At 67.9% G+C, this 55,955-nt stretch carries 52 protein-coding genes (1 of these 52 running past the window's edge); 30 read left to right on the forward strand and 22 right to left on the reverse strand.

Annotated elements, in window-relative coordinates; all coding sequences use genetic code 11:
* From sctV to asnB, 14 genes are all read left to right on the forward strand, one after another.
* Nucleotides 1–2,208, forward strand: coding sequence for a type III secretion system export apparatus subunit SctV (gene sctV / locus KEC55_RS16540; RefSeq protein WP_282508873.1), 2,208 nt, complete (start codon nt 1–3; stop codon nt 2,206–2,208).
* A complete protein-coding gene (gene sctS / locus KEC55_RS16545; RefSeq protein ID WP_282508874.1) occupies nt 2,205–2,483 on the forward strand; it encodes a type III secretion system export apparatus subunit SctS in 279 nt (92 codons plus the stop codon). Before sctV ends, sctS begins: the two co-directional genes overlap by 4 nt.
* Nucleotides 2,483–4,522 carry a type III secretion system outer membrane ring subunit SctC gene (gene sctC, locus KEC55_RS16550; protein WP_282508875.1) on the forward strand — a complete coding sequence of 680 codons (2,040 nt, stop codon included), beginning with the start codon at nt 2,483–2,485 and terminating at the stop codon, nt 4,520–4,522. The genes sctS and sctC overlap by 1 nt, the downstream gene beginning before the upstream one ends.
* Nucleotides 4,503–5,837: a type III secretion system inner membrane ring subunit SctD gene (sctD, locus tag KEC55_RS16555; protein WP_282508876.1), complete on the forward strand. Its 1,335-nt coding sequence runs from the start codon at nt 4,503–4,505 to the stop codon at nt 5,835–5,837. The genes sctC and sctD overlap by 20 nt, the downstream gene beginning before the upstream one ends.
* A 141-nt stretch (nt 5,838–5,978) precedes the next feature.
* Nucleotides 5,979–6,191 carry a hypothetical protein gene (locus tag KEC55_RS16560; RefSeq protein ID WP_034180511.1) on the forward strand — a complete coding sequence of 71 codons (213 nt, stop codon included), beginning with the start codon at nt 5,979–5,981 and terminating at the stop codon, nt 6,189–6,191.
* Nucleotides 6,192–6,339: 148 nt separating this feature from the next.
* Nucleotides 6,340–6,819 carry a hypothetical protein gene (locus KEC55_RS16565; RefSeq protein WP_282508877.1) on the forward strand — a complete coding sequence of 160 codons (480 nt, stop codon included), beginning with the start codon at nt 6,340–6,342 and terminating at the stop codon, nt 6,817–6,819.
* A 50-nt stretch (nt 6,820–6,869) separates the two neighbouring features.
* Complete coding sequence (sctJ, locus tag KEC55_RS16570; protein WP_282508878.1) at nt 6,870–7,739, forward strand: type III secretion system inner membrane ring lipoprotein SctJ; 870 nt, start codon at nt 6,870–6,872, stop codon at nt 7,737–7,739.
* Nucleotides 7,736–8,485 carry a SctK family type III secretion system sorting platform protein gene (locus KEC55_RS16575; protein WP_282508879.1) on the forward strand — a complete coding sequence of 250 codons (750 nt, stop codon included), beginning with the start codon at nt 7,736–7,738 and terminating at the stop codon, nt 8,483–8,485. The genes sctJ and KEC55_RS16575 overlap by 4 nt, the downstream gene beginning before the upstream one ends.
* Nucleotides 8,467–9,096 carry a type III secretion system stator protein SctL gene (gene sctL / locus KEC55_RS16580; RefSeq protein ID WP_282508880.1) on the forward strand — a complete coding sequence of 210 codons (630 nt, stop codon included), beginning with the start codon at nt 8,467–8,469 and terminating at the stop codon, nt 9,094–9,096. Before KEC55_RS16575 ends, sctL begins: the two co-directional genes overlap by 19 nt.
* Nucleotides 9,093–10,469, forward strand: coding sequence for a type III secretion system ATPase SctN (sctN, locus tag KEC55_RS16585; RefSeq protein ID WP_282508881.1), 1,377 nt, complete (start codon nt 9,093–9,095; stop codon nt 10,467–10,469). The genes sctL and sctN overlap by 4 nt, the downstream gene beginning before the upstream one ends.
* Nucleotides 10,462–11,130 (forward strand): hypothetical protein, encoded by a 669-nt coding sequence (locus tag KEC55_RS16590; protein ID WP_282508882.1) that lies wholly within the window; start codon nt 10,462–10,464, stop codon nt 11,128–11,130. The genes sctN and KEC55_RS16590 overlap by 8 nt, the downstream gene beginning before the upstream one ends.
* The gene (gene sctT, locus KEC55_RS16595) at nt 11,124–11,933 is read left to right on the forward strand and encodes a type III secretion system export apparatus subunit SctT (RefSeq protein WP_282508883.1); all 810 of its coding nucleotides are present in this window, start codon (nt 11,124–11,126) and stop codon (nt 11,931–11,933) included. Before KEC55_RS16590 ends, sctT begins: the two co-directional genes overlap by 7 nt.
* 16 nt (nt 11,934–11,949) lie before the next feature.
* Complete coding sequence (locus KEC55_RS16600) at nt 11,950–12,981, forward strand: EscU/YscU/HrcU family type III secretion system export apparatus switch protein (RefSeq protein WP_282508884.1); 1,032 nt, start codon at nt 11,950–11,952, stop codon at nt 12,979–12,981.
* 277 nt (nt 12,982–13,258) lie between these two features.
* The gene (asnB, locus tag KEC55_RS16605) at nt 13,259–15,226 is read left to right on the forward strand and encodes an asparagine synthase (glutamine-hydrolyzing) (protein ID WP_282508885.1); all 1,968 of its coding nucleotides are present in this window, start codon (nt 13,259–13,261) and stop codon (nt 15,224–15,226) included.
* Between the two features lie 19 nt (nt 15,227–15,245).
* On the opposite strand, the gene KEC55_RS16610 is transcribed toward asnB, so the two are convergent.
* From KEC55_RS16610 to KEC55_RS16635, 6 genes are all read right to left on the reverse strand, one after another.
* Nucleotides 15,246–16,034, reverse strand: coding sequence for a lytic transglycosylase domain-containing protein (locus tag KEC55_RS16610; protein WP_282508886.1), 789 nt, complete (start codon nt 16,032–16,034; stop codon nt 15,246–15,248).
* Nucleotides 16,031–16,705, reverse strand: a complete 675-nt coding sequence (sctR, locus tag KEC55_RS16615) for a type III secretion system export apparatus subunit SctR (protein ID WP_124449673.1) — start codon at nt 16,703–16,705, stop codon at nt 16,031–16,033. Before sctR ends, KEC55_RS16610 begins: the two co-directional genes overlap by 4 nt.
* 3 nt (nt 16,706–16,708) lie before the next feature.
* The gene (gene sctQ, locus KEC55_RS16620; RefSeq protein ID WP_282508887.1) at nt 16,709–17,851 is read right to left on the reverse strand and encodes a type III secretion system cytoplasmic ring protein SctQ; all 1,143 of its coding nucleotides are present in this window, start codon (nt 17,849–17,851) and stop codon (nt 16,709–16,711) included.
* A gap of 372 nt (nt 17,852–18,223) precedes the next feature.
* Complete coding sequence (locus KEC55_RS16625) at nt 18,224–18,622, reverse strand: winged helix-turn-helix domain-containing protein (protein WP_282508888.1); 399 nt, start codon at nt 18,620–18,622, stop codon at nt 18,224–18,226.
* A 303-nt stretch (nt 18,623–18,925) separates the two neighbouring features.
* A complete protein-coding gene (locus KEC55_RS16630) occupies nt 18,926–21,133 on the reverse strand; it encodes a xanthine dehydrogenase family protein molybdopterin-binding subunit (protein WP_282508889.1) in 2,208 nt (735 codons plus the stop codon).
* A 2-nt stretch (nt 21,134–21,135) separates the two neighbouring features.
* Nucleotides 21,136–21,597: a (2Fe-2S)-binding protein gene (locus KEC55_RS16635; protein ID WP_011354470.1), complete on the reverse strand. Its 462-nt coding sequence runs from the start codon at nt 21,595–21,597 to the stop codon at nt 21,136–21,138.
* 181 nt (nt 21,598–21,778) lie between these two features.
* Between KEC55_RS16635 and KEC55_RS16640 the strand changes: the two genes are divergently transcribed.
* Nucleotides 21,779–22,702, forward strand: a complete 924-nt coding sequence (locus tag KEC55_RS16640; protein WP_282508890.1) for an AraC family transcriptional regulator — start codon at nt 21,779–21,781, stop codon at nt 22,700–22,702.
* Nucleotides 22,703–22,720: 18 nt separating this feature from the next.
* Here KEC55_RS16640 and KEC55_RS16645 read toward each other — a convergent pair whose 3' ends face one another.
* Genes KEC55_RS16645 through KEC55_RS16665 form a run of 5 tightly spaced genes read right to left on the reverse strand, consistent with a single transcriptional unit; the run spans nt 22,721 to nt 29,066 of the window.
* A complete protein-coding gene (locus tag KEC55_RS16645; protein ID WP_282508891.1) occupies nt 22,721–25,378 on the reverse strand; it encodes a glycosyltransferase in 2,658 nt (885 codons plus the stop codon).
* Between the two features lie 26 nt (nt 25,379–25,404).
* A complete protein-coding gene (locus KEC55_RS16650) occupies nt 25,405–26,808 on the reverse strand; it encodes a UDP-glucose dehydrogenase family protein (protein ID WP_282508892.1) in 1,404 nt (467 codons plus the stop codon).
* Nucleotides 26,809–26,855: 47 nt separating this feature from the next.
* On the reverse strand, nt 26,856–27,845 hold the full coding sequence (gene galE, locus KEC55_RS16655) for a UDP-glucose 4-epimerase GalE (protein WP_282508893.1): 990 nt from the start codon (nt 27,843–27,845) through the stop codon (nt 26,856–26,858).
* Entirely contained in the window at nt 27,842–28,849 is a 1,008-nt protein-coding gene (locus tag KEC55_RS16660; RefSeq protein ID WP_282508894.1) for a UDP-glucuronic acid decarboxylase family protein, read from the reverse strand. Before KEC55_RS16660 ends, galE begins: the two co-directional genes overlap by 4 nt.
* Nucleotides 28,842–29,066 (reverse strand): hypothetical protein, encoded by a 225-nt coding sequence (locus KEC55_RS16665; RefSeq protein ID WP_282508895.1) that lies wholly within the window; start codon nt 29,064–29,066, stop codon nt 28,842–28,844. The genes KEC55_RS16660 and KEC55_RS16665 overlap by 8 nt, the downstream gene beginning before the upstream one ends.
* 1,833 nt (nt 29,067–30,899) lie before the next feature.
* On the opposite strand from KEC55_RS16665, the gene KEC55_RS16670 reads away from it, so the two are divergent.
* From KEC55_RS16670 to KEC55_RS16680, 3 genes are all read left to right on the forward strand, one after another.
* Entirely contained in the window at nt 30,900–31,223 is a 324-nt protein-coding gene (locus KEC55_RS16670) for a hypothetical protein (protein ID WP_282508896.1), read from the forward strand.
* A 111-nt stretch (nt 31,224–31,334) separates the two neighbouring features.
* On the forward strand, nt 31,335–31,925 hold the full coding sequence (locus tag KEC55_RS16675; protein WP_282508897.1) for a hypothetical protein: 591 nt from the start codon (nt 31,335–31,337) through the stop codon (nt 31,923–31,925).
* 73 nt (nt 31,926–31,998) lie between these two features.
* Nucleotides 31,999–32,280, forward strand: a complete 282-nt coding sequence (locus KEC55_RS16680) for a hypothetical protein (RefSeq protein ID WP_059239774.1) — start codon at nt 31,999–32,001, stop codon at nt 32,278–32,280.
* Nucleotides 32,281–32,302: 22 nt separating this feature from the next.
* On the opposite strand, the gene KEC55_RS16685 is transcribed toward KEC55_RS16680, so the two are convergent.
* Nucleotides 32,303–32,578 carry a hypothetical protein gene (locus tag KEC55_RS16685; protein WP_244137762.1) on the reverse strand — a complete coding sequence of 92 codons (276 nt, stop codon included), beginning with the start codon at nt 32,576–32,578 and terminating at the stop codon, nt 32,303–32,305.
* Between KEC55_RS16685 and KEC55_RS16690 the strand changes: the two genes are divergently transcribed.
* The 4 genes from KEC55_RS16690 (at nt 32,565) to KEC55_RS16705 (ending at nt 36,990) form a co-directional block, all read left to right on the forward strand.
* Nucleotides 32,565–34,076 carry a chemotaxis protein CheA gene (locus tag KEC55_RS16690; protein WP_282511486.1) on the forward strand — a complete coding sequence of 504 codons (1,512 nt, stop codon included), beginning with the start codon at nt 32,565–32,567 and terminating at the stop codon, nt 34,074–34,076. The genes KEC55_RS16685 and KEC55_RS16690 overlap by 14 nt on opposite strands.
* A gap of 156 nt (nt 34,077–34,232) precedes the next feature.
* Nucleotides 34,233–34,817, forward strand: a complete 585-nt coding sequence (locus tag KEC55_RS16695) for a hypothetical protein (RefSeq protein WP_282508898.1) — start codon at nt 34,233–34,235, stop codon at nt 34,815–34,817.
* 175 nt (nt 34,818–34,992) lie between these two features.
* The gene (locus tag KEC55_RS16700) at nt 34,993–36,351 is read left to right on the forward strand and encodes a sigma 54-interacting transcriptional regulator (RefSeq protein ID WP_432626308.1); all 1,359 of its coding nucleotides are present in this window, start codon (nt 34,993–34,995) and stop codon (nt 36,349–36,351) included.
* Nucleotides 36,352–36,483: 132 nt separating this feature from the next.
* A complete protein-coding gene (locus KEC55_RS16705; protein ID WP_282508900.1) occupies nt 36,484–36,990 on the forward strand; it encodes a hypothetical protein in 507 nt (168 codons plus the stop codon).
* A 28-nt stretch (nt 36,991–37,018) separates the two neighbouring features.
* On the opposite strand, the gene KEC55_RS16710 is transcribed toward KEC55_RS16705, so the two are convergent.
* Complete coding sequence (locus KEC55_RS16710; RefSeq protein ID WP_282508901.1) at nt 37,019–37,510, reverse strand: hypothetical protein; 492 nt, start codon at nt 37,508–37,510, stop codon at nt 37,019–37,021.
* A gap of 376 nt (nt 37,511–37,886) precedes the next feature.
* Here KEC55_RS16710 and KEC55_RS16715 point away from each other — a divergent pair, with 376 nt between their 5' ends.
* Nucleotides 37,887–38,564: a response regulator transcription factor gene (locus tag KEC55_RS16715; protein ID WP_282508902.1), complete on the forward strand. Its 678-nt coding sequence runs from the start codon at nt 37,887–37,889 to the stop codon at nt 38,562–38,564.
* A 25-nt stretch (nt 38,565–38,589) separates the two neighbouring features.
* Here KEC55_RS16715 and KEC55_RS16720 read toward each other — a convergent pair whose 3' ends face one another.
* Nucleotides 38,590–40,143: a methyl-accepting chemotaxis protein gene (locus KEC55_RS16720; protein WP_282508903.1), complete on the reverse strand. Its 1,554-nt coding sequence runs from the start codon at nt 40,141–40,143 to the stop codon at nt 38,590–38,592.
* 253 nt (nt 40,144–40,396) lie between these two features.
* Here KEC55_RS16720 and panE point away from each other — a divergent pair, with 253 nt between their 5' ends.
* From panE to KEC55_RS16755, 7 genes are all read left to right on the forward strand, one after another.
* The gene (panE, locus tag KEC55_RS16725) at nt 40,397–41,344 is read left to right on the forward strand and encodes a 2-dehydropantoate 2-reductase (RefSeq protein ID WP_282508904.1); all 948 of its coding nucleotides are present in this window, start codon (nt 40,397–40,399) and stop codon (nt 41,342–41,344) included.
* A gap of 246 nt (nt 41,345–41,590) precedes the next feature.
* Nucleotides 41,591–42,550: an AraC family transcriptional regulator gene (locus tag KEC55_RS16730; RefSeq protein ID WP_282508905.1), complete on the forward strand. Its 960-nt coding sequence runs from the start codon at nt 41,591–41,593 to the stop codon at nt 42,548–42,550.
* Between the two features lie 120 nt (nt 42,551–42,670).
* Nucleotides 42,671–45,199 (forward strand): substrate-binding domain-containing protein, encoded by a 2,529-nt coding sequence (locus tag KEC55_RS16735; protein WP_282508906.1) that lies wholly within the window; start codon nt 42,671–42,673, stop codon nt 45,197–45,199.
* Nucleotides 45,186–46,199 carry an ABC transporter permease gene (locus tag KEC55_RS16740; protein WP_282508907.1) on the forward strand — a complete coding sequence of 338 codons (1,014 nt, stop codon included), beginning with the start codon at nt 45,186–45,188 and terminating at the stop codon, nt 46,197–46,199. Before KEC55_RS16735 ends, KEC55_RS16740 begins: the two co-directional genes overlap by 14 nt.
* A 47-nt stretch (nt 46,200–46,246) precedes the next feature.
* Nucleotides 46,247–47,335 (forward strand): alcohol dehydrogenase catalytic domain-containing protein, encoded by a 1,089-nt coding sequence (locus tag KEC55_RS16745; RefSeq protein ID WP_282508908.1) that lies wholly within the window; start codon nt 46,247–46,249, stop codon nt 47,333–47,335.
* A 31-nt stretch (nt 47,336–47,366) separates the two neighbouring features.
* Nucleotides 47,367–48,914 carry an FGGY-family carbohydrate kinase gene (locus KEC55_RS16750; RefSeq protein ID WP_282508909.1) on the forward strand — a complete coding sequence of 516 codons (1,548 nt, stop codon included), beginning with the start codon at nt 47,367–47,369 and terminating at the stop codon, nt 48,912–48,914.
* Complete coding sequence (locus KEC55_RS16755) at nt 48,911–49,669, forward strand: SDR family oxidoreductase (protein WP_282508910.1); 759 nt, start codon at nt 48,911–48,913, stop codon at nt 49,667–49,669. The genes KEC55_RS16750 and KEC55_RS16755 overlap by 4 nt, the downstream gene beginning before the upstream one ends.
* Nucleotides 49,670–49,726: 57 nt before the next feature.
* Here KEC55_RS16755 and KEC55_RS16760 read toward each other — a convergent pair whose 3' ends face one another.
* From KEC55_RS16760 to KEC55_RS16795, 8 genes are all read right to left on the reverse strand, one after another.
* Complete coding sequence (locus KEC55_RS16760; RefSeq protein ID WP_021158153.1) at nt 49,727–49,867, reverse strand: hypothetical protein; 141 nt, start codon at nt 49,865–49,867, stop codon at nt 49,727–49,729.
* 177 nt (nt 49,868–50,044) lie between these two features.
* The gene (locus KEC55_RS16765; RefSeq protein WP_282508911.1) at nt 50,045–50,629 is read right to left on the reverse strand and encodes a nucleotidyltransferase family protein; all 585 of its coding nucleotides are present in this window, start codon (nt 50,627–50,629) and stop codon (nt 50,045–50,047) included.
* Nucleotides 50,630–50,731: 102 nt separating this feature from the next.
* Entirely contained in the window at nt 50,732–51,370 is a 639-nt protein-coding gene (locus KEC55_RS16770; protein ID WP_282508912.1) for a M15 family metallopeptidase, read from the reverse strand.
* Nucleotides 51,371–51,557: 187 nt separating this feature from the next.
* Nucleotides 51,558–51,953, reverse strand: a complete 396-nt coding sequence (locus tag KEC55_RS16775; RefSeq protein ID WP_176049919.1) for a type II toxin-antitoxin system VapC family toxin — start codon at nt 51,951–51,953, stop codon at nt 51,558–51,560.
* The gene (locus tag KEC55_RS16780; protein WP_011659184.1) at nt 51,950–52,189 is read right to left on the reverse strand and encodes a type II toxin-antitoxin system Phd/YefM family antitoxin; all 240 of its coding nucleotides are present in this window, start codon (nt 52,187–52,189) and stop codon (nt 51,950–51,952) included. Before KEC55_RS16780 ends, KEC55_RS16775 begins: the two co-directional genes overlap by 4 nt.
* Before the next feature lie 91 nt (nt 52,190–52,280).
* Nucleotides 52,281–52,964, reverse strand: a complete 684-nt coding sequence (locus tag KEC55_RS16785; RefSeq protein ID WP_282508913.1) for a Fe2+-dependent dioxygenase — start codon at nt 52,962–52,964, stop codon at nt 52,281–52,283.
* Nucleotides 52,961–53,728, reverse strand: coding sequence for a tetratricopeptide repeat protein (locus KEC55_RS16790; protein ID WP_282508914.1), 768 nt, complete (start codon nt 53,726–53,728; stop codon nt 52,961–52,963). The genes KEC55_RS16785 and KEC55_RS16790 overlap by 4 nt, the downstream gene beginning before the upstream one ends.
* Before the next feature lie 3 nt (nt 53,729–53,731).
* On the reverse strand, nt 53,732–55,955 hold the 3' portion of the coding sequence (locus tag KEC55_RS16795; protein WP_282508915.1) for a TonB-dependent receptor. The gene runs 23 nt beyond the window's last position; the window shows 2,224 of its 2,247 coding nt (coding positions 24–2,247); the start codon falls outside the window, past its right edge — the gene reads right to left on this strand; it ends in the stop codon at nt 53,732–53,734.

Consider the following 55,955-nt stretch of genomic DNA (forward strand, 5'->3'; position numbering starts at 1 on the left):
ATGGCAGAACCGAAGGCGCTCCCACGCGACTGGCAGCGGTTGTTTTCCGCGGGCCGCGGCGTGTCCGGACGGCGTCTCGGAGGCGCGTCGCCGCGCGCCGACCTGTTTATCGCGGCGTTCATCATCGCGGTCGTCGCGCTGTTCATCCTGCCGCTGCCGCAGGCCGCGCTCGACGGGATGATCTCGCTGAACCTGGCCGCGAGCGTCGTACTGCTGACGGTATCGACCTACGTGCCGTCGGCGGTCAGCTTCTCGTCGTTTCCTGCGTTGCTGCTGTTCACGACGCTGTTCCGGCTCGCGCTGAACATCGCGTCGTGCAAGCTGATCCTGTTGCACGCGAACGCGGGCCACGTGATCGACGCGTTCGGGCGGCTCGTGGTCGGCAACAACGTCGTGGTGGGCGGCGTGGTGTTCCTCGTGATCGCCGTGGTGCAGTTCATCGTGATCGCGAAAGGGTCGGAGCGCGTGGCGGAAGTCGGTGCGCGTTTCTCGCTCGACGCGATGCCCGGCAAGCAGATGAGCATCGACGCGGACCTGCGCGCGGGCATCATCAACGCCGACGAAGCGCGCGAGCGCCGCGAGAAGCTCGAGCAGGAATCGCAGATGCACGGCGCGATGGACGGCGCGATGAAGTTCGTGAAGGGCGACGCGATCGCGGGCCTCGTGATCGCGTTCATCAACATCGTCGCGGGGATCGCGGTCGGCACGCTGATGCACGGGATGGATATCGGCCAGGCGCTGCAGCGTTACGCGATCCTGACGGTCGGCGACGGGATGGCGTCGCAGATTCCGTCGCTGCTGGTGTCGATCGCGGCGGGCATCGTGACGACCCGCGTCGCGACGCGCGATGCGCGGCAGCGCCAGCTCGGCGAACAGCTCGGCGAGCAGCTGGGTGCGCATCCGCGTGCGTTGCTGATCGCGGCGGTCGTGCTGAGCGGCTTCCTCGTCGTGCCCGGTTTCCCGAAATGGTCGTTCGCGCTGATCGCGATCGGCCTCGGCGTGTTCGCGTTCTCGCAGCTCAAGCGCAAGACGACCGCGCCGAGTTTCAACCTGATCCAGATCGCGGGGCGGGTCGGCGCGGCCGACGACGGCCAGCCCGCGAAGGTATCGCATGCGGCCGGCGTTACGTCGCTGATCGCGGTGTCGCTGTCCGACGACCTGCGCACGAGCCTGAATCTCGCGCAGTTTCAGGCCGCGCTGTCGAGCGCGAAAGCGCGTGTCGATGCGGACATCGGCACGGTGTTCCCGCGCATCACGCTGAACGATGACGAAGGCGCGGCGGCAGGCACTTACCGGATCTATCTGCAGGACGTGCTCGCCGCGCACGGCGCGCTGAAGCCGGGCTGGCTGTTGTGGGACGGCGTCGCGCCGCTGCCCGAGCGCGCGGAGCGCCAGCCGGCCGAGGCCTTCGGCCCGTTCGCGACCGCGCTGTGGATCAAGCCCGACGGCACCGCGCCGGACGGCAAGTGGCTGTCGAGCGAAAGCGCGCTCGCCGCGCACGTCGAGCAGATCGTGCGCCAGCATGCGGACGAACTGCTCGGGATCCAGGAAACGCAGGCGCTCGTGCATCTGGTGCGCCGCGAGCACCCGGAACTCGTGGGCGAGCTGACGCGGCTCGTGCCGCTGCAGCGCGTGACCGAGGTGCTGCGCCGGCTGCTTGCCGAGCAGGTGCCGATCCGCAATCTGCGCGTGATCTTCGAAAGCCTGATCACGTGGGCGCCGAACGAACCGGACGACGTGATCGCGCTGGTCGAGCTCGTGCGCGTCGACCTGCGCCGGATGATTACCGACCGCCACGCGGGCACGACGCGCCAACTGCGGGTCGTGCTGTTCGAGCAGAACCTGCAGGAACGGATCGAGACTGCGGTGATGCGCACGAAGCAGGGCAATTTCCTCGCGCTGTCGAGCGCGGTGAAGCAGGACATCGGCGAGCAGGTGCGCGCGATCGTGCAGGCCGCGCAGGCGGCCGGCCCCGGCGGCCACGGCAATGCGCAGGGCGCGGTGCGGCTCGCGGTGATGGTCGCGCTCGGCGCGCGCCGCTACGTGAAGACGATCCTGCAGCCCGTGCTGCCCGACCTCGCGGTGCTGTCGTATCAGGAGGTCGAGGAGGACGTGCAGCTGCATACGGTCGGCTGGGTCAAGAACCCGCCGGACGACGGCTCGGTCGGCGCAGGCGCCGACGTGCGTGTGCCGGGAGCCGTGCAATGACGAGCTCGACCATCCTCGACCTGACGCGCCAGGCGCTGATGCTCGTGCTGCTGCTGTCGCTGCCGATCGTGCTGATCGCCACCGTCACGGGACTCGTGGTCGCGATCCTGCAGGCCGTCACGCAGGTGCAGGACGCCAACATCGGCATCGCGGTGCGGCTGATCGCCGTGATGGTCGCACTCGTGCTGCTGTCGGCGTGGCTCGGCGGCGAAGTGCTGCGCTTCGCGCAGCAGGCGCTGGAACGCATGTTCGTTTCTTCCACAGGAGTCTTTTGATGCGTCGACGCGTCGCCCCGATCCGGTTTCAACCGCGCAGCCTGCAACGGGCCGCGCTTGCCATGTGCGCGACCGCGCTGCTCACGGCGTCGCTGTGCATGGCGCCCGCGCAGCATGCGCGGGCCGCGGACCTGCGTTGGCGCAACAAGCCGTTCACGATCGTCGCGAACGGCAAGAAGATCGGCGACTTCATCCGCGAGCTCGCGTCGTCGCAGGGCGTGACGGCAGTGGTCGACCCGAAGGTCGACGGCGTGATCAGCGGCCGCTTCTCGGGCACGCCGCAACAGACGCTCGACACGATCTGTTCGACCTACGGGCTCACGTGGTACTACGACGGTTCGTTCCTGTACGTCGATCCGGCCGACCAGTCGCAGACGCAGATGATTCCGGTCCCGCCGAATGCATCCGGTGAAATCGGCCGCGCGCTGCAGGCGATGCAGATCCCCGACAAGCGCTATACGCTCGTGATCAACGACCGCGCGAACAGCGTGTACGTGGCCGGCCCGCGCCGCTACGTCGAACTCGTGCGGCAGGCGGTCGGCTCGGTCGGCGATCCGTCGGCGAACGGGGCGCATGCGGACATTCGCGCGTTCCGGCTCAAGTACGGCTGGGCGTCGGATTTCACGATCAACCGTTCGGGCAAGGAAGTGACGGTGCCGGGCGTCGCGACGATCCTGAGCCGGCTGTTCGGCAAGGGCGGCGGCACGAACGCGCTGCCGTCGAGCACGCCGCTCGGGCAGGCCGCGCGCCAGGTGAAGCTCGGCTCGGGGCTGACGATCGCGGTGCCGCGCCTCGACTTCCCCGACATCTCCGGCGGCCCGCGTTCGGGCGGTTATACCGGCGACAGCAGCGCGGCCGGCGGGCTCTCGCCGTTCGCGAACGCCGGCGGCGGCGACGCGCTGCCGCAGATCGTTGCCGATCCGGCGATCAACGCGGTGATCGTGCGCGACCTGCCGGAGAACATGTATCGCTACCAGTCGTTGATCAACCAGCTCGACGAGCGGCCGCGCATCGTCGAGATCAACGTGACGATCATCGACATCAACGAGGATTCGCTCGACAGCCTCGGGATCGACTGGCGTCTGCACACGACGCACGGCGACGTGCAGATCGGCAACGGCGCGAACCCGCTGAACGGCAACTCGCAGTACAACGGCGCAGGCAATCCGCCGCTGACGTTCGGCGTCGGCACGTCGGAAACCGGGCAGACCGGCACCTTCCTGCCGACCGGCATCGCGCTGACGGCATCGATCGGCGGCTCGCTGCGCAACTACCTGCTCACACGCGTGAACGCGCTCGCGCAGAAGGGGCAGGCGCAGTTGCGTTCGAAACCGAAGGTGCTCGCGCTCGACAACACCGAGGCGATCCTCGAGAACCTCACGCAGTTCTACGTGCAGGTGCAGGGCTATCAGGATTCGTCGCTGTACAGCGTGACGACCGGCACGAGCATCAAGGTGACGCCGATGATCGTCGACGAGGCGATCCGCAACGCGGCCGCCGTATCAGGCAATCCGCAGAGCGTGATGATGTCGATCGACATCCAGGACGGCAATGTCGTGCAGGGGCAGGCCGTGTCGAACATCCCGGTGATCCAGCAGCGCAACATCGTCACCAAGTCGATGATCGACGAAGGCAAGAGCCTGCTGATCGCCGGTTTCAACGACGACGAGGTGAAGTTGAACAAGAGCGGCGTGCCCTGGCTGTCCGACATTCCGTTGATCGGCAACCTGTTCAAGTACACCGACAAGTCGGGCAACCACATGGAGCGCTTCTACCTGCTGACGCCGCGCGTGGTGACGAACGCGTCGATGTATGCGCCGGACGGCTCGCCCGTGAATCCGGGCGTGGACGCGCCGGCCAATCCGGAAGGGATGTCGATGTATCGCCCGCCGGACAACGACGTCGCGGTGCCGCTGACGCCGAAGCCGCTGCCCGGCACGAAGTTCGGCCCGCCTGCACTGCCGCCACCGAAGGATGCGGCGGCGCAGCCGGCGGCGGCGACCGCAGGAGTGACCACGCATGTCGACGACCATCATTGATCCGCACGGCGACGGCGCATTGCCCGGCGGCGCGGGGGGCGGCGCGGCGGCGCTCGCGTCGCCGTGGAACCTGTGCTTCCTGAGCGGGCCGATGTACGGCCGCACGATGTCGCTCGCGCGCGGCGCGAACTGGGTCGGCACGGCAGCCGATTGCGAAGTGATCCTGCCCGATCGCGAGATCGGCGCGAAGCAGGTGTGCCTGCAGGTCGGCGCGCTCGCGGTGACCGTGCAAAACCACGGCGGCGAGACCGGCGCAGCGGTGCTGTTCAACGACGAACCGCTCGGCGCGGGCCGCCGCTCAATGACGCCGCACGATGTCGTGACGGTCGGCTCGATCCGGCTCGGCATCGCGCGGCACGCACAGGCGAGCGTCGCGCTGCCCGACGAAACCGACGCGCCCGACGCCGCGCGCGAGGCCGCGTGGCTCGGCTGGCTCACGGGCGGATTGCGCCGCCTCGGCAGCCGGCGGCTCGTGATCGCGCTGGTCGCACTGTGGATCGGCGTGCTGCTCGGCGCGCTCGGCTACGGCTTCGTCACGTGGTCGGGGCGCCTGCCGTGGCAGCACGAATCGGTGTTCGCGCGCACGCATCGGTTGCAGCAACTGCTGCATGCGTATCCGGAGCTGGCCGTCGCGCCGCGCGACGACGGCGTGATCGTGTCGGGCTACGTCGGCGATCCGGCCGCGCGCGAACGCGTCGCGCAGATCGTCGCGGGCGTCGACAACGCGGCGCTCGGCAACATCTACGTGGTGAGCGACCTGGTCGCGACCGCGCAGACCTATTTCAGCGATACGTCGCTGACGGTCACGTATCTCGGCCGTGGCCGGATCGAACTGACGGGCGCGGCCGCGCGTGCGCAGATCGAGCCGCGCATCCGCAACTACATGAAGGACGCGCGTCCGGCGCTCGAAGTCGTCGATCACGTGCGCGATGCCGATCCGGCCGCGCCGCGCACGGCGACGACGCTCGGCGGCATGGCCGGGATTCCGGAGATTACGACGGTGTTTGCGGGCGACGGCGACCAGCGCTACATCGAGACGGCCGACGGCAGCCGTTACTTCGAAGGCGCGCGGCTGAAGGAGGGCGCGACCGTCATGTCGATCGGCGCGGACGAAGTCGTATTCGAACGCAACGGTCAGCGCATCACGATGCCGCTCGGCGGCCCGTCGGCGAGTGCGCCCGGGCAGGCGCCGGCGCCGCCCGTGGCGCCGCTGGCGAGCGGCGCGGCCGCCGGAGTCGCGCAGCCGGTGCCGGGGCCGACGCTGTTGCCGGAGGCAGCGGCCGCCGCCGGCGCATCGAAGGAGGTGGCGCACTAGCGCCGCGACAGGTCATGCGCATCGCGCGGCGCGCGGTGCGTTCAATACGCGAGGCGTCGCAGCGGTGCGGCGGCTCACGTCGCCGGTGGGGCATGGGGCCGCCGCCGGAAGGTGGATGACGTTCACGTAAAGGAGCGCAACATGGGTACGCAGGCAGCAGGTGGTGCAACCAACACGAACCAGGTCCAGCAGCAGGCAGACGACCTGACCAAGACGCAGCTCGAACTGACGAAGATCAACTTCCAGGTTCAGCAGTCGACGGCGACGTTCGAAACCAGCAACGCAGTGACCGCGCAAGAAGGGACGGCAAACGCCCAGGTCGCGCAACACCTGAGCTCGGCCGGCCGCGCATGACGCCGGTCGCCGGCCGTGCCGCGCGTGGCCGCGCGCCGGGTCTGCCCGAGACGGGCATCCGGCGGCGGATGCGCGCGTGCCGGCCGGCCTGTTCCGGGCTGGCCCGACCGATCCGGTCCGGTGTCGGCCACTCAAGGAGGGCATGGACATGTCAGTGACAGGCGTAGGCGCGGCGCCGCCGGGCGCGGCCGCGCTCGCGAGTGCCGCGCAGCAGCAGACGGGTGCGGCGTCCGATCCGGCGCGGGTGCGCCAGTTCGATGCGCTGATGCAGCCGGGGGCATCGCCGGCCGCCCCGCCGTCCGCGTCAGGCGTCGCGATGTCGCGCGCGCCGGCGGACGCGGCGCCGGCCGTGCAGATGACGCCCGCGCAGGCGAACCAGTCATCGCTGGTCGAGCGGTTGCGTACCTACGGCAACGATCTCGATTCGCGGTACGCGAACATCGACAAGCATCGCAGCGAGATGCTGACGTCGATGGCGGACAACCGCAGCGATCCGCTGATGACGATGGTGAAGGCGATGGATTTCCAGTGGACGGCGACCACCACCATTTCGGAATACCAATTGAGCCTGTCGGTCGCGCAGGCGGCGAACGGCTTCACGCACACGGTGCTGAAGACGCAGGAGTGATGGCGCGCGTGGGCCGGATCCGGTCTCGCGCGCCCTGAAGCGGACAAACGATGACGACGATCGATTCGACGCCGCGCTTGCATGCGTGGCGCAGCCGGGCGGCGCGCGCGCTGCTCGCGGGGCTGCTCGTGCTGCTGGCCGGGTGCCAGAAGGAGCTGTACTCGGGACTGTCGGAGCGCGACGCGAACCAGATGATCGCGGTGCTCGGCGACGCAGGCATCAGCGCGTCGAAGGACAACGACGCGCGCGACACGTCGGACCGCAGCGCATGGCTGGTGAGCGTCGCGGACGGCGACATGCAGTCGGCGCTCACGGTGCTGCACGCGAACGGGCTGCCGAAGCCCAGCTATGCGAGCCTCGGCGAGCTGTTCCAGAAGCAGGGCCTCGTGTCGACGCCGGCCGAGGAACGTGTGCGCTACCTGTACGGCGTGTCGCAGGACCTGTCGCGTACGCTGCAGGACATCGAGGGCGTGGTCGTCGCGCGCGTGCAGGTCGTGATTCCGGAGAACGATCCGCTCGCGGACAAGATCAAGCCGTCGTCGGCGGCCGTGTACATCCGCTATCGGCCGGGCGTCGACCTGCGCGCGATGGCGCCGATGGTCAAGGATCTCGTGGCGCACAGCATCGAAGGGCTGCAGTACGACAACGTGTCGCTGTTCCTGCAGCCGGCCGCCGCGCAGGCAACGCGCGTGGACGGGATCGGCAGCGCGGTGTCGGACATCGTGCGGCTGCGTTCGCCGCTCGGCTGGCTCGTGTTCGCGCTGATCCTGCTGACCTGCGCGGTCATCGCGCTGTCGGCCGCCCGGCGCGGGATGTTCGGCGCACGGCTCGCGGGCCTGCTCGGTGCGCCGCGCGCGGCGAACGGTGCCGGCGGCGCGTCGCAGTCGGGTGGTGGCCTGCGCACGCCCGACGGCGCATGAGCGATCCGCACGCGCTGTTGCCGGGCGACGGGCTCAACCTGACCGACGCCGCGCCGCTGCCGTGGCTGCAGCCGCTCGCGGCGCCGCCCGCGCCGCGCCGCGCGGCGTTCCATGCGCTCGTCTGCGACTTCAACCTGCGGCCCGACCGCTACCTGCACGTGACGCGCGTGCCGGCCGGCTGGCCCGCGAGCTACCGCTCGCCGGACGCGTTCGGCGCGGCCGGCCGCAAGCTGCTCGCGCGGCACCTGCTCGATGCGAACGGCGTGGCCGACCGGCACGACTTCGACGTCGCGAGCCCGAGCGCGCGGCTCGCGCTGCTGCCGGGCGCGGCGCTCGAGCAACTGGCCGCGTATGCGGGGCTGCTGCTGCATCGCGCCTGGCTGCGCGATGCGCTGGCCGCGCGCCGCATCCGCGCGGAAGTCGCGGCGCGGCTCGGCGGCGACGCGCTGGAACTGGCGCTCGAACGCGCGCCGGAATTCGGCGCGCTTACCGACACGCTCGAACCGTGGCGTGCCGATCCCGCCGCGTTGCCGGTCGTGATCCGTGCACGCGGCGGGCGGCTGCTCGCGGATTTCATCGGCGTGGCCGGCGACGCGGTCGCGCGGCGCGTCCGCCTGAAATTCAACCGCGCGATCGACGACGAAGCGCCTTACTGGCTGAACCGCGCGCAGCGCGACCAGTTCGGCGAACTGATGTTCCTGTTTCTGATTCCCGAGAGGCTTGCGTCATGGGACTGGCTTTTCTGATCACGAGCGACAACCTGCAACTGCTGTCGGAGCGCAAGGTGCTCAAGGAACGCGAATACGCGGCGCTACTCGACGCGTCCGCGGTGATCGCGACCGCGCATGAAGAGGCCGCGCGCATCGTCGCCGATGCACAGCGCGAATTCGACAAGCGCCAGGCGACCGGCTACGACGAAGGGATGCGCCGCGCGCAGCGCGAGCAGGCCGCGCAGGCGTACACGCAGGCACTCGCCGCCACGCGCACGATGGAGACGATGAAGGATGCGATGGCCGATATCGTCGTGAAAGCCGTGCGCGCGATCGTCGGCGAGATGAGCACGCAGAAGCTGTACGAGGCCGCACTCGCGCGGATCGCGCCGCTCGTGCGCGACGAGGCGTTCCTGGTCGTGCATGTCGCGCCCGGCCGCAAGGACGAGATGCGCGATGCGCTCGACGGCGCGTTCGCCGGGCAGTCGAACCGCCAGAAGATCCGCATCGTCGAGGACGCGCAGCTAGAACGCCACGCGTGCACGGTCGAGACGCCGTCCGGGCGTATCGACGCGAGCCTCGACCTGCAGATCGACGCGCTGCGTCAGGCGATCCGCCGCGACGCGTTGAAGGGCGCCGCGCGATGAGCGCACCGCTCGACGATCCGCAGCCGTTCGGCAGCGAAGACGACGCGCCGTTCGATCACGGCCGCCTCGTCGGCGAGCTCGACGCGGGGCTCGCGTTCTTCTCGCCGGTGTCGGTGCAGGGGCGCGTCAATCACGCGGTCGGGCAGATCCTGAACGCGACGGGCATCCGGGCGCGGCTCGGCGAGATCTGCGAGTTGCGCACGCCGAACCAGCCGACGTTGCTCGCGGAGGTGGTCGGCTTCTCGCGGCAGACGACCTTGCTCACGCCGCTCGGCGACGTGGCAGGGCTGTCGCCGGAGACGACCGTCGTGCCGTCCGGGCGCGAGCATGTGTTTCCGGTGGGCGAAGGACTGTTCGGCCGGGTGCTGGACGGGCTCGGCCGGCCGCTCGACGATCGCGGGCCGGTGACGGGCGCCGCGTGGGTGTCGACGCAGCAGGATCCGCCGAATCCACTCGCGCGCAAGATGATCGACACTCCGTTTCCGACCGGCGTGCGCGTGATCGACGGCCTGATGACGCTCGGCATCGGGCAGCGCGTCGGCATCTTCGCGCCGTCCGGCGTCGGCAAGAGCACGCTGCTCGGGATGATTGCGCGCGGCGCGCAGGCCGACGTGAACGTGATCGCTCTCGTCGGCGAACGCGGCCGCGAGGTGCGCGAATTCATCGAGCACAGCCTGTCGCCGGAGGTGCGTGCGCGTTCGATCGTCGTCGTGTCGACCTCCGATCGCCCCGCGATGGAGCGCGTGAAATCCGCGCTGGTCGCCACCGCGATCGCCGAGCATTTCCGCGATGCGGGCAAGCGCGTGCTGCTGCTGGTCGATTCGCTGACGCGCTTTGCCCGCGCGCAACGCGAGGTCGGCCTCGCGAGCGGCGAGCCGCCGACGCGGCGCAGCTTCCCGCCGTCGACGTTCGCGGTGCTGCCACGCCTGCTGGAACGCGCGGGGCAGGGCGCGCACGGGTCGATCACCGCGCTCTACACGGTGCTCGTCGAAGGCGACGAGGAGTCGGATCCGATCGCCGAGGAAGTGCGCTCGATCCTCGATGGCCATATCGTGCTGTCGCGCAAGATCGCGCTCGCGAACCGCTATCCGGCGATCGACGTGCTCGCGAGCCTGTCGCGCGTGATGCCGCTCGTCGCGAGCCGCGCGCACCAGCAGGCGGCCGCGCGCGTGCGCGAGCTGATCGCGAAGTACCAGGAGATCGAGCTGCTCGTGCAGATCGGCGAGTATCGCGAAGGCAGCGACCGGCTCGGCGATCTCGCGCTGCGCGCGCGCGACGCGATCGGTGCGTTCTGCGCGCAGGCGTCGAACGAGGACGTGCGGTTCGACGCGCAGCTCGCGAAGCTTATGAAGCTGGCGAACGATCATGTCTGAAGCCGACGACCGCCTCGTGCTCGCGACGCTCGCGCGCCTGAAGCGCGTGCGCGAGATGCGCAGCCAGATCGCCCGTGTCGCGGCGGCGCGCCAGCAGGGCATCGCCGCGCAGAGCCGCCGCGCGCTCGATGCCGCTCATGCGCAGCTTGCGCAGCAGGTGGCCGCCAAGGCCGCGATCCAGACGCGGCTCGCCGACGTTGTGCGCGAGGCACGCGCGCTGCAGGACGCGGCGGCCGACACGCGAACGTTCGATCGCCACATCGGCACCGCAAACGCATCCGTGAACGAGGCCGCGCACGTACATCGCGGCCACGAGGCGACGCTGGCCGACCTGCAGCGCGCCGCGCGTAAGGCGAAGGCCGCCGAGGACAAGCTCGAGAAGGCCGGCGAGAAGGCGCTGCATGCACGCGCCGCGCGGGTCGAGCGCGACGCCGACGAAGTCGCGGACGGCTACGCCGTGCGGCGATTCGCGACGGCCGGCACGTGGGCGGCCGTCGCGGGCGATGCAGCCGCCCATGCCGTTGCGCGGCCGGAAGCGGCCGCCGCGTTCGATGCGGAGATGAGCGACGCAGAGGCAGGCACCGAACCCGGAACTGAACCCGGCGCCACCAGTCAGACCGACGATACCGCTCCACCCGCCGTCGCGGAGCGCCGATGCTAGACCAGGCCGCGGGTTTCAACGACGTTGCGGGCACGCTGCGGCCGCTGCTCTACGTGATGCCGCGCCTGTTGCCGATCATGTTCGTCGTGCCGGTGTTCAACGAGCAGATCATCACGGGCCTCGTGCGCAACGGGATCGCCGTCGTGATCGCCGCGTTCGTCGCGCCGGCGATCGATTCCGCGCAGGTGGCCGCGCTGCCGTTCCTGATGTGGTGCCTGCTCGTCGCGAAGGAGGCGGTGGTCGGCATGCTGCTCGCGGGCGCGTTCAGCGCGGTGCTGTTCGCGATCCAGGGCGTCGGCTACCTGATCGACTTCCAGACCGGCAGCGGCAGCGCCGCGTTCTTCGATCCGATGGGCGGCCACGAGGGCGGCCCGACATCGGGATTCCTGAATTTCGTCGCGATCGCGCTGTTCGTCACGGCGGGCGGCCTGCAGGTGCTCGTGCAACTGTTCGCGCAGTCGTACGCGTGGTGGCCGATCGGCTCGCTCGGCCCCGATTTCTCGTCGATGCTGCAGACCTTCATCGTGCGGCAGACCGACACGATCTTCGAATGGATGGTGAAGCTCGCCGCGCCGGTGACGATCGTGCTGGTCCTCGTCGAGCTCGGCATCGGCCTCGTCGGGCGCGCGGTGCCGCAGCTCAACATCTTCGTGTTCGCGCAACCGCTGAAGAGCGCGCTCGCGTTGCTGATGATGATGCTGTTCCTGCCGGTGGTGTATGCGTCGCTGCATTCGCTGCTGAGCCCCGACAGCGGGCTGATGGCGCTGTTGCGTGCGCTGTTCGCCGCGCACGGCGGCGGCTGAGCGCGCGGGAGCCGACATGGCCGAAAAGGACCAGAAGCCCACCGCGAAGCGCCTGCGCGAGGCGCGCGAGAAAGGCGATGTGCCGAAGAGCGCGGAGACGATTTCGTCGGCGTTCTTCGTCGGCGTGTGCGTCGCGCTCGCGGTGGGCATCGGGTCGCTGTTCGCGCGGCTGCAGGCGCTGTTCCGGCTCGTGTTCAACGCGGCCGGCGCGGCCGATCCGTCCGCGCGGATCGCGGTGCTGATCGACGGCGCCGCGCGCGACTGGGTGACGCTGTCCGCGCAGATCGTCGCGGCCGGGTTGCTGGCCGGGCTGCTCGCGGGCTTCGTGCAGGTCGGCGGCGTGATGGCGTGGGGCCGGCTGATGCCGCAGCTGTCGCGACTCAATCCGGCCGAAGGGCTGAAGAACATGTGGTCGATGCGCAACCTCGTGAATCTCGCGAAGATGCTGCTGAAGACGGTGCTGCTCGTCGCGACGCTCGGCTGGCTGATCGTCGAGTCGCTCGACCCGGCGGTGCAGTCGGGCTTCACGCGGCCGGTGTCGATCCTCGCGCTGATCGTGAAGCTGCTGATGCTGCTGTTCGGCTGGGCTGCGCTGGTCTACATCGTGATGGCGCTGATCGACATCGTGCACCAGCGGCACGCGTTCAACCAGAAGATGAAAATGTCGATCGACGAAGTGCGGCGCGAGCTGAAGGAGGATGAAGGCGATCCGCATATCGAGGCGAAGCGCCGGCAGCTCGCGCGCGAAGCGCAGTTCGCGTCGCTGCCCGACCGGATCGGTTTCGCGTCGGTGGTCGTGTATTCGCCGCGTGTCGCGGTTGCGCTCTATTACGGCGGGGTCGGCACGCTGCCGTGGGTGCTCGCGCGCGGCGAGGGCGATGCGGCCGAGCGGATCGTGCGACTCGCGCGCGACGCGTTGCGCCCGACGCTCGCGAACGTCGGGCTCGCACAGGCGCTGTACGAGACGACGCCCGAGAACGGCACGATCCAGCAGCAGCATTTCCGCGAGGTCGCGCAGTTGCTGAAATGGGCGACCGGCGTGGCGTGACGCGCGTGGCGACGGTCGGGGCGAGCCTGCTTGAATGCCGCCCCTTTTTTCATTCTGCAACGTGCCTCGGCCATCCGTATCAATCCGATATGGCCCCTTGACGCGACTATCAGTACCGGACGCTTGACGCCGTTTTTTTTCCGGTTTCTTCCGGCATTCACCGGTGAATTATTGCTGATTTATTTCTTCGTAATATGGCTCGACCGTCACGCCGGACGGCGAGCCGCGAGGTGGCGCCACGCGTGACGGAACAGGTCAACAGGGGCGGACAAATCAAATGTGCGGAATCGACGGCTTTCTGAATAGCGTCGCCTTCGATGAGGAGACAGCGCGCGGCACGCTCGCGCGAATGACGGCGAGCCTTGCGCATCGCGGGCCGGACGGGCAGGGGATCTGGGTCGACCCGGAAGCCGGCATCGCGCTCGGCCACCGGCGGCTGGCGATCGTCGACCTGTCGGTACACGGCCGACAGCCGATGGCATCCGCGTGCGGCCGCTACGTCATGGTCTTCAACGGCGAAATCTACAACCATCGCGAACTGCGTGCGGAACTCGAGCGCGCGGGTCGCGCACCGGCGTGGCGCGGCCACTCCGACAGCGAGGTGCTGATCGCGGCGATCGTCGCGTGGGGTGTCGAGGCAACGTTGCGCCGCGCGACCGGCATGTTCTCGATCGCGCTGTGGAATCGCGCGTCGCGGGTGCTGACGCTCGCGCGCGACCGGATCGGCGAGAAGCCGCTCTACTACGGCCGGATCGGCGACGCGCTCGTGTTCGCGTCCGAGCTGAAGGCGCTGCGCGGCTATCCGGGCTTCGACGGCACGATCGATCGCGATGCACTGTGCCTGTACCTGCGCCAGTCGAGCGTGCCCGCGCCTTACACGATCTATCGCGGCATCCACAAGCTGCCGCCCGGCACCTACATCCAGTTCGAGCATGCGCGCGACACGCCGCGCGTGCGTGCGTACTGGACGCTCGAGCAGGCCATCGAGGCGGGCCGTGCGCAGCCGTTCGAGGGCAGCGCCGACGAGGCCGTCGGCCAGCTCGACGCGATCCTGCGCCAGGCCGTCGCGCGGCAGATGGAAGCGGACGTGCCGCTCGGCGCGTTCCTGTCGGGCGGCGTCGATTCGTCGGCGATCGTCGCGCTGATGCAGGCGCAATCGTCGACGCCGGTCGACACGTTCACGATCGGCTTCCACGAAGCCGGCTATGACGAAGCCGGTTACGCGAAGGCCGTCGCGCGCCACCTCGGCACGCGTCATACCGAACTCTACGTGACGGCCGACCATGCGCTCGACGTCGTGCCGAAGCTGCCGTCGATCTACGACGAGCCGTTTTCCGATGCATCGCAGATCCCGACCTTCCTCGTGTCGGAAATGACGCGCCGGCACGTGAAGGTCAGCCTGTCAGGCGACGGCGGCGACGAACTGTTCGGCGGCTATACGCGCTACTTCCTGACGCCGCGCCTGTGGCGCAAGCTGCATCGCGTGCCGGCCGCCGTGCGCGCGCGGATCGCGGCCGCGTTGCATGCGCTGCGGCCCGATCACGCGGACCAGCTCGCGGCCGTCGCGCAGGGCGCGTGGGGCGGCGTAGAGGCGCGCGACTCGGCGGCGCGCATCGGCGATCGCCTGCACAAGCTCGGCCACGTGATGACGGCCGAGAGCCGCATCGGGCTGTACCGGCTGTTGATGTCGTCGGTGCATCATCCCGAGCGCATCGCGCTGTCGGGGCAGGAGCCGCCGACGCCGCTCGACACGGCGTCGGCGTGGCCCGCGCACCTGAGCTTCGCCGAGCAGGCGATGGCGATCGATACGCTCACGTACCTGCCGACCGACATTCTCGCGAAAGTCGATCGCGCGGCGATGGCCGTGAGCCTCGAAACACGCATGCCGTTCCTCGACCATCACGTCGTCGAATTCGCGTGGCGCGTGCCGGCGGCCGTGCGCTTGCCGGAAGGGCAGTCGAAGGCGCTGCTGCGCCGGCTGCTCGACCGGTACGTGCCGTCCGCGCTGATCGACCGGCCGAAGCAGGGCTTCTGCGCGCCCGTCGACCACTGGCTGCGCGGCTCGCTGCGCGACTGGGCCGAGGCATTGCTGCGGCCGTCGCGGCTGCGCGAAGAGGGCTTCTTCGACGCGACCGCGGTCGAGCGTCTGTGGCGGCAGCACCAGACCGGCCGGATGAACTGGCAGCACCAGTTGTGGACGGTGCTGATGTTTCAGGCGTGGCTGGAGGCGCAGCGCGCGGGGTGATGCGCCGCGCCGCGGCGGCTTACTGGTCGAGGCACTTCACGCAAAGCCGCTTCGCCTGGCTGGCCGGCAGCCCGCGGCACATCATCACGACCGGCCGTGCATGGCACGATGGCGCGTCGGCGGAGGCGGCGGGCGACGGCAAGCGGCGCGCACGTTCGGGCGGCGTCGTGGCGGCCGCGGCCATGCGCCGCTGGCGCTCGGGCGGCGGCGTGTCGCTCACGACGGGAATCGGTCCGGCGCCGCCTTCGCGCGCGTTGCGCTGCGCGCTCGCGACCACGCGGCTCACGTAGCCGCTCGAGAAGCCGGTCGTGAAGTTGCCGCTGTAGTAGCACGACAGCGCCGCGCGCAACGCGGCCTGCGTGGCGCGGCCGGTACCCGACGAGCGCGCGAAGCACTCGGTCAGGATCGCGCCGCCGGCCTGCAGGTTGCGGCACGGCTCGAACATCGTCGCGGCGTCGAGCCCGTATTTCGCGAAATTGCGCTCGTTCACCTGCGCGAGGCCGACGCTGTAGCTGAAACCGCGCGACGAGAGCTCGCGTGCGGTCGCGCGTGCTTCGTCGAGCGACGCGGGCTGCCGCGTCAGGTGGCCGCCGACCACGCCGATCGCATACGGATTGAAGCCCGACTCGGTGCGCACCAGCGCGGCGAGCGTGTCGGGATCGACGTTCGACGCGCAGGTACGCGCGAGTCGAGCGAAATCCGCACCGCTGCCGGCTGCCTGCGCGACGCGCGGCGGCATGCCCGCAAGCGCGAGCACGACCAGCGCGCACCGGCACGCGGCCGCGATTCGCAGGCCGCGCGCATTCATCCCGCGCCCGCCACGCGGTACGACATCACCAGCCCGTGCACGAGCAGCGACCAGCCGTCGAGTGCGACGAACAGCAGCAGCTTGAACGGCACCGAGATCGTCGTCGGCGAAATCATCTGCATGCCGAGCGCGAGCAGGATGTTCGCGACCAGCAGGTCGACGACGATGAACACGATATAGATCACGAAGCCGATCTGGAACGCCTTCGTCAGTTCGGCCAGCGTGAAGCTCGGCACCAGCACGAGCAGGTCGTCGTCCTTGATGCCGTCCGCGCGGTTCTTCGGCCACACCGACGTCGCGGTGCGCACGAAGAACTCGCGATCGCGCTGCCGCGTGTGCGACACGAGGAAATCCTTGATCGGCGGCAGGGCGGCATCGGCAAGCGCGCCGATATCGGCGGTCGACAACTGCGCCGACGCATCGAAATGGCGTGCCTGCAGCGCATCGCGGATCGACATCCCGACGGGCGCCATGATGAACAGCGACAGGATCAGCGCGATGCCGTTCAGCACGAGGTTCGGCGGCACCTGCTGGATCCCGAGCGCGGAACGCAGCAGGCCGAGCACGACCACGAGCTTCGTGTAGCTCGTCACCATCAGCGCCGCGAACGGCGCGATGCCGAGCGCGGCAATGACCGCGATCAGCGCGACCGGATTCGGCAGGCTACCCATCGTTCAGCGCTCGCGCGGCACGGGTTGCGTCAGCGTGACGACGCGCACGCCGAGTTTCTGGCCGACCGCGATCAGGTGGCCGGTGCCGATCAGCATCCCGTTCGCGACGAGATGGATCACGCTCTGGTTGATCCCTTGCTGCAGCTCGATCACGGCGCCTGGCTGCAGCGCGCTCAGCTCGCCGAGCGGCATCGACGCGGGCGGCAGCTCGAAGCGCAGGTCGACCGCGAGGCCGTCGAGCGTGCGCGGCGCATCGGTAGAGGGCGCGTCGTGCGTCGTGGTGGGCGCGTTGTCGGTGCGGGTCGGTTCCAAAGGCATCTCCCTGATTCGTTCGACGGTCAGCCGGTTGCCCGACGGCCGTCCGGTGATCTCCCACGCCGGCGCGGCCGGCAGTCGCGCGACACACAGCAGGTTCTGCTCGTGCGCCTGCCAGCGTTCGATCGCGATGATGTCGCCGCCGACGACGTCGGCCAGTTCGGCCGTCGTCAGCTCGGTGCGGCCGATCTCGAACACGAGCGGCACCGGCAGGTTCGCGTAGGCCGCGCGGGCATCGGCGAGTGCGGCCGGCGCGGTGGCGAAGAACACGGCCAGCGCATCCGGCAGGTCGAACAGCAGCGCGCCATGGCAGCGCCACGCGGCATCGGCGCGCCGCAGCTCGAAGCGCAGCGCGGCCGGCGCCGCGCGCCACGCCGGCACGCTTTCGGGCGGCGGCAGCAGTTCCACGCGCTGCCGCGTCGCGGCTTGCAGCACGGCCGCGAGCGGTGCGCACAGGTCGCCGAGCAGCGCCGCGCGGATCACGGCCGGCACGGCCGGATCGGCTGCGTCGCCGAGCCATGCCGTTTCCGCGACCGGATCGATCCACAGCGTGCCGGCGGCCGGGCCGATGACGAAACGGTATGCGTGCGCATCGGCGGTCGGCTCCGCGTCGACGCGCCAGCGCACTTCGTACGCATGCTCGCCGAGCGTGACCGGAACGGCGCCGGTCGCGCAGTACGCATGCGACAGTCCGCGCGCGGCGGCGGCGGACAGGCGGGGCAGGTAGGGCGACGCGTCGAGCGCGACCGCGGCCGGCGGCGCGGAAGCGGCGGGCATCGCCCGGCTCGCGGCGTCGCCGGCGTCGGCATTCGTCAGGAACTGCGCAGGCACGGCGGGATCGGGGCGGATTCGGTGTTGATTCGACGGGTTGTTCCGGGGCCGGCGGCGAGAAAAGGCGCGCGGCTGCTGCGTCGATTGTAGGGACGGCCATGGCCGCGTGCCGCGCCGGAATCCGTAGTCGCGCGCATCGTGCGGCGATCGGGGAAGCGGGGTGCTACGAAGCGTGCCGAAGCCGGGCGGGCAGTGGCCGGCGCCCAAAAGCAACCGCCGCCCGGAGGCGGCGGTCGGGTCGCGACTGGCTGGCGGGCCGGAGGGCGTGCAGGCCGGATCCGGCGGGCAGGCCGCGAAGCGCTGCGATTTGGCGCAGCGCGGTGGGGGGAGCGTGGCCGGCGCGCCGCGACCAGGCGGCGCGCGGGTGAAGCGTCACGCGTAGTCGGCCGCCATCACGGGTTGCGGCGCGGCGCGCAGGATCGGCGCGGCGTCGTGGCGCTCGACGTGCGTCATCGCCGCACCGAACAGCACCAGGCGATAACCGACCGCGTAGATCGGGATGATCCGCAGGTTCTTGTCGTGGTCGAGCTGCAGCTTCGAACGGATACGCGAGATATGGGTGTCGAGCGTGCGCGACGACACGCCGAGCTCACGGCCCCATACGGCCTCCTGGATTGCCTGCCGCGGCACGATCTTGTTCATGTTGTCGAGCAGGAATTCGACGACGTCGAATTCACGCGGCGTGACGTCAACGATCTTGTTGTCGATCTCGATCGTGCGGCGCACGAAGTTGATTTTTATGTTGTCGATGTACAGGTATTTGCAATCCATGGTGGCCCTCGCATGTCCATTAAGGAGTGTTTGCGGGTCCTGTGCTGCAACTTTCGGGCCAGGGGAAGGATTGCCGGGTGGCGGCCGACGGCAGTGTCGGCGCAAACGGCTTGGCAGCGTTGAATTTAAAAGAATTTTTAACGGGAGGCGCCGCGCGGGTACCGAAGGGGTCGGAGCAATATTGAAGGATTGTTACGTAGCATCGGCGGGCGACGTTACGGGCGTTACGTCTGACGTAACGTGTGTGGGGCCGGATGGAAGCCGGCCGAGGGACGTCTCGCCCGCGGCCGGCCTTCCGGACGGTCAAGCCTTCGCGCCATCCGCCGAATCGAACGGCAGCACGTAGTGCCGCTTGCCCGTCGCCGCGAAGATCGCGTTCGCCACGGCCGGCCCGACCGGCGCGACGCCCGGCTCGCCGACGCCGGTCGGCGCCTCGGCCGACGGCACGATATGCACTTCGACCTTCGGCATCTCGGCCATCCTCAGCACGTGATAACCGTCGAAGTTGCGCTGCTCGACCTGGCCGTCCTTCAGCGTGATCGCGCTGTGCATCACCGCGCCGAGCCCGAAGCCGATGCCGCCCTCCATCTGCGCGGCGACGATGTCGGGATTGATCGCGATCCCGCAATCGACCGCGCACACCACGCGCTCGACCTTCACCTTGCCGTCCGCGTCGACCGACACCTCGGCCACCTGTGCGACATAGCTCTTGAATGCCTCGGCGACCGCGATCCCGCGCCCGCGGCCCTTCGGCAGCGGCTTGGCCGGATCCCAGCCGGCCTTCTGCGCGGCGAGATCCAGTACCGCGCGCATCCGGGGCTCCTTCTCGAGCAGGTCGCGCCGGAACGCGTACGGATCCTTGCCGGCCGTATGCGCGGCTTCGTCGATGAACGCCTCCACCGCGTAGGCCGTGTGCGAGCTGCCGACCACGCGCCACCACAGCACGGGCACGCCCGTCTTCGCGGTGGTGAGCTCGACCGACACGTTCGGCACCGCGTACGGCAGGTTCGCCGCGCCCTCGACCGACGTCGCGTCGACGCCGTTCTTGACCATGAACGGCTCGAACGGCGTGCCGGCGAGGATCGACTGGCCGACGATCCGGTGCCGCCAGCCGACCAGCTTGCCGTCGGCGGTCAGGCCCGCATCGAGCTTGTGGAAGTACATCGGCCGGTAGAAACCGCCCTGGATGTCGTCCTCGCGCGTCCACTGCAGCTTGACGGGCTTGCCGTCCGCGCCGAGCGCCTTCGCGATCGACACGGCCTCGACCACGTAGTCCGACCATGCGTTCGCACGCCGGCCGAAGCTGCCGCCCGCATACAGCGTGTGGATCTGCACCTGCTCGGGCTTCAGCCCCGCTGTCCTGGCCGCGTTGGCCTGGTCGACGGTCTGGAACTGGTCGCCGGCCCAGATTTCGCAACTGTCCGCCGTCAGCTTGACGACCGCGTCGAGCGGCTCCATCGGCGCGTGCGCGAGATACGGGAATTCGTACGTCGCGGCGATCTTGCGCGTCGCGCCCGCGATCGCCGCATCGGCATCGCCGTCCTTGCGCGCCGACGTGCCCGGCTTGTCGGCGAGCTGCCGGTATTCGCGCATGATCTCGTCCGAGCCGCGCTTTTCGGCGTTCGCTTCGTCCCAGTCGACCTTCAGCGCGTCGCGGCCCTGTTTCGCGGCCCAGAAGCCGGTTCCGACGACGGCCACGCCGCCCGGCACCTGCACGACCGACACGACGCCCGGCACGGCCTTCGCGGCCGTCGCGTCGAACGATTTCACCTTCGCGCCGAAGCGCGGCGGGCGCTGCAGCAGCGCGACGCGCATGCCGGGGAAGGTCGTATCGAGCGTGAAATGCGCGGTGCCGTTCGATTTCGCCGACGCGTCGACACGCGGGATCCGGTGCCCGATCAGCTTGAAATCGGCCGGCTGCTTCAGCGTGACCTTGTCCGGTACGGGCAGCTTCGACGCATCGGCGACGAGCGTGCCGTACGGTGCCGTCTTGCCGCTCTTCGCGTGCGTGACGACGCCATTGGCGGTCGTCAGCTCGCCGGCCGGCACCTTCCAGCGGGCCGCGGCGGCCGACACCAGCATCGCACGGGCCTTGCCGCCCGCTTCGCGCAGTTGCTGCCACGAGTTCGCCATCGCCGAGCTGCCGCCCGTGCCCTGCATCGTGCCGAACGCGAGGTTCGCGTAGCGCTTCGCATCGGCCGGCGCGCTTTCGACGCGCACGTTCGACCAGTTCGCGTCGAGCTCCTCGGCGACGATCGTCGCGATGCCCGTATACGCGCCCTGGCCGAGCTCGACGTGTTTCGCGATGACCGTGACGGTGCCGTCGGGCGCGATGCGCAGGAATGCGTTCGGCGCGAAACCGGCGGCCGGTGCATTCGCGGCGAGCGCGCGGCGGCCGAAGCCGGCGAAGTCGAAGCCGATGGTCAGGCTGACCGCGGCGGCCCCCGCGGCCTTCAGGAACGTGCGGCGCGACGGACGCACCGAACCGGTGTTGTCGAGTTCGATCGTCATGGTCAGGCTCCCAGCGTCGCGGCGGCGTCGTGGATCGCGGCCCGGATGCGGGCGTAGGTCGCACAGCGGCACAGGTTGCCGTTCATCGCCGCGTCGATGTCCGCGTCGGTCGGCTTCGGGTTCTGTTCGAGCAACGCGGTGGCCGACATGATCTGGCCCGACTGGCAATAGCCGCATTGCGGTACCTGCAGCTTGACCCAGGCGGCCTGCACAGCGTGCGCGGGCTTGCTCTGCAGGCCTTCGATCGTCGTGATGTGCTTGCCCGCGATCCCGGCGAGTGGCAGCACGCACGAGCGGACGGCCTGGCCTTCGAGGTGCACCGTGCACGCGCCGCACTGCGCCATGCCGCAGCCGAACTTCGTGCCGGTCAGTCCCGCGTGTTCGCGAATCGCCCAGAGGACGGGCATCGACGGATCGGCGTCGAGCGTGACGTTCTTGCCGTTCAGGACAAACGAGGTAGGCATTTTGTATGTCTCCGTGGGGAAAACCCGGCATGCGCCCGGTTAGCGGGCAGTGTGCGCGAGCACGCGAAGTTTGCGTCTACCCAATCCTGCAAATTTATTGAACAATCCTGCAAATCCCCGGCACACGGCGGGCCGTTTCGCTATGCTCGCGCGACACGGGGAAATCATTCGAGGATGCGTCATGGACATGACCGATATCGTGGCGTCGCGCGAATCCGGGCGGCGCGAGCTGGCGTCGCTGATCGGCCGTTTCGCACCGGCCGATGGCTCGCATTCGACCGCCGTGCCGGGCCTGATGCTGCATCGGCACACGCGTCCGGTCGATCTCGGCTGCGGCGTGTCGCGGGCTGCGCTCGTGATCGCCGCGCAGGGCGCGAAGCGCGTGATCGTGGCCGGCCAGGCTTACGAATACGACACGCACAATTGCCTGATTACGTCGATCGACTTGCCGATCCTCTCGCGCGTGACGCGCGCGTCGGCGGATGCGCCGTACCTGTGCCTGTCGCTGACGCTCGATCCGCAGCGGATCGTCGAGCTCGCGGCCGAGATGCGGCTGCCCGAGCCCGAAGCGGGCCCGGAAGGCGAGGGGATCGCGCTCGCCGAACTGACACCGCCGCTGCTCGACGCCGCGCTGCGGTTGTTGCGGCTGCTCGATGCGCCGGCCGACATTCCGGTCGTCGCGCCGCTGATCGAAAAGGAACTGCTGTATCGGCTGATGACGACCGGGCAGGGCACGCGGCTGCGGCACATGGCCATTGCGGGCAGCCAGACGCACCGGATCGCACGCGCGATCGAATGGATCCGCGATCACTTCGCGGAGCCGATGCGCGTCGAGTCGCTCGCGCAGGCGGTCAACATGAGCGTGTCGTCGCTGCATCATCATTTCAAGCACGTGACGACGCTGAGCCCGCTGCAGTATCAGAAGCAGCTGCGGTTGCACGAAGCGCGGCGGCTGTTGCTGCGGCAGGGTGGCGACGTCGGGTCGGTGGCCGCCGTCGTCGGTTACGAGAGTGCATCGCAGTTCAGCCGCGAATACAGCCGGCTGTTTGGCGCGCCGCCGATGCGCGACGTCGTGCACCTGCGGAAGAAGGAACTGCTCGGCTGACGTGCCGACGGCCGGCGGTTATTTCGCGACGACCGTCGTCTGCAGGAACGCCGGCGCGATTCGCCAGTCCGGCACGTAGTGCGCCGGCCACGCGCCGGGTGTATCGACCGCATTGAAATAGACCACGGCCTTCAGCAGCGGATAGCGCCATAGCGAGCGCTGGAATTCGTCGAGTTCCTCGCGCTTGCGCGAATTCGACCCGTCGACGCCGAGCTCCGCGACCATCACCGGCAGCCCGTAGTCGATCACCCGCGCGTATTTGGCCTGCAGGATGCTCGCCGCGGAGAAGTGGCCGCCGGACGGCCAGATCGCGCAGCGCGGACAGTCGAATACCGACAGGCCGACTTCGTCCACATAGCCGCGGCCGGGGAAATAGTCGTCGAGGTTCCGGTTGCCGGCCGGCGACCATACGAAGCGGATCCGGTCGGTCATCGTGCGGCACGCGGTTACGACGCGCCGGTATGCGTCGACGTAGGCCGATGCGTCGCCGACGGCCCACGGGTAGCGTCCGGTGTCCGCCTCCATCTCGTGGCCCCAGCGCACGAACACGGGGCCCTTCAATGCCGCGAGCGCCGCGCAGGTGGTCGCGATCCGCGCGTCGTAGCGCCCGTGCGCGATATCCGCGAGCAGCGCGCCTTGCCGCGTGTCGCCGGCGGCCCAAGGCTCGATGGTCAGCATCAGCGAGCGGTTGCGGGCCTGCGCGGTCCGGTATGCGTCACCGATTTGCGCGCCGAGGTCGGGTGCGTTCCACGACACGAACACATGGTCGAACGTCAGCACGGGATCGGCGCTCAACCGTTGTTCGGGATCGTACGCGCCGAGTTCGGGCTGCCTGACCGGTTCGCCCGGCGCTGGCTCGGTCATTGCGACGGCCGGCACGCCCGAGCGCCACATCATCGCCTGCCAGCCCTTCGGCGCGCGCAGCCCGATGCCTGTCAGCAGCATCGCGAGCGCGACGGCGAACAGCGCGTTGCGCACGGGCAGGCGGCTCGCGAACATCTGCCCGAGCGTCGACGCGGCGAGCCCTTGCTCCCGGCCGTGATTGACCGCGACGACGGCCGCGATCACGAGATAGAGGATGCTCGTCAGTGTGGAGAACAGATAGAAGCCGGCCGCGTTGCGCGGGTTCTCGACAGCGACGACGGGCAGGCTGCAGAACAGCGAGATCAGCAGGTATGGCGCGACCACGCGCAGCGGCGCATCCTGCTCGATCGTGCCGCCCTTCGGCGTGACCTTGAACGGGAATTCCTTGCCGCGCACGCAGTCCAGTATCGCCGACAGGCAACCGAGCACGACCCACGGCCAGCGTGCGAAGACGAACGCGAGCCCTTCCCAGGACAGCAGCTTCGTATTCAACGGACGGCACGACTGCGTCGAATGCGTGGCCCAGGTGACGACGCACAGGATCAGCACGGTGAGCGGCAGCGCGTAGGTGAGATACGTGAGGTAGTCGACGTGTGCCCAGACGCGGCCGGTCAGCAGCGCGACGACCGGAATCACGACGCTGCCGGCCATCGCGAGCGCGCAAAGCGGGTACCACAGCTGGCAGAACAGGAACTGCGCCTTCAGCTTCAGCGGCAGGCCCGTGAAGTAGCGGCGCGTGTAGCGCAGCATGATGATCATCACGCTCTTGGACCACTGGAATTCCTGCGTCGCGAGATCGCCGAACGTGCGCGGCCCTTCGCCGTTCGCGATCGCGTTCAGCGCGTGCATGCCGCGCCAGCCGTTCGCGTTGAAGATCATCGTGGTCGAGTGATCCTCGGCGAGCTCGGGCCCGAGCCCTCCGATCTCGCGCAGCGCCCGGCAACGTACCGCGTAGTGCGAGCCGATGCACAGCGGCGCGAGGCCGCCCGCATAGCCGGCCTGCATCGTGCCGTGCAGCGGCCCCTCGACGTTGACGCGACCGCGCGCGCTCCAGCTGTCGCCGGCATTGCTGTCGCAGATGCTCGGCGCCGACACGTAGCCGATTTCCGGATCGACGAACGGCCGCAGCATCTCCTCGAGATAGGTGCGGGTCGGCACGTGGTCGGCGTCGAGCTGTGACACGAAATCGTAGTTGTCGTAGCCGACCATGTCGTAGAAGTACGCGAGATTGCCTTCCTTGCATTTGGTGCGGCGCGGCCAGCTGGTCCGGTGGTACGCGGCAATGCCGCGCCGCGTCGACACGAATACGCCGTGCTCGCGGCACCAGTCGAGCGTTTCGGGGGACGGGTCTTCGTCGGCGAGCCAGGTGTCGTGCGGGTAGGTCTGGTCGAGCATCGCGAGCAGTGTCGTGCGGACGATGTCGAACGGTTCGGACGGCGCCTTGGTGACGACCATCGCGACGCGCCAGTCGCGTGGTACGGGCAGTGAAGGATTCGGCACGACCGCCGAGCGGATGATGAAGATGAAATAGCCGGGAATGAAGGTGGTCCAGAACAGCACGAAGCAGTTGACGCCGAAGCGGAACGCGTCGACATAGTGCTCGTCGCGCAGCCACCAGCGCCAGAAGATCCCCAGTGCGACGAACCAGCACAGCGCGAGGATCTGGAAGACGAACCGGGTTCCGCTGTCCATCAGCGGCACGACGAGCGGGATGCCGGGTTGCTGCGTGCCGGCTTCATTTGATTCGGAATCCGTTGTGTCGTCGGTATCCGGCACAGGGCCGCCGGCAAGCGACGCAACCAGCTTCTTCATGGTGCTCTCCCGTCAAGGTCGGACCATCAGTCTTGAAGCAGGCTGCGTGGCAGCCGGGTGTCCTTGCCGGCATGCGGCTGCTCGTGCGTCGGTTCGGCCGGCGTGCGTTCACCGCACGAGCGGCCCACGCGTTCGTAACGGCGAAAGCCGCTGTCGACCGCCAGCTGTTCGCTGAACAGGTTGCGCATGTCGAGCATCACCGGGTCGGCCATGTGATCGGCCAGGTCGGCGAGGTCGAGCATCTCGAACGCTTTCCATTCGGTCATGACGACGACGGCGTCCGCGCTGCGCACCGCGTCGACCGCCGAGCCTTCCATGAACACCTTGGGCAGCAACCGCGTTGCCTCGTGCGGACGCGCCGGGTCGTACGCGCGGATATGCGCGCCCGCACCGACGAGCAACTGGATCACGTCGATGCTCGGGCTCTCCCGCACGTCGTCGGTCTGGCCTTTGAACGTGAGACCGAGTACCGCGATGCGCTTGCCTTTGATCGAGCCGCCGCACGCGTTCTCGATACGGCGGAGGATCTGTTCCTTGCGCAGCGCATTCGATTCGATCGCCGCACTGACGATGCGTAGCGGCACCGCATGCTGGGAGGCCGTCGCCTTCAGCGCGCGCGTGTCCTTCGGGAAGCACGAGCCGCCCCAGCCGGGGCCGGCCTTCAGGAACGACGCGCCGATGCGGCGGTCGAGGCCCATCCCGTTCGCGACCAGCTCGACATCGGCGCCGACCGCTTCGCACAGGTCGGAAATCTCGTTGATGTAGCTGATCTTCACGGCGAGAAAGGCATTCGCCGCATACTTCACGAGTTCGGCCGTCTCGATCTCGGTTGCAAGCACAAGATGGCCCGTCGCTTCCAGCGGCGCGTAGATCGCCTGCATGATCTCGATCGCGCGCGGATGCTCGGCGCCGAACACGACGCGATCAGGATGCATGAAATCGTCGATCGCCGACCCCTCGCGCAGGAACTCCGGATTCGATGCGATCGCCGCGTCGACGCCGTCCGGCGCGCAGCACTCGACGATTTTCCCGACGATCCGGTTGGTGCCGACCGGCACTGTCGACTTGGTGACGATCACCGCGAAACCGGTCAGGTTCGACGCGATTTCCCGCGCGGCCGCCTCGACGTACTGCAGGTCGGCGTGATCGGTGCCCGCCAGCGTCGGCGTGCCGACCGCGATGAACACGGCATCGCGATCGCGCACGCTCGCGGCCAGGTCGCTGCTGAAGCGCAGCGTGCCGAGTGCGACGTTGCGTGCGACGACGGCATCGAGGCCCGGCTCGTAGATCGGCATGACGCCTTCGTTCAGCGCGTCGATCTTGCCGCGATTGTTGTCGATGCAAATGACGTCATGCCCGAGATCCGCAAGGCATGCGCCGCTCACTAGCCCGACGTAGCCGGTGCCAACGATGGCGATCCGCACATTCATGATGAGCCCTCTGGGTAGCGTTCGAGAACATGGTTGTAGTGAGCTGCTCAGCTGCTGGGTTCGAGTTGCTGCGCCTTCCGATGCCATGCCGCGGCGTGTTCGACCATCTGTTCGATCGCGGTGAAGCGCGGCCGCCAGCCGAGCACGCGCGCGGCCTTCGTCGCGTCCGCGTACAGCGCGGGCGGGTCGCCCGGGCGGCGCGCGGCCATCACCGTCGGCACGCGGCACCCGGTCACGGCCTCGACGGCGCGCAGCGCCTCGAGCACGGAAGTCCCCGTGCCGGTGCCGAGATTCAGCGCGACGCTCTCGCCGCCGTCGCACAGATGGGTGGTGGCCCTCACGTGTGCATCGGCGAGGTCGCTCACGTGCACGTAGTCGCGAATCGCCGAGCCGTCGGGCGTCGGGTAGTCGGTGCCCATCACCTGGAATGCGTTGCCCGTGCCGAGCGCCGCACGGATCGCCAGCGGCAGCGCGTGCGTTTCAGGCGCGTGGCATTCGCCGATCTCGCCGTCCGGATCGGCACCTGCTGCGTTGAAGTAGCGCAACGCGACCCACTTCAGCCCGTACGCGCGCTCGAAATCGGCGGCCATCCGCTCCATCGCAAACTTCGTGAAGCCATACGGATTGATCGGCTGCTGCGGCGTGCGCTCCGAGATCGGCAGCGTGTCCGGAACCCCGTAAGTCGCGCACGACGACGACATCACGATCCTGCCGACGCCGGCCGCGTGCATCGCGCTCAGCAGTGTGCAGGTGCCCGCCACGTTGACCGTGTAGTAGCGCTCGGGCGCGAGCACCGATTCGCCGACGTACGCGAGTGCGGCGAAATGGATCACGACGTCGGGCCGGTGCGCGGCGAGCGCCTTCGACAGCGCGTTGCGGTCGAGAATGTCGGCGACGACGAGCGGCCCCCATCGCACCGCGTCGCCATGGCCGGTCGAGAGGTTGTCGTAGGCGATCGGCTCGTGTCCGGCTTGCGCGAGTGCCTTGCACGTATGGCTGCCGATGTAGCCCGCGCCACCTGTCACGAGCACTTTCATGCGACCGCTCCGGTCGGGCGCAGCACCGGCGCGAGCCACAGTTCGCGGCTGAAGTAGTCGACGGTCCGGCGCAGCCCTTCATCGAGATCGATCGCTGGTTGCCAGCCGAGCTCGGTCGCGGCGACCGAGATGTCGGGCTTGCGCTGGTGCGGATCGTCGATCGGCAGCGGCCGGAATACGATCTCCGATGTCGAGCCCGTCATCGCGAGCACTTGCTGCGCGAGCTCGAGCATCGTGAATTCGCCGGGATTGCCGATGTTGACCGGCATGCCGACGTTGCGCTCGGCGCCCATCAGGTTGAAGAAGCCGTCGATCAGGTCGCTGACGAAGCAGAACGAGCGCGTCTGCCTGCCGTCGCCGTAGATCTCGAGCGACTCGCCGTTGAGCGCGGCGACGATGAAGTTCGACACGACCCGGCCGTCGCGTGGCGACATGCGCGGGCCATAGGTGTTGAAGATGCGCGCGACACGCACGTCGATGCCGTGCGTGCGGTAGTAGTCGTAGCACAGCGCCTCGGCTGCGCGCTTGCCTTCGTCGTAGCAGGCGCGCGGGCCGATCGTGTTCACGTTGCCGCGATAGGTTTCCGTCTGCGGATGCACGCCGGGGTCGCCGTAGATTTCGCTGGTCGATGCCTGGAACACACGCGCACCGGTCTTGCGCGCGAGCGCGAGACAGTGGTTCATGCCGAGCACGTTCGTCAGCATCGTGTGCACGGGATCGATCTGGTACGTGGGCGGCGAGGCCGCGCATGCGAGATTCCAGATTTCGTCCGCCTGCAACTGCGGCAGGCCGAGCGACACGTCGCCCTTCACGAATTCGAAGCGGCCGGATGCCTTCAGATCGGCGATGTTGAGCTTGCGCCCCGTCAGCAGGCTGTCGACGCACGTGACCGTTGCGCCTTCCATGACCAGGCGTTCGCACACGTAGCTGCCGAGAAAGCCGGCGCCGCCGGTCACCAGCACGCGCTGACCGGCGCGCGTTTCGAGCGGTGCGCGGTCATTCATCGCTGTCTCCTTCGTCGAGCATATCGAGGAACCACAGGTCGATTTGCCCGACGGCGACGCGCACACGCTCCATCCCGCTGCACGGGTGCCGTTTCGGCAAGCGCCGGTCCGCCTGGTCCGATGTCGACGAAGCGCCGCGACAGGCGCTCCGGTTTCGCTGACAACCCCGTTGATGCTTGAACGGCGCAAGCGCCGATCGATCGGTGGTGATCTTCATCGCCGTTTCCCCGACACGCTGATTGCGAGCGGCCACTGCCCGTGATTCGTGTGTGGTGGCGTGCCGCTCGGTAAGAGCCGGACATCAGGCAATCGGCATGCCATGGACGACGCAGTCCCGCCGGGCGCGGGCGCGGCGATGCCATCGCCGATCGACAGGCGTGCAGGCGTTTCACGCGTGAATCGTGGGGACAGGGGAATGACCCGGGCGAGCGCCGGATCAATGCGATTCGATACGACGAAACGCTCGATAAATCAGGCTTTTACGAGATTGTTAACGTAAAGCGCATGCTTAATCGGCATGTTTCATCGATGAGAATCAGGCGAATAAATGCGTGAAAATGTTTCTCGAATGTATCGCTTGTCAGGATGTCTCCGAAGTGAAAGGTGGCGCGCGTCGGAATGAAAAATGGCGCTTGTGATGCTGTCGGGATTCCGTGTTTACATTTGTTTTAATTATTACGCCGGTAACGGCCGGGATGGCAACATTTTTCGTCGTGTGATCGTGTCGGTATTTTCACGGATGAATCAAATTCGTTTCGATGATCGGGGGGCGCGCGTGCCGGCGGCGCATCGAAGACCGCTGCACGTGGCCCGGGAGCCACTCCCAGGGCGAATCGATTCTCGTTCTTTTTCGGACCGGAGCCTGGTCGCATACGTCGCGAAGCGTGGTTCGTCAGTGGAAAGTCGGTTCCCGCCCAGCTAGCGTGGCTGCGCGCTTCTCAAGTTTGAAACACCCGTTCATCTTGCCGTCCGGCAAGGTTCCACGGGCCGGATTCGTCCGTCTAATCGCGGTATTGCTTCATGACGCTCAATGATCGCGGCACGAGCGCAATCGTTGTCGCGATACATTCCTGAAACAAAAAATGACGTTTCCGGCGGAATGACCCGGCGTGGCGGCGATCTGCCGTGCGCAATGCGCGACGGGACAACATGTGGCACGCCGCTTGCGGTATTGGACGCATCGGCGAGCGGTCGACGCGATGCAACAAAGATGTGGGGGCGACCAACTCGTCTGCAGCAGTCGGGGAAACGGCGATGAAGACCATAAGCAGTAGCGTGATCCGCGCGAATTTTGCGCACCAATGGGGTAGTCGGAGAAACCGGGGTGAGGCTCACGACGCAGTGCCAGCGTCGCGGGTATTCCATTGCCGCTTTTCCGGCCTCCGCGCCGGCCGCGTGCCGGGGCTGTTGTCGCGCCTCGCGGCAACCGGGCGACAGCGGGGCTCGTTTTCATTCAGTTCACCCGGATGGGCCAGGCTGTTCGTGCCGGACAGCGTGATGCCGTCCCGTCTTCAACCGTGCAGAGCGGTTTCGATCGCGCCGGGCCAGTACCGGCGCCGGCCGGATTAGATCGAACGCTAGCCGGCCTTCGCCAGCTCAGGGAGCAAACATGCCATCTGTCTGCAATGCGGCACCGTCATCGCTCGGCTGACGAGCGTAGTTTGAACGGCTGTCGTATTTTGCGGTGGTATATATTCGCGCATTTTTGATTCCGGAAACGGATGCCAGTGCCGGTATCCGTTTTCGACGGGGTATCGAAAATCGTGAGCCGAGGGTGTGTTAATCATCCCGGTCGCGCAATTCACGGTGTTTTTTCAAAAATTAAATGTTCATAAAAATAATAGAAAACACCTATCCATAAATTTTGGACAACCTAAAAACATAAAACTAGACTTCGGCTGTCAAAAATAACGAAGACTTGAAATTGCGAGGCAGTAAAAATTTCTTGATTTGATAGTAATCCTTATTTTTTAAGGATTGCTCGAGGCAGGAAGGTTGATGGCGTGCAGTCTTCCTTGCTCATTCTCTCCACGCCGTTATGGAGTCGACCATGAAGAAGCTTCTGATTGCAGCAGCAGTTCTGGCGGTTTCGGGTGCAGCGTTCGCCGCCAGCGGCACGGTGTCGAGCAGCAACTCGTCGAGCGGTGGCCAGACGATGGCCGGGGTTGCAGGCTTCGGCCATTTCACCGCAACCGATTCCGGCGCGGCGCTCGGCGCAGCCGGCGCAGTGGCGGGCGGCCCGGGCAGCGGTTCGATCTCGTACACGAGCCATACCCAAACGTCGACCGTCGGCGGCTTCGGCTTCGGCGGCGCACAGGCTGGCGGCAGCAGCGGTGCGAATGCCGGTTCGACTGGCTGGACGTATCACCACTAAGCCGCGGCGCGTAGCGTTCGTCATTGGCTGGCGGTACGGATGCCGGGCTTCACCCCACCAGGGCGAGCCTGGCTCCGCCACCGCCGAACTTCCTCACAGCAAGGGATTGCTATGAAAGCCAAAGTCATATTAGCGACAGCGCTCACCGTCCTATCGTCGGCCGCATTGGCAGCGGGTTCGTTCACGACCAACCAGACGCAATCCGTTGCCGCGGGTGTGTCCGGGTCGGTACTGGTCGGCTCCGGCAGCTATACGAGCAATTCGACGTCGACGGCTGGTGCAAGCGCCGGAAGTACCGTGACACCCGCTGGTTCCGTCGGTACGGCGTCCGCCAACCACAACTCGACCTCGACGGCCAGCGGTTCCGGCACGAACGGGGGCGCGTTCGCGGCAGGCGGCGGTATCGGTGCCGCAGGCTCGTACGGCGGAAACAGCAGCACGAACGAGAACGCCAACGCATTGTCGGGAGGGGTGACCGCCACGATCGTACTCGGCGCGAACCACTACACGGCCACGGGCGCGAACGACAACGGCATTGCCAACGCGGGTGCCGCTGGACTCACGGGCAGTGGCGGATCGGCTGCGATCACGGGTTCGAATCACTACAACTCGTCGACCGCGTGGAGTACCGGTCCGGCTGGTTCGCCGTCAGCGTCGGGCGGAAGCCAGGGCAGCTCGAGTGCGACCGGGAGCAGTCATTAGTCTGGTGTGGGGGGACCAGTTTCCCAGCGACGCTGGTCTCTTTTCCCGCACTGTTGTCACGTAAGGAGTTGGCATGAAGCAGAACCTGATTGCCGCCGCTCTGATGCTCGCGTCTCTGACGGCGTATGGCGCTGACCGTGCTGCCGATGGTGTGCAATCGACTATGCAGACGTCAAACAACCCTGACCAGACAACCAAACCGTCAGAACAACAAACGCTTTCGTCGGGCAGCGCCATCGGCGGACCGGACGCCCAGCAGTGGCAGGGCATGTCGGCCGGCTCGTGGTCCCAGCTGGGCAGTGGCTGGAAGCAGTTCGGGGAAGCAGCGAAATCTGAAGTCATTCAGGGGAATTAGCACGGTTGCCTGGGTGGGAGGTTTAACCTCGTCCGGAGAGTGAAATGAACAGCAACAGGATCAAGGTGGCATGCGCGGCAATGTTCGCGATGACCACGATCGGTGCCCAGGCGCAAACTGCCGACTCGACTTCGAGCGCGCAGTCGTCGACGTCGTCGACGGCCGTCAGCCAGGGTGGTGGCTCGAGCATGAACACGAACACCACGAGCTCGCGCGGCGGCAATGCCACCAGCTCCAGCGGGGTGCGCGGCAGCGGCAATTCAAGCGTGAACGTGAACGTGACGATGCCGTCCGGCACGAGCGGCGGCTCGAACGTGACGCCGCAGAGCGTAGGCTCGCTGGCTTCGTCCGGCTCGCCAGGCACCAACCCGTACAACACCCAGACATCGGAAAACGTCAACTACTCGGGTACGCAGACGATCAAGACCAACCCGGCGATCCAGGCGCCCGGCCTCACGACCACGCTGTCCGACACCTGCATGGGCTCGGTGAGCGTCGGCGTGTCGTTCCCGGGGTTCGGCGCGACGGGCGGCACGACACTGGTCGACCAGGCTTGCGTTCGGCGTCTCGATGCGCGTGAATTCCGTGCGATGGGCCTGACCGACGTCGCGCTCGCGCTGCTGTGCCAGAGCGATGCGAACCGGCGCGCGGTGGAAGCGACCGGCCACCTGTGCCCGGGCACGACCGCGCCGCTCGCGCGTTCGAACGTGGCGCCGAGCGTCGAGGCGACCGTCGCGGACGACGTGAAGTATCGCGACCCGATCGTGCGCGACCGCATGGGCCTGCCGCCGCTCGGTTCGGCCGCACCGGCTCCCGCGCCGACGCGTCCGATCCAGACGACGTCGGTGCAGGCGGCGCCTGTGCCGATCCCGGTGCCTGTCCCGGTACCGGCAGTCGTGCCGGTTGCCGCCGCTCCGGCCGTCGCAGCGCCGGCCGTCGCCGCAGCCGCACCGGCGGTCGCGGCGCCAGCCGTTGCCGCCGCGGCACCGGCAGTGGCTGCGCAGGCAGCAGCAGCGCCCGCGGTTGCCGCGGCACCAGCTGTCGCCGCTGCACCGGCGGTTGCCGCCGCGCCCGCAGCAGCGGTCGTACCGGCGGCCGCGATGGCAGCCGTGCCGGCCGCGGCCGTCATTGCAGCGCCGGTGGTTGCCGACAAGGCCTCGCAAGCGCCGGCCGCGCCGGTGGCCGACACGAAGGCTCCCGAGCCTGCGCAGCCGGTGGCCGACACGAAGGCCTCCGAGCCCGCACAGCCCGTCGCCGACACGAAGGCACCCGAGCCTGCCCAGCCGGTTGCCGACACGAAGGCACCGGAGCCCGCGCAGCCCGTCGCCGACACGAAGGCTCCCGAGCCCGCCCAGCCGGTTGCCGACACGAAGGCCCCCGAGCCCGTGCAGCCCGTCGCCGACAAGGCACCGGAGCCGATGCCGGCCGCGACCGACAACGCAGCGCAGGCCGCCGGCGAACCCGTTGCCGAACCGATGCCGGCAGCTGCCGTCGTCACGGCGCCGGTAGCCGACGCAAAGGCTGCCGAGCCGGCCCCGCAAGCGGCTGTCGAAGCGCCCGCTCCTGAAGCTGCACAGCCTGCCGCCGCCGCAGTGCCGGCCGACATGCCGGCTGCCGACGCAAAGGTGCCCGAAGCGGTCGAATCCGCTGCCGCACCGGCTGCGCCGCCCGCCGACATGCCGGCGTTGACCGACCCGGCCCAGGCGTTGCCGCCGGCCGCGGTCGACCAACAGGCTGCACCGGCTGCGCCGGTCGCGCCGGCGCCGGCCGTCATCTCGACGAGCACGTCGTCGTAAGCGCGCGGGGCCGCTTCCCGTGCGACCGGAACACCGGTTGCACGGGAGCCGTTCGGCCCCGATGCCCGACGGTCGTTTCCGTTTGGACGGGTGTTGGTCCCATCCCCGAGGTCAACACCTCTTTTTGCCTGACGAGGATGCAAGGAGGCCTCAATCATGAGGATCTTTTTGGTCGCTTTGCTGCTGGTCAGCGTGCAAGCCGCTGCGCAGTCCGTTTTCCAGAATCCCGCAGTGTTCGTCATCCTGAGCGAGCAGACTGCCGCGAATGCCGTGAGCGTCCAGCAGGCGCTGACGACGCTCGGGCGCTCCGACAACACCGCTTGCGCGCCGATGATGATGGTCGGCGACCCGCAGATGATCTACATGATGCCCGAGGAGGGGCACGCGCCGTCGTGGCAATCGCCGGTGTATGGCCGCGGCGCACCGTTCGAAGCGCAGAACGGGCCGTCGTCGACCGGCAAGACGGTCGGCGCGATGCAGCACGCCGAGGACATGCAGACGATGCCGTGGAGCGACGGGAGCGCGATCACGCAGAAGATCGCCGGCGAGTCGAACGTGATGGCGGCGGACCGGGTGAGCGACTGGCAGCGCAGCGGGCTCGACAAGATCGAGACGGCCCGCGCGGCTGACGTGACGGTAAACGGCAAGACCTATCGCGCCTATCGCGACGATCTCAACCGATCGGCGAAGCCGGTCATCGAGCCGCAGATCTACACGCAGCGCGTCGTGTTCTGCCGATAACGAAACATTGATTCGAGGACGGGGCGGCGCCGCGCCGCGGGACCACGGGGCCCCGCCACATGCGATCCGGCAACGGCCGTCCCGACATACAACTCTACGCGGCGAGGCCATCGTGAACTATTGCTGCCAGCTCAGAGTGTCAGGCCCGCAGGATGTCGAACGGGAGGCTGGCGCGATGTCGTTCGTCGCCGTCCGGCGCAATCATGTGGTGCCGTCGCGGCCGCTCGTCTACCTGTCGCAGCAGCACGATGCCGCGCTCGTCGACTGTCTGGCGTCGCGCGGCTGGGACGTGTGGCGCGCGAAAACCGTTGCGGACGCACTGAATCTCGTCAAGGCGAACCGCCCGCATGCCGGCATCGTCGATTTCGACAGTTTCGCGTCGCCCGACGTCGCGTCGTTCGAGGCGCTGCTGCGCGACCCGCGCGTCGGCTGGGTCGCGCTCGCTGACGACGAGCGGCTGCGCGACCTGTCGATCGCGCGCCTGATCCGTCATTGCTGTTTCGACTACGTGCGCAACGCGACGGCCTATACGACGATCGGCTATCTCGTCGGTCATGCGTACGGGATGCTGAAGCTCGCGGACGGCGATCCGGCTGCCGACACGGCGCCGCCCGGCGGCACGATGATCGGCTCGTGCGACGCGATGCGCCGGCTGTTCGCGACGATCCGCAAGGTTGCGAACACGGACGCCACCGTGTTCATCGCCGGCGAATCCGGCACCGGCAAGGAGCTGACCGCGGCGGCGATCCATCAACAGTCGCCGCGGGCCGATTCACCGTTCGTCGCCGTGAACTGTGCGGCCATCCCGTCGACGCTGCTGCAGGCCGAACTGTTCGGCCACGAGCGCGGCGCGTTCACGGGCGCGCACCAGCGCAAGATCGGCCGCATCGAGGCCGCGCACGGCGGCACGCTGTTTCTCGACGAGATCGGCGACATGCCGTTCGAGAGCCAGGCGAGCCTGCTGCGATTCCTGCAGGAGGGCAAGATCGAACGGCTCGGCGGGCACCTGTCGATTCCGGTCGATGTGCGGATCGTATCGGCGACCCACGTCGATCTCGAGGCCGCGATGCAGACGGGGCGGTTCCGCGCCGATCTGTACTACCGCTTGTGCGTGCTGCGCATCGACGAGCCGCCGTTGCGCGCGCGCGGCCGCGACATCATGCTGCTCGCCGATTACGTGCTGCGGCGCTATCGCGGCGACAGTTCGCACCGGATCCGCGGCTTCACGCCCTGCGCGGTCGAGGCGATCCACAACTATCCGTGGCCCGGCAACGTGCGCGAGCTGATCAACCGGATCCGGTTCGCGGTCGTGATGACGAACGGGCCGCTGATCTCGGCGGCCGATCTCGAACTGCGCGCGTACACGTCGCGGCAGCCGCCGACGCTGGCGGAAACGCGTCGGCAGGCCGAGCGGCGCGCGATCGAGGAAACGCTGATGCGCAACCGCCACCAGCATGCGGATGTCGCCGCCGAACTGGGCATTTCGCGCGCGACGCTGTACCGCCTGATGACCGCGCACGGGCTGCACAGCTGATGCGCGCCGGCGCGCGCCGCTCAAGACCGCGCGGTAGCGGCCGTTAAACCATGAAATGACCCGTGCGGACCGCCGGCGCATCGATGCGCGGGCGGCCGACACGCGGCGCATCACGCTTATCCGAGGTTTATCGTGACGGAGTGCAGTTACTGCGGCAGGACGTTCCTGATCGGCGGCCGGTCGATCGACGGCCGTCGCTATTGCAGCCGGGTGTGCGCGCACGCGCATCCGATCATCGTCGAGGCCGAACGGGTGCCCGACGCGAAGGTCCGGCAGTATGTCGACGACTGGCGCTACGGGCCATGCCCGATCTGCCTGCGCGAAGGGCAGCCGGTCGACGTGCATGCGTCGCATCGCATCGTGTCGCTGCTGTTCGTCACGCGCTGGGCGACGCGGCGCCACGTGTGTTGCCGCCGTTGCGGACGCAGAAAGCAGGCGGCCGCGCTGCTCGCGTCGGCCACGCTCGGCTGGTGGGGGCTGCCGTGGGGCATCGTGCTGACGCCGATTCAGCTCGTGCGCAACGCGCTAGGGCTGGCCGCGCGCGACCCGGAGGTCGCGACGCAGCAGTTCGAGGCGTTCGTACGGCGCAAGCTGGCGGCGCGCCGGCTCAAGCGTATGGAGCAGGGCGCCGGCATCTGACTCGCGCGCTTCCTCGCGCCGCGCCCGCTCAGGCCGGCCGCTCGAAGCCCGATGCGACCCAGCGTTCGGCGCTGGCCTTGTTGAGCTTGAACCCGGCCGACACCTTCGCTTCGGCCAGCAGGTCGCCGTACGGATCGAATGCCTTCAGTTGCGCATACGGCTCGAACTCGTCCGGCACGATGTCGAGCGTGACCGACACATCCTGTTCGTCGTCGCCCTGGACCGTCACTTCCTTGTGCAGCATCGCGCGCCGCTGCTGCTCGTGCCGCATCAGCACCTCGGTCGCGGTTTTCACGAGCGTGCGGAACGCGTTCGCGTCCATCGGTTTCGGGTTCTTCTTGTCGCGGCCCATCGTCCAAGGCCCGACGAGTGCGGGCTCGGACTCGCCGTCCTTGATCATCTCGACGGCCCAGCCGTCGTCGTCTTCGTTCTTGATGATGCGGGCCGTCCAGCCGTTGTCGCGCCAGAGGCCGTCTTCGTGGATGGAGGTGTCGTCGGATTGCAGGTCGGATTCGGTCATGAGGAAAGCGGCGAGTACGGGCAGCCGGCAAAAGGGCGGTGGCGCGCGGCCGGCATCGGCGCATCGCTCGCCGCCGGTGGCCCGGAGTGGCATGCAAAGACGCAATTTTACCTGCTGGCCGCCCGCGTCGCGCGCAACGCAGGCCATTGGGCCGATGCCGCGACGGTCGGCCGCCGGCTGCCGGCCGCTGAAGCCGGGCAAATATCAAACTCGTATTACGCCTTCGGCGGCCGATTCAGATGCCGTCCGATATCCCGCCCGCGATCAGGTTCATAGAATCGGCATTCAGGCTAAAAATAGCCTGAATGCCCTTTCAACGCCCAACCGGTCGCGCGCGTTCCGCGCGGCGCGGCCGGTGAACCATCAGGAACTGCGCATGAGGAAATTCAATGTTCGCATCGTCTTCGCGTACGACTGGCCGTTGACGCTGGCCGGCATCGAGCAGATCGCGGGCGGCACCTGCGCGATCGAACTCGTCGCGGTCTACCGGAGCGCGGCCGAACTGGTCGCATCGCTCGGCGGGGTCGACTGCGACGTCGTGCTGGTCGATTATGCGATTCGCGGCGATGCGCAAATGGACGGCCTCGCGCTGTTCAACTGGCTGCGCCGCACGCGGCCGAACGCCGGGATCGTCGCGCTGGTCGCGAACGAGAACCCGCTGATTGTCCGGTCGATCATCGGGATCGGCGGCGTGAACGTCGTCAGCAAGTTCGACGAGGTCGGCCACATCGTCACGGCGATCCATTCGAGCTACAGCGGCGGCGCGTACCAGTCGCCGGCCATCAGGCGCGCGGTCGACACGCTCGGCGAGCGGGGCGGAGCGCCCGTGAAGTTGTCGGCACGGGAGATCGAGGTGATTCGCCTGTATCTGTCGGGCGTGCCGATCAAGACGATCGCGCAGCGCCTGAGCAAGGGGAAGCAGACGGTCAGCGCGCAGAAGATCAGCGCGATGAAGAAGCTCGGTGCGAACAACGACGTCGAGCTGATCCAGCGAGCGGCCGGGCTGGGGCTCGGCACCGGTGCGGGCACGCCGCGGGCCGGCGGCGCGGGGTGAGCACGCCCGCGCCGGCCGGGCGCCTTCAGGCCGGCAATGCGAACCGCGTGACGGCGTCGCGCAGTGCTTCGGCCTGATCGCGCAGCGAATGCGCGGCCGCCGCGGCCTCTTCGACGAGCGCCGCGTTCTGCTGCGTGACCTGGTCCATCTCGCCCACCGCGCGGTTGACCTGCTCGATCCCGGCGCTCTGCTCCCGCGACGCATGGCTGATTTCGTCGAGGATCTCGTTCACGCGCCGCACCGACTGCACGAGCTCGGCCATCGTCTCGCCCGCGTGCGAAACAAGCGCCGCGCCGTGCTCGACCGTCTCGTTCGACGATACAATCAGCGTCTTGATTTCCTTCGCCGCCGTGGCCGAGCGTTGCGCGAGCGAGCGCACTTCGGCCGCGACCACCGCGAAGCCGCGCCCCTGTTCGCCCGCGCGCGCCGCTTCGACGGCCGCGTTCAGCGCGAGGATGTTGGTCTGGAACGCGATCCCGTCGATCACGCCGATGATGTCGCCGATCTTGTGCGAGCGGTCGGTGATCTCGTTCATCGTGCGCACGACGTCATCGACCACCGCGCTGCCGCGCGTCGCGACCTGCGCGGCCTGGCCGGCGAGCGACGCAGCCTGTGCGGCGCTGTCCGCGTTCTGCTTCACGTTCGCGGTCATCTGGTCCATGCTCGACGCGGTCTGCACGAGCGCGGCCGCCTGTTCCTCGGTGCGCTGCGACAGGTCCGTGTTGCCGGACGCGATCTCGCTCGCGCCGACGTTGATGTTCTCGGTGCCCATCCGCACGCGGGACACCATGTCGATCAATCCGCCCTGCATCGTGTGCAGCGCATGCAGCAGGCTGCCGCGATCGTCCTGCTTCACGGTCACGCGCGCGGTCAGGTCACCCTGCGCGATGCGCTGCGCGGCGTCGAGTGCCACTTCGAGCTCGCCGCCGAGATTCGCACGCACGCTTTTCAGCACGAGCACCATCACGGCGGTCGCGAGCGCGCCGAGCACGGCCGTCATCGCGAGCCAGCGGCCGATGCTCGCGAGCACGGCCGAGCGTACGTCGTTCATGTACATGCCCGTGACGAGATACCAGTCCCACGGCGCGAAGCGTTGCACGGCGCTGGTCTTCGCCTGCGGCTTGTCCGCGCCCGGCTTCGGCCACAGATATTCGACGAAGCCCTTGCCGCCTTCCAGGTTGCCGGCCTTCACGATCTCGACGAACAGGTGCTTGCCGTCCGGGTCGGTGAAATTCGACACGTCCTTGCCGTTGAGCTCGGTCTTGATCGGGTGCATCACGATCACGGGCTTCGAGTCGTTGATGGAGATGTAGCCGTCGGCGCCGTAGCGCATCGCGGCGATCGCTTCGAGCGCCTTCTGCTTCGCATCGGCTTCCGGCAGCGCGTTCTGCTGCGACAGCTTGTAGTAGTGGTCGGTCACGCTCGCGGCCTGCGCGACCAGCGACGCGAGCTGGTCGCGGCGGTCCGCGATCATCGAGGCGCGCGTCTGCCATGCGCCGAGCCCGGCGATCACGAGCAGGCCGAGCCACAGGATGACGATCATCGAGGCGAGTTTCTGATTCAGGGAAAGGTTGCGCATGGTGTGTGGTCGGTCAGTCGAGAATGCTCGCCGGGGCGGCGTGACGGGTTAGGTATCTTGACGGCGTCGAAGGTGCGTCGCCGTAGACGGGTTATCCCTAGGAACCGGTACCGCGGCCCATGGCATCGATGCCGATGCGGGTATCTATGCATATGCATAACGGGCATCGCTATACTGTCGGGGCGATGGCTTGTGCGCCGCGCGTGCGGGATGGCGCCGGTGCGGCACTGAACGAAACCGAAAGGAGGCAACGATGCGAATTCTGGTGGTAGGGGCCGGCGCGGTCGGCGGGTACTTCGGCGGCCGGCTGGCTGCGGCGGGGCGCGATGTCACGTTCCTGGTGCGCGACGGCCGCGCCGCTGCGCTGGCACGCGACGGGCTGCTGATCCGCAGCCCGCGCGGCGACCTGACGCTTGCGAACGTGCAGACCGTGCGCGCGGCCGACGCGGACGCCGGCGTCGCGCCGTTCGATCTCGTGCTGCTGAGCTGCAAGGCATACAGCCTCGACGACGCGATTGCATCGTTCGCGCCATTCGTCGGCCCGCAGACGCTGATCCTGCCGATGCTCAACGGGATGCGCCACCTCGACGTGCTGCGCGACCGCTTCGGCGCCGCGCAGGTTCTCGGCGGGTTGTGCGTGATCGCGGCCACGCTTGATCGCGAGCAGCGCATCATGCACCTGAACGACACGGCCGGGCTGTCGTTCGGCGAACTGGCGGGCGGCGAATCGCCGCGCGTGCGCGCGGTGGCCGACGTGTTCGGCGGCGCGGGCTTCGACGCGACGCTCAGCGACAACATCGCCGCACGGATGTGGGAGAAGTGGGTGTTCCTCGCGACGCTCGCCGCGAGCACGTCGCTGTTCCGAGGCTCGGTCGGCGACATCCTGGCCGCGCCGGACGGCCGCCGCCTGCTCGAGACCATGCTCGCCGAATGCAGTGCGATCGCCGAACACAACGGCCATCGGCCCGACCCGACGGCGATCGAACGGATGCAGCGGATGGTGCTGACGCCGTCGCCGCTGACCGCGTCGATGCTGCGCGACGTCGAGAACCATGCGCGCGTCGAGGCAGATCACGTGATCGGCGACCTGCTCGCTCGCCGCGACCCGCAGGCGGGCGATGCGCTGTCGCTGCTGCGGATCGCGTACAACCACCTGAAGGCGTACGAGGTGCGCACGGCACGCGAGCACGCGGCCGCGTAAAGCCGGCGCGGGCGGCCGCCCGGCCGTTGCGCGCTGCACAAATTTGCCGTCCGGCGCCGTTTGCGGCCGGATTGCGCAAAAAAGTATCGGAAATCAGGCGTAAAGTTGGTGGAGCCGCGCGCTCGATCGACCTACATTGCTTCCCATGCGACCGGTCGCGTCGCCGCACGAAACACGGCAACACGCGGCGCACGCGCGCCATGCCGAACAGGCCGGCCAGCGATACATGGGAATGGAGACGCCAACATGATGCACCCCGATCTCGAAGTGGTCGACGTGCGACGCGACGAGTCGTTCAAGGTCTGGTCGCATGGCTATCCGTATCGCACGATCCGCTGGCATTTCCATCCCGAATTCGAACTGCACCTGATTGTCGCGACGCACGGCAAGTATTTCGTCGGCGACCATATCGGTTCGTTCGGCCCCGGCCATCTCGTGCTGCTCGGCCCGAACCTGCCGCATAACTGGGTCAGCGACATGGCCGAAGGCGAAACCGTCGAGCGCCGCAATCTCGTGATCCAGTTCGACCCGGCGTTCGTGCGCCGCTGCATGGACGCGTTTCCCGAATGCCGCGACGCGCAGGCGCTGCTCGACGACGCGCGGCGCGGGGTCGGCTTCGATGCCGCGACGAGCGCCGCGATCGCGCCGCTGTTCGACGAACTGCTGGCCGCGCGCGGCATGCGCCGCATCGCGCTGTTCATGACGATCCTCGAACGCCTGTGCGGCGCGGCCGAACGCACGCTGCTCGCGAGCCCCGCGTACGACCAGGCCGACGTCACGCCCACGCGGCTCAGCCATGCGCTGTCGTATATCGGCAAGAACCTCGCGTCCGAGCTGCGCGAATCCGATCTCGCGCAACTGACCGGGCAGAGCGTCAGCGCGTTCTCGCGCGCGTTCCATCGCCAGACGGGCATGCCGTTCGTGCAGTACGTGAATCGTCTGCGGATTGAATCCGCGTGCCAGATGCTGCTCGCCGACGACGCGAACATCACCGACATCTGCTTCCAGGCCGGCTTCAACAACGTGTCGAACTTCAACCGCCAGTTTCGCGCGGTGAAGGGGATGGCGCCGTCCGAATTCCGCGCGCTGCAGCGCCTGAACGCGCGCAGCCGCGACCTGGCGCTGCACGCGGCGCCTACCGGCAACCCGATGCCGCCGCGCGTGCTGACACCCGGCGCGCCCGAGCTCGCACCGCAGCCCGGATGATCGCCGGGCCGTTGCCCGCCTGAGTTTTTCCCGACGTTTTACCCAGCCGATCGCGCCGTTCACGTCGCGAGGGGCTCACTCACCCACGAAAAAGCTGCACACAACTCCGGAGACACCGCCATGACGCATGCATCGCCCGCTTCATCCTCTCGTCGCGCCGCCCGCATGGCGGCCGTTGCCGCGCTCGCCGCCGCGGCCTGGCTGCCCGTCACGGCCGCGCAGGCCGCGCCGCTGCGGATCGGCATGACGTTCCAGGAGCTGAACAACCCGTATTTCGTGACGATGCAGAAGGCGCTGAACGACGCGGCTGCATCGATCGGCGCGCAGGTCGTCGTCACCGACGCGCATCACGACGTCAGCAAGCAGGTGAGCGACGTCGAGGACATGCTGCAGAAGAAGATCGACATCCTGCTCGTGAACCCGACCGATTCGACCGGCATCCAGTCGGCGATCACGCAGGCGAAGAAGGCCGGTGCGGTGGTCGTCGCCGTCGACGCGAACGCGAACGGGCCCGTCGATTCGTTCGTCGGCTCGAAGAATTACGACGCGGGCGTGATGTCGTGCGAATACCTCGCGAAGGCGATCGGCGGCAGCGGCGAGGTCGCGATCCTCGACGGCATTCCGGTCGTGCCGATTCTCGAACGCGTGCGCGGCTGCAAGGCCGGGCTCGCGAAATTCCCGAACGTGAAGCTCGTCGATACGCAAAACGGCAAGCAGGAGCGCGCGACCGCGTTGTCGGTCACCGAAAACATGATTTCCGCGCATCCGAACCTGAAGGGCATCTTCAGCGTGAACGACGGCGGCTCGATGGGCGCGCTCGCCGCGATCGAGGGTTCCGGCAAGGACATCAAGCTGACGAGCGTCGATGGCGCGCCCGAGGCGATCGCCCGCGATCCAGAAACCGAACTCGAAGTTCATCGAGACGACCGCGCAGTTCCCGGCCGACCAGGTGCGCATCGCGCTCGGCATCGCGATCGCGCGCAAGTGGGGCGCGACGGTGCCGAAGGCGATCCCGGTCGACGTGAAGGTCGTCGATCGCGGCAACGCGAAGGGCTTCAGCTGGTGAACGACGTACGACGTGACGAGAAGGGCGGCGGCTCGGCCGGCGCCTTTCGCACGGAGAAGCCGATGGACACGATACTCAGGCTCAGCCACATCACGAAAAGTTTTCCGGGCGTGAAGGCGCTGTCCGACATTCATCTGGAGATCGCGCGCGGCGAGATCCATGCGCTGCTCGGCGAGAACGGTGCGGGCAAGTCGACGCTGATGAAGATCCTGTGCGGCATTCATCGGCCGGATACCGGCACGATCGAGATCGACGGCGCCGCGCGCCATTTCGCGGACTATCACGACGCGGTCGCGGCCGGCGTCGGCATCGTGTTTCAGGAATTCAGCCTGATTCCGCATCTCGATGCCGTCGACAACCTGTTCCTCGGCCGCGAGCTGCGCAACCGCTGGGGCGCGCGCGACCGCAAGCGGATGCGCCGCGCGGCGGCCGCGATCTTCGCGCGGCTCGGGGTGGCGATCGATCTCGATGCGCCGATCCGCGCGCTGTCGGTCGCGCAGCAGCAGTTCGTCGAGATCGGCAAGGCGCTGTCGCTCGACGCGCGCATCCTGATCCTCGACGAACCGACCGCCACGCTCACGCCGGCCGAGGCCGGGCACCTGTTCGCGATCATGCGCGAGCTGAAGCGGCAGGGCGTCGCGATGATCTTCATCTCGCATCATCTCGAGGAAATCTTCGCGGTGTGCGACCGCATCACGGTGCTGCGCGACGGCCAGTATGTGGCGACGACCGACGTTGCGCGCACCGACGTCGAGCAACTGGTGCGGATGATGGTCGGACGGCGGATCGAGAGCAGTTTCCCGCCGAAGCCGACGCGCGTGGCCGATGCGCCAGCTGTGCTCGAAGTCGATGCGCTGCAGATCGAACGCGATGGCCCCGTGAACCGCTTCACGCTGCATGCCGGCGAGATCCTCGGCTTCGCCGGGCTGGTCGGCTCGGGCCGCACCGAAACCGCGCTCGCGGTGATCGGCGCGACGCGCGTGCATCGCAAGGAAGTGCGCGTGCGCGGTGCGGCCGCGAAGCTCGCCGATCCGGCCGACGCGTTGCGCGCGGGTATCGGCATCCTGCCGGAAAGCCGCAAGACGGAAGGGCTCGTCACGTCGTTCTCGATCCGCGACAACATCTCGCTGAACAACCTCGGCAAATACCGGTCGATGCGCTGGCTGATCGACCGCGGCAGCGAGGCGCGCACGACGCACGACGTGATGCGGCGCGTGGGCGTGAAGGCACCGTCGATCCATACCGAGGTCGCGACGCTGTCCGGCGGCAACCAGCAGAAGGTCGTGATCGCGCGCTGGCTGAACCATCACACGTCGGTGCTGATCTTCGACGAGCCGACGCGCGGCATCGACGTCGGCGCGAAAGCCGAAATCTACGGGCTGATGCGCGAACTCACCGCGCGCGGCTACGCCATCATCATGATCTCGTCCGAGCTGCCGGAAATCGTCGGCATGTGCGATCGCGTCGCCGTATTCCGGCAAGGACGCATCGAGGCGACGCTCGAAGGCGACGAGATCGATCCCGACGCGGTCATGACTTATGCCACGGCCGGCACGCGAGGAGCGACCCATGAACCTGCCTGATTCTTCTTCCACGCCTTCCACGACACTCGCGGCCGCCGCCGGAAACGGCGATGCACCGCCGCCGCGCGCGATGTGGGCGCAACTGCGGCGCTCGACGCTGTTCTATCCGCTCGTCGGCCTGATCGTCGTGTGCATTGCGATGATGATCGCGAGCCCGAGCTTCCTGTCCGCCGCGAACCTCGAGAACGTGCTGCGCCAGGTGTCGATCAACGCGATCATCGCGGTCGGCATGACCTGCGTGATCCTGACCGGCGGGATCGACCTGTCGGTCGGCTCGGTGATGGCGTTATCGGGAACGCTCGCGGCCGGGCTGATGGTCGCGGGCGTCAACGCGGTCGCCGCGCTCGCGATCGGCATCGCGGTCGGCCTTGGCTTCGGTTTCCTGAACGGCGTGTTCGTCGCGTTCGCGGGGATGCCGCCGATCATCGTCACGCTCGCGACGATGGGCATCGCGCGCGGCCTCGCGCTGATCTACACGGGCGGCTATCCGATCGACGGTTTGCCCGACTGGGTCGCGTTCTTCGGCAGCGGCAAGGTGCTCGGCATTCAGGCGCCCGTGCTGATCATGCTGGTGGTCTACGCGATTGCGTGGCTGCTGCTCGACCGGATGCCGTTCGGCCGCTACGTGTATGCGATCGGCGGCAACGAGCAGGCGACGCGGCTCACCGGTGTGCGCGTCGCACGCGTGAAGCTGATCGTCTACACGCTGGCCGGGCTCACGTCGGCGCTGGCCGCGATCGTGCTGACGGGCCGGCTGATGAGCGGGCAGCCGAACGCGGGTGTCGGCTTCGAGCTCGACGCGATCGCGGCCGTCGTGATGGGCGGCACGTCGATCTCCGGCGGGCGCGGCGCGATCCTCGGCACGCTGGTCGGTGCGCTGCTGCTCGGCGTGCTCAACAACGGGCTGAACATGATCGGCGTGAACCCGTATGTGCAGAACGTGATCAAGGGCGGAATCATCCTGCTCGCGATCTACATCAGCCGCGAACGGTCGCGGTAGCGATCCAATCGATCAGCAATCCCTATCATCAACGAACGAGACAACTCATGACGACACCCGAAGCCCAGCCGCGGATGACCGCGGTCGTTTGCCACGGCCCCGAGGATTACCGCGTCGAGCAGGTCGCGAGGCCGCGACCCGGTACGAACGAGCTCGTGATCCGCATTGCCGCATGCGGGATCTGCGCGAGCGACTGCAAGTGCTATACGGGCGCGAAGATGTTCTGGGGCGGCCCGAACCCGTGGGTGAAGGCGCCCGTGATTCCCGGCCATGAATTCTTCGGCTACGTCGAAGCGCTCGGCGACGGCGCGGCCGGGCATTTCGGCGTGGCAATGGGCGATCGCGTGATCGCCGAGCAGATCGTGCCGTGCGGCAAGTGCCGCTATTGCAAGTCGGGCCAGTACTGGATGTGCGAAGTGCACAACATCTTCGGCTTCCAGCGCGAAGTCGCCGACGGCGGGATGGCCGAGTACATGCGGATTCCGCCGACCGCGATCGTCCACAAGATCCCGCTCAGCGTATCGCTCGAGGACGCGGCGATCATCGAGCCGCTGTCGTGCGCGATCCATACGGTGAACCGCGGCGACGTCCAGCTCGACGACGTCGTCGTGATTGCGGGGGCGGGCCCGCTCGGCCTGATGATGACGCAGGTCGCGCACCTGAAGACGCCGAAGAAACTCGTCGTGATCGACCTGATCGACGAGCGACTCGAACTTGCGCGGCAGTACGGCGCCGACGTGACGATCAACCCGAAGCGCGACGACGCGCGCGAGATCGTCAGGTCGCTCACCGACGGCTACGGCTGCGACGTCTACATCGAGACGACCGGCGCGCCCGTCGGCGTGAACCAGGGGCTCGACCTGATCCGCAAGCTCGGCCGCTTCGTCGAATTCAGCGTGTTCGGCGAGGATACGACCGTCGACTGGTCGATCATCGGCGACCGCAAGGAGCTCGACGTGCGCGGCGCGCACCTTGGGCCATACTGCTATCCGGTCGCGATCGACCTGCTCGCGCGCGGGCTCGTCACGTCGAAAGGCATCGTCACGCACGGTTTCGCGCTCGAGGACTGGGACGACGCGATCCGCGTCGCGAAATCGCCGGAATCGATCAAGGTGCTGCTGAAGCCGGCCCGCTGATGCGGCAGGCATGCGCCTCACCGGAGACATCATGGAATACGTGATAGGCGTCGACATCGGCACGCAGAGTACCAAGGCGCTGCTGGTCGACCGGCATGGCACGATCGTCGCGCGGCGTTCGGCCGGCTACCAGCCCGACACGCCGCGCCCGCTGTGGGCCGAGCAGTGGCCGCAGGTGTGGTTCGACGCGGTGCTCGAATGCGTCGCGGGCTGCGTGAGCGACGCGCGCGCGCAGGGCGTGCCGGCCGACGCGATCCGAGCGGTGTGCGTGAGCAGCCTGTACGGCGGCTCGGGCATTCCGGTCGATATCGACATGCGGCCGCTGCATCCCTGCCTGATCTGGATGGACCGGCGCGCGACCGCGGAAGTCGACTGGGTCAACGAGCACGTGAACGTCGAGCGGCTGCGCGTGATCACGGGCAATGGCGTCGACAGCTACTATGGCTTCACCAAGATGCTGTGGCTGCGCGACCAGCGGCCGGACGTATGGGCGAACGTGCGCTATTTCCTGCCGCCGAACGCGTACGTGATCTACCTGCTGACCGGCGAGGTCGCGGTCGATCACAGTTCAGCCGGCAATATCGGCGGCGTGTACGACGTCGCGCGCCGCGAGTGGTCCGACGATGCGCTCGACATGCTCGGCATTCCGGCGACGATGATGCCCGAGCGGCTCGTCGATTCGACGGACATCGTCGGCGGCATGCTGTCGCAATGGACGGAGCGGCTTGGGTTGCCGGCCGGCACGCCCGTCGTCGCGGGCGGCGTCGATGCGGCCGTCGCGACTTTCGCGGCCGGTGCGACGCGTACCGGGCAGCATGTCGCGATGATCGGCACCAGCATGTGCTGGGGCTACGTGAACCGGCACGTCGATGCGCGGCACGGGCTCGTCAGCATGCCGCACGTGTTCGACGGGCAGCGCGACCTGTACGTGTTCGGCGGCTCGATAACGGCCGGCGCGTCGGTCGCATGGTTCCGCGACCAGTTCTGTCAGGCGGAAATCGATGCGGCGCGCCTGCTGCCGCACGGCGATCCGCACGTGCTGCTCGAGCAGGCGGCCGAAAACGTGACGGCCGGCGCCGACGGCGTGCTGTTCCTGCCGTATCTGATGGGCGAGCGCAGCCCGGTGTGGGATGCGCAGGCAAGCGGCGCGTTCGTCGGGCTGAGTCTCGCGCATACGCGCGCGCACCTGTATCGCGCGGTGCTCGAAGGAGTCGCATTTGCGTTGCGACACAACATCGAGGCCGGCCGCCGCGGCGCGGTTGCGCTGGACGACCGGTTGATCGTCGTCGGCGGTGCGGCGCATTCGGCGTTGTGGATGCAGATCATCGCGGACGTGACGGGTTTTCCGGTGTGGACGATCGAGCAGGATGTCGAAGCCGCGATGGGCGCCGCGCTGCTCGCGGGTGTCGGGGCAGGGCTCGTGTCGCATGACGATGCGCAGGGTGGCTGGGTCACGCTCGTCGAGCGCGCGCGGCCCGATGCCGCCAGCGCGAACACGTACGACGCGCGGTTCGCGCTCTACACGGCGCTCTATCCGACACTCAAGCCGATCATGCACAGGCTGGGCACATCATCATGAAAACACGATTCGATTTCAGCGGTGCGCGGGTGCTCGTCACGGGGGCATCGAGCGGGATCGGGCGCGCGTGTGCGGTCGCGCTTGCGCAGGCGGGTGCACGGGTCGTCGCGGCGGCGCGCGACATGGCCGCGCTCGACACACTCGCCGGCGAGACCGCGTGCGAGACGTTGCATATCGATGTCGCTGGCGACGAGCATGCGATCGACGCCGCGCTCGCCGCACACGATGCATTCGACGGCCTCGTCAATTGCGCGGGGATCGCGTCGCTCGAACCGGCTCTGGATGTCGGCGCGGAGCATTTCGATCGCGTGATGGCCGTCAACGCACGCGGTGCGGCGCTCGTCGCACGGGCCGTCGCGCGCAAGATGATCGAACGCGACGGGCGCGGGGCGGCGCGCGCACGGGGCAGCATCGTCAACGTGTCGAGCCAGGCCGCACTCGTCGGCCTGCCCGCGCATCTGAGCTACTGCGCGTCGAAGGCAGCGATGGATGCGATCACGCGAGTGCTGTGCATCGAACTCGGGCCGCACGGTATTCGTGTGAACAGCGTGAACCCGACCGTCACGCTCACGCCGATGGCGCAGTTCGCGTGGAGCGAACCGGAGAAGCGCGCGCCGATGCTGGCCGCGATTCCGCTCGGGCGCTTTGCTGAGCCGGACGAAGTCGTCAAGCCGATCCTGTTTCTGCTGAGCGATGCGGCGTCGATGATCAGCGGCGTGTCGCTGCCGATCGACGGCGGGTATACGTCGCGCTAGCCCGCGTCACGCGGTGGTCGCGCATGGCGGCGGAGGCGCGGGGCGGCCGGCGCGCGGCTAAACCGGGTCTTTGCTCGGCGGTCCGTCCGGTTGTTGCGGGTTGTCGTGATGACCGGGCGGCGACGACAGCGGGTCGTCTTCCGGATCGCGGTTCGGGTCGGCCGGTGGCTCGGGCGTCGGGGTCGTGTGGTCGGTCATGGAAAACTCGCGCAGTGCATGACGGCGGCGCGCGGCGGGTGCGCCTCGTCTCCGTTATAGGCAATCGGGCGTGCGTTTGCAGCGGATTCTTGCGGCGGGTTGGCGATCGTCGGCGAAGTTCGTGCATTGGCGGTTTTCGTGCGGGATCGCGCCGGGGCGGGCGCCGCACGACCGCGGTCAGCGCAAATCCGCCGGCGTGTCGACGTCGCGCAGGATGCCGGGGTCGTCGACGTCGAGCAGCTTGACCGGCGCGCTGGCGAACAGCGCACGGGCGCCCGTGTCGCCGTCGAGCGCGGCGAGCGCATCGAAGTGGTGCGCGGCGAAACCGACCGGATGGCCGCGTACGCCGCGATGCGCGGGCGCGACGATCGAGGCGTTGTCGGCCTCGAGCGCGCGTGTGACCGTTTCGTACGTGGAAGCCGCGATCCAAGGCATGTCGCCGAGCGCGACGAGCCAGCCGCTCGCGTCGGGCGTCGTGCGTACGCCGACGGCGAGGCTTGCGCCCATGCCGCGCAACGCGTCGGGCGCATAGACGACCTGACAGCCGGCTTCGTTCAGCAGAATCGCGAGTTTCTCGGCGCCAGGGCGGACGACGGCGATCACGTCGGCCGTGGCTGCCGCGAGATGACGGGCGGCGGCGACCGCAACCGGCGTGCCGTCGGGCAGCAGCGCGAGCAGCTTGCTGTGCAGGCCGCTCGGGTCGAAGCGTTGACCAAGGCCGCCGGCGAGCAGGACGCCGGTGGCGAGTGACGCATAGGACATCGGCGCGGGGGGAGTGAGGCAGGTGCCGCGATTGTGCGGGAGCGGGCGGGGATCGGCAAGTGAGGATGTTACCGATTCGCGCCCGTCAGGCCGGAAAGACCGTCAGCGCGATGCCTCGTCGAGCATGCTTTCCTCGACAGGACCGTAAATGGCGTGCGATTCGTTCTGGATGACGGCCCAATAGCGGTCGCCGAACGACCAGTGCCACCATTCGGACGGGTAATTCGTGAAGCCCGTGCTGGCCAGCGCGGCGATCAATATCTGACGATTGCGTGCGGCTGGGCGGCTGATGAACGCGTTGTGCGTGTAGCACGCGCCGGAGGATTCCTGGTCGGTGGCGTTCATGACGGTGCCCATGTCGGCTTCGATGCCGTCCACCGATATCAGTGAAATGTCGACGGCGGCGCCGGTCGGATGGGCGGCGACTTCGGGCGGCGCGACATAGTGGCTCGCGAGTTCGACCAATGCGTCGTCGGACGGCAGCGGATTCAGCGTCGCGCGCAATTGCGCGAGATGGCTCGCGAAGTACTCGCGCTGCAGGGCGAGCGGACGATAGCCTTCCTTCACGTACAGGCGCAGGCCGGCGGGGAGCGCGTGCGCGGCGGCCACCAGCCGCTCGGCGACGCCGCGGCGCACCTTCAGGAAATGCGGGCTCGTGTTTTCGACGACGCTGCGGGTGAGGTCGACGGCGATGCGTTCATCGTAGGTGGCGAGATCGACAAACCCTTCGTGCGACTCCATCAGGGCGATCGACCGGACGGCAGGATCGGAGAGCGGTATCACGGTAGCGGGCAGGGCGGCGAGATGGTGATTGCGGGTCACGAGCCGATGTGGTGACGCGGCTGCGGTCGTTTTGGTCAGACGAATCGCCAATATGCCAGAGTCCGGCCGAGGACGTGCGGCGGTTGGGTACGTGGGCGGGTGGCGCTCACCAGAGCGTCTTGACGTGCGCGTACGCGCGGATTTTTTCGTCGCGGGTGATCAACTGCGCGCCAAGCCGACGCGCGGTCGCAACGATCATGCGGTCGGCCGGATCCTTGTGGAACGTGCCGGGCAGGTCGGTGGATTTCGCGGCGATGTCGGCATCGACGGGCACGAAGCGCATGCCGTCGATCTGCGCGACGGTGGCGAGCCACGCGTCGACATCCATCGTCAGCGCGAGGCGGTCGTTGCGCACCAGCATCGCAATCTCCCACGCGGAGATCGCGGATGCGGCGAGCGCACCTTCGCTCCGTGCGCGATCGATCGCGCTGCGCGCTTTCTTGCTGAGCGAAGGATCGCCCGCCACCCACCACACCAACGCATGCGTATCCAGCACAATCACCGCGACGCCTCCCAATCATCTTCCGCAATCGGATCGAGAGGATTGTCGTAGCGCATGACCGAGCCGCGCAATATGTCCAACGGCTGAGCCTCGCGTGCGTGATACGGCCTGATCTCGAGCGTCGGCTTGCCGTGGTCGGTGACGATCAGGCTTTCACCCGACGCCTCGACGAGCCGGAAGTATTCGAGCGCGCGAGCCTTGAATTCGGATTTCGATACGGGAGCGTGCGGCATCATGATATGAGCATGGTCATTTGACGATGGTCATTTTAGTCATGGATTCCGACGCGGCGCAAGCGCCCGGGGCAGACAGCGTTACCCGTTCGCGCTACGCGTCCGCCCACTTCCTCAACAGGTTGTGATAAATCCCCGTCAACGCAATGACCATTGGATCCTTCGCGCCTTTTTCCGCGGAAAGCGCCTGAATCTGCGTATCGAGCTGGAACAACAGCGTGCGATCGCCGTCGTCGCGCACCATGCTTTGGATCCAGAAGAACGACGCCACACGCTCGCCGCGCGTCACCGGTGTCACGTGATGCAGGCTCGACGCCGGATACAGCACGAGATCGCCGGCCGGCAGTTTTGCGCGATGCACGCCGTACGTATCCTCGACACACAGCTCGCCACCGTCGTACGCATCGGGTTCCTCGAGAAACAGCGTCGCCGACAGGTCGCTGCGCACGCGGAAATCCGTGCCGCGCAGCAGCCGGATCGCGTTGTCGACGTGCGTGTCGAACGTCTCGCCACCTGCGTAGCGATTGAACAACGGTGGAAAGACCTTCAACGGCAGCGCTGCCGAAAAGAACAGCGGATTGCGTGCGAGCGCGTCCTGGATCGCGTCGCCCACCGCGCGTGCGGCAGGCGAGCCTTCCGGCAATTGCCGGTTGCGTTTCGCGAGCGCCGACTGCGCGCCGGACGTCGCGTTGCCGTCGACCCACTCGGCCGCATCGAGGTGGTCGCGGCATTGCGCGACCTGCGCCTTGGTCAATACGCCGGGGATATGAAGCATCATGTTGCGGATTCCATGCTGTGCGGCTGCGGCTGCGGCTGCAACTGCAGCGCCGCCGCACGAAATGCGTCGATCGGCGACGACGCGAGATACGCGTGCATCTTCGCGACGAACGCGGGGGTAGCGGTGGCCGGCACGCGTGCGAGCCACGCGAGTGCTTCGTCGATGTGCCCGCGCTCGGCGAGCAGCCGCGCATGGTTGAACTGGCCGCGGAAGTCGCCGGCAACGGCGGCGCGGCGATAGTGGTCGAATGCGGCGTCGGTGTCGACCGCGACGACCCAGCCATCTTCGTAGAAGCCGCCGATCAGGTTGATCGATTTCGCATGGCCGAGTGCGGCCGCACGGCGGAACCAGTCGAGTGCGTCGGTGCGGTTCTCGTCGACGCCGTTGCCGAGCGCGAGCGCCGTCGCGTAGTTGTACATGCCCCAGTCGAGCCCCGCGTGCGCGGCGAGCCGGTACCAGTACACGGCGACCGGCGCGCACGCGGCCGTGCCCCAGCCGAACTCGTAGCAGCGGCCGAGCATGTTCATCGCCATCGCGTGGCCGGCCCGCGCCGCGTGCCGGAACCAGTTGAACGCGGCCGCCGGATCGCGCGCGACGCCGTGCCCGTCGAGCAGGTACTGCCCGTAGACGGCCTGCGCCTCGACGATGCCGTTGTCGGCGGCCGCCGCGACCCACGCGGCGGCGCGCTCGGGCGGCCCGGCCAGGATGTCGGCGAACTCGCGCGGCGAAACCGACGCGAGCGCCTTCAGCGACACGGCCTCCATCGATCAGTAGCGCGCGTTCAGCGTGACGAACGCCGAGCGGCCCGGTGCGATCGACGCATAGTGCGCCGGGTACGCCTGATCGAAATACGTGCGGTTGAACAGGTTGTTCACGTTCAGTTGCAGGTCGAGCTTCTTGTTGATCCGGTACTGCGCCATCGCGTCGAAGCGCCAGTAAGAGGGCACGGCACGCAGGTTGGCGGGATCGCCGAAGACTTCCGACATGTAGAACGCACCGCCGCCGACCGTGAACTTCGGCGTCACGTCGTAGTTCGACCACATCGTGAGGCTGTGCTTCGGCGTGTTCGGGAAGCGGTTGCCGTTGTTCGCGCTGTCCTTGCCGTTGTCGCGCAGCTCGCTCTTCATGTACGTGTAGCCGCCGAACACCTGCCATTGCTTCGTGATCTGGCCGGCGAGGCCGAGTTCGAGACCCTGCACGCGCTTGTTGCCGACCATCGCGTACTGGTTGTTCGGCAGCGTCACGCGCGCATTCGTCGTGTCGATCTGGAACAGCGCGGCCGTCAGCGACAGCTTGTCGTTCAGCACGTTCCACTTCGTACCGAGCTCGATGCTGCGGTTCTTTTCCGGCGACAGTTGATCGGCGTTCGAGCCGACGCCGCCGCGGCCCGGCGTGAGCGACTGCGTTTCGCTGCCTTCGCCGAGCAGCATGCCGGCCGGCGTCGACGATGTCGCGTACGACGCATAGATGCTGCCGTTCTGCGCGGGCTTGAACACGAGGCCGGCCTGCCAGTTCACGAGCGTGTCGTCGCGCGTGGTGGTCTTGCCGCCGTTGGCCTTGGTGTCGGTGAAGCGGGTCGAGTAGTCGTCGACGCGCACGCCGGCGTTGACCTGCCAGCGCGGCGTGATCTCGATCGTGTCGAAGCCGTAGATCGACTTCGTCGTGGTGCGTGCATGCGCGTAGTCGTTGTTGCGCGTGATCGAACCGGCCCACGGGTCGTTCGGGTTCGGCGACCACAGGCTCGTGCAGTTGTAGCCCGATGCGGCGCCGATGCCTTTCTGGCAGATCTTGCCGGTGTCGGTCGCGACGTTGTACGAGTCGCGCTTGCCCCATTCGCGCGACAGTTCGATGCCGGTCGTGAAGCTGTGCTTGAACGGGCCCGTGCGGAATTCGCCGAACAGCTCGGTCAGGTTCGCGAGGCTGTTGATCGAGCTGGCGCGGTTGTTGTTGCGTCGCCAGACCTTGCCGTTCACCACGTTGCCCTGGCTGTCGTCCGGCTGCGTCCAGATGTAGTCCTGCGTCGATTCCGTGTAGCGCGTGGTGTTGCGGATCGTCAGCGACGATGTGATGTCGTGCTCGATCTTGATCGTGCTGATGTCCGACGTGGTCTTGCGGAAATCGCGGTCGATCAGGCCGTAAAAGTTGTGGCGATCGACGGGCGCCGGATAGATCGTGTCGACGTTTGCGGGCTTGTTCGACGTCGTATAGAAATACGGGATGCCGCTGTCCGGCATGTCGTCCGTCGACAGGTGGTAGTAGCTCGCGGTTACGCGCGTCGGCGTGCCGAGGCCGAACGCGATCGACGGCGCGACGCCCCAGCGCTCGTTGTTGACGGCGTCGCGGCCGGCGACGTCGTTGTTGTGGCTCATCAGGTTCAGGCGGAACGCGGCGTGATCGGCGAATTGCCAGTTGCCGTCGGCCGTGAAGCGGCGATAGCGGTCGGTGCCGAGGCCCGCGCTCGCGGCGGCCGTCGTGCCGAGGTGCGGGGCCTTCGTGATCAGGTTGATGCTGCCGCCTGCGCCGCCGCGGCCGCCGTATGCGCCGTCGGAACCCTTGGTGATCTCGACGCGCTCGGTGTTGAAGATCTCGCGCGTGGTCGCGCCCGTGTCGCGCATGCCGTCGACGAACATGCTGCCCTGCGTGTCGTAGCCGCGGATGAACGGACGGTCGCCGAGCGGGTTGCCGCCTTCGCCGGCGCCGAACGTGATGCCGGGCACGGTGCGCAGCGCTTCGGTCAGCGTCGACGCGCCGCTGCTCTGGATCAGTTCCTGCGGGATCACGGTGACGGACTTCGGCGTGTCGACGAGCGGTGCGGTGAATTTCGCGGAGGCGGAAAAGTCGGCCTTGTAGCTGTGCTCGGTCTTGCCCTGGATCTCGATCGGCGCGAGATGGCCTTCGGTACTGGCGGGGGCGGGCGGCGGCGTGCCGTCTGCCGCGAATGCCGGGCTTGCGGCGAGCACGCTGCACAGGGTGGTGAATTTGCCGAGCTTC

The sequence above is a fragment of the Burkholderia cepacia genome (genome assembly GCF_029962485.1).
GTDB lineage: Bacteria > Pseudomonadota > Gammaproteobacteria > Burkholderiales > Burkholderiaceae > Burkholderia.

What these genes read in the sequence shown, in the direction of transcription:
- sctV (WP_282508873.1), top strand. Translation starts at nt 1, where the DNA reads ATGGCAGAACCGAAGGCGCTCCCACGCGACTGGCAGCGGTTGTTTTCC.
- sctS (WP_282508874.1), top strand. Translation starts at nt 2,205, where the DNA reads ATGACGAGCTCGACCATCCTCGACCTGACGCGCCAGGCGCTGATGCTC.
- sctC (WP_282508875.1), top strand. Translation starts at nt 2,483, where the DNA reads ATGCGTCGACGCGTCGCCCCGATCCGGTTTCAACCGCGCAGCCTGCAA.
- sctD (WP_282508876.1), top strand. Translation starts at nt 4,503, where the DNA reads ATGTCGACGACCATCATTGATCCGCACGGCGACGGCGCATTGCCCGGC.
- KEC55_RS16560 (WP_034180511.1), top strand. Translation starts at nt 5,979, where the DNA reads ATGGGTACGCAGGCAGCAGGTGGTGCAACCAACACGAACCAGGTCCAG.
- KEC55_RS16565 (WP_282508877.1), top strand. Translation starts at nt 6,340, where the DNA reads ATGTCAGTGACAGGCGTAGGCGCGGCGCCGCCGGGCGCGGCCGCGCTC.
- sctJ (WP_282508878.1), top strand. Translation starts at nt 6,870, where the DNA reads ATGACGACGATCGATTCGACGCCGCGCTTGCATGCGTGGCGCAGCCGG.
- KEC55_RS16575 (WP_282508879.1), top strand. Translation starts at nt 7,736, where the DNA reads ATGAGCGATCCGCACGCGCTGTTGCCGGGCGACGGGCTCAACCTGACC.
- sctL (WP_282508880.1), top strand. Translation starts at nt 8,467, where the DNA reads ATGGGACTGGCTTTTCTGATCACGAGCGACAACCTGCAACTGCTGTCG.
- sctN (WP_282508881.1), top strand. Translation starts at nt 9,093, where the DNA reads ATGAGCGCACCGCTCGACGATCCGCAGCCGTTCGGCAGCGAAGACGAC.
- KEC55_RS16590 (WP_282508882.1), top strand. Translation starts at nt 10,462, where the DNA reads ATGTCTGAAGCCGACGACCGCCTCGTGCTCGCGACGCTCGCGCGCCTG.
- sctT (WP_282508883.1), top strand. Translation starts at nt 11,124, where the DNA reads ATGCTAGACCAGGCCGCGGGTTTCAACGACGTTGCGGGCACGCTGCGG.
- KEC55_RS16600 (WP_282508884.1), top strand. Translation starts at nt 11,950, where the DNA reads ATGGCCGAAAAGGACCAGAAGCCCACCGCGAAGCGCCTGCGCGAGGCG.
- asnB (WP_282508885.1), top strand. Translation starts at nt 13,259, where the DNA reads ATGTGCGGAATCGACGGCTTTCTGAATAGCGTCGCCTTCGATGAGGAG.
- KEC55_RS16610 (WP_282508886.1), bottom strand. Translation starts at nt 16,034, where the DNA reads ATGAATGCGCGCGGCCTGCGAATCGCGGCCGCGTGCCGGTGCGCGCTG.
- sctR (WP_124449673.1), bottom strand. Translation starts at nt 16,705, where the DNA reads ATGGGTAGCCTGCCGAATCCGGTCGCGCTGATCGCGGTCATTGCCGCG.
- KEC55_RS16625 (WP_282508888.1), bottom strand. Translation starts at nt 18,622, where the DNA reads ATGGATTGCAAATACCTGTACATCGACAACATAAAAATCAACTTCGTG.
- KEC55_RS16630 (WP_282508889.1), bottom strand. Translation starts at nt 21,133, where the DNA reads ATGACGATCGAACTCGACAACACCGGTTCGGTGCGTCCGTCGCGCCGC.
- KEC55_RS16635 (WP_011354470.1), bottom strand. Translation starts at nt 21,597, where the DNA reads ATGCCTACCTCGTTTGTCCTGAACGGCAAGAACGTCACGCTCGACGCC.
- KEC55_RS16640 (WP_282508890.1), top strand. Translation starts at nt 21,779, where the DNA reads ATGGACATGACCGATATCGTGGCGTCGCGCGAATCCGGGCGGCGCGAG.
- KEC55_RS16645 (WP_282508891.1), bottom strand. Translation starts at nt 25,378, where the DNA reads ATGAAGAAGCTGGTTGCGTCGCTTGCCGGCGGCCCTGTGCCGGATACC.
- KEC55_RS16650 (WP_282508892.1), bottom strand. Translation starts at nt 26,808, where the DNA reads ATGAATGTGCGGATCGCCATCGTTGGCACCGGCTACGTCGGGCTAGTG.
- galE (WP_282508893.1), bottom strand. Translation starts at nt 27,845, where the DNA reads ATGAAAGTGCTCGTGACAGGTGGCGCGGGCTACATCGGCAGCCATACG.
- KEC55_RS16660 (WP_282508894.1), bottom strand. Translation starts at nt 28,849, where the DNA reads ATGAATGACCGCGCACCGCTCGAAACGCGCGCCGGTCAGCGCGTGCTG.
- KEC55_RS16665 (WP_282508895.1), bottom strand. Translation starts at nt 29,066, where the DNA reads ATGAAGATCACCACCGATCGATCGGCGCTTGCGCCGTTCAAGCATCAA.
- KEC55_RS16670 (WP_282508896.1), top strand. Translation starts at nt 30,900, where the DNA reads ATGAAGAAGCTTCTGATTGCAGCAGCAGTTCTGGCGGTTTCGGGTGCA.
- KEC55_RS16675 (WP_282508897.1), top strand. Translation starts at nt 31,335, where the DNA reads ATGAAAGCCAAAGTCATATTAGCGACAGCGCTCACCGTCCTATCGTCG.
- KEC55_RS16680 (WP_059239774.1), top strand. Translation starts at nt 31,999, where the DNA reads ATGAAGCAGAACCTGATTGCCGCCGCTCTGATGCTCGCGTCTCTGACG.
- KEC55_RS16690 (WP_282511486.1), top strand. Translation starts at nt 32,565, where the DNA reads ATGCCGTCCGGCACGAGCGGCGGCTCGAACGTGACGCCGCAGAGCGTA.
- KEC55_RS16695 (WP_282508898.1), top strand. Translation starts at nt 34,233, where the DNA reads ATGAGGATCTTTTTGGTCGCTTTGCTGCTGGTCAGCGTGCAAGCCGCT.
- KEC55_RS16700 (WP_432626308.1), top strand. Translation starts at nt 34,993, where the DNA reads ATGTCGTTCGTCGCCGTCCGGCGCAATCATGTGGTGCCGTCGCGGCCG.
- KEC55_RS16710 (WP_282508901.1), bottom strand. Translation starts at nt 37,510, where the DNA reads ATGACCGAATCCGACCTGCAATCCGACGACACCTCCATCCACGAAGAC.
- KEC55_RS16715 (WP_282508902.1), top strand. Translation starts at nt 37,887, where the DNA reads ATGAGGAAATTCAATGTTCGCATCGTCTTCGCGTACGACTGGCCGTTG.
- KEC55_RS16720 (WP_282508903.1), bottom strand. Translation starts at nt 40,143, where the DNA reads ATGCGCAACCTTTCCCTGAATCAGAAACTCGCCTCGATGATCGTCATC.
- panE (WP_282508904.1), top strand. Translation starts at nt 40,397, where the DNA reads ATGCGAATTCTGGTGGTAGGGGCCGGCGCGGTCGGCGGGTACTTCGGC.
- KEC55_RS16730 (WP_282508905.1), top strand. Translation starts at nt 41,591, where the DNA reads ATGATGCACCCCGATCTCGAAGTGGTCGACGTGCGACGCGACGAGTCG.
- KEC55_RS16735 (WP_282508906.1), top strand. Translation starts at nt 42,671, where the DNA reads ATGACGCATGCATCGCCCGCTTCATCCTCTCGTCGCGCCGCCCGCATG.
- KEC55_RS16740 (WP_282508907.1), top strand. Translation starts at nt 45,186, where the DNA reads ATGAACCTGCCTGATTCTTCTTCCACGCCTTCCACGACACTCGCGGCC.
- KEC55_RS16745 (WP_282508908.1), top strand. Translation starts at nt 46,247, where the DNA reads ATGACGACACCCGAAGCCCAGCCGCGGATGACCGCGGTCGTTTGCCAC.
- KEC55_RS16750 (WP_282508909.1), top strand. Translation starts at nt 47,367, where the DNA reads ATGGAATACGTGATAGGCGTCGACATCGGCACGCAGAGTACCAAGGCG.
- KEC55_RS16755 (WP_282508910.1), top strand. Translation starts at nt 48,911, where the DNA reads ATGAAAACACGATTCGATTTCAGCGGTGCGCGGGTGCTCGTCACGGGG.
- KEC55_RS16760 (WP_021158153.1), bottom strand. Translation starts at nt 49,867, where the DNA reads ATGACCGACCACACGACCCCGACGCCCGAGCCACCGGCCGACCCGAAC.
- KEC55_RS16765 (WP_282508911.1), bottom strand. Translation starts at nt 50,629, where the DNA reads ATGTCCTATGCGTCACTCGCCACCGGCGTCCTGCTCGCCGGCGGCCTT.
- KEC55_RS16770 (WP_282508912.1), bottom strand. Translation starts at nt 51,370, where the DNA reads ATGGAGTCGCACGAAGGGTTTGTCGATCTCGCCACCTACGATGAACGC.
- KEC55_RS16780 (WP_011659184.1), bottom strand. Translation starts at nt 52,189, where the DNA reads ATGATGCCGCACGCTCCCGTATCGAAATCCGAATTCAAGGCTCGCGCG.
- KEC55_RS16785 (WP_282508913.1), bottom strand. Translation starts at nt 52,964, where the DNA reads ATGATGCTTCATATCCCCGGCGTATTGACCAAGGCGCAGGTCGCGCAA.
- KEC55_RS16790 (WP_282508914.1), bottom strand. Translation starts at nt 53,728, where the DNA reads ATGGAGGCCGTGTCGCTGAAGGCGCTCGCGTCGGTTTCGCCGCGCGAG.